Annotated in this window: 49 protein-coding genes, 2 tRNA genes and 1 pseudogene (1 of these 52 running past the window's edge); 30 read left to right on the top strand and 22 right to left on the bottom strand. The window is 62.6% G+C overall.

Annotation, left to right across the window (positions count from 1 at the left end):
• On the bottom strand, positions 1–267 hold the 5' portion of the coding sequence (locus tag IEG05_RS13645; RefSeq protein WP_102831881.1) for a hypothetical protein. It extends 54 nt beyond the left edge of the window; 267 of the gene's 321 nt are visible here — the first part of the coding sequence; its start codon is at positions 265–267; the stop codon falls past the left edge of the window.
• 399 nt (positions 268–666) lie between these two features.
• On the opposite strand from IEG05_RS13645, the gene IEG05_RS13640 reads away from it, so the two are divergent.
• The 19 genes from IEG05_RS13640 to IEG05_RS13550 all read left to right on the top strand — a co-directional run bounded on the left by IEG05_RS13640 (position 667) and on the right by IEG05_RS13550 (position 20,317).
• Positions 667–743 (top strand) — tRNA-Met (locus IEG05_RS13640).
• Between the two features lie 169 nt (positions 744–912).
• Positions 913–989 (top strand) — tRNA-Met (locus IEG05_RS13635).
• An 867-nt stretch (positions 990–1,856) separates the two neighbouring features.
• Entirely contained in the window at positions 1,857–2,630 is a 774-nt protein-coding gene (locus IEG05_RS13630) for a hypothetical protein (RefSeq protein WP_191122219.1), read from the top strand.
• Positions 2,631–2,704: 74 nt separating this feature from the next.
• Entirely contained in the window at positions 2,705–3,907 is a 1,203-nt protein-coding gene (locus IEG05_RS13625) for a DegT/DnrJ/EryC1/StrS family aminotransferase (protein ID WP_023446366.1), read from the top strand.
• Between the two features lie 3 nt (positions 3,908–3,910).
• Positions 3,911–5,473 carry a lipopolysaccharide biosynthesis protein gene (locus IEG05_RS13620; protein ID WP_191122218.1) on the top strand — a complete coding sequence of 521 codons (1,563 nt, stop codon included), beginning with the start codon at positions 3,911–3,913 and terminating at the stop codon, positions 5,471–5,473.
• Entirely contained in the window at positions 5,442–6,374 is a 933-nt protein-coding gene (locus IEG05_RS13615; protein ID WP_031298155.1) for a glycosyltransferase family 2 protein, read from the top strand. The genes IEG05_RS13620 and IEG05_RS13615 overlap by 32 nt, the downstream gene beginning before the upstream one ends.
• Positions 6,375–6,425: 51 nt before the next feature.
• Positions 6,426–8,636 (top strand): polysaccharide biosynthesis tyrosine autokinase, encoded by a 2,211-nt coding sequence (locus IEG05_RS13610; protein WP_191122217.1) that lies wholly within the window; start codon positions 6,426–6,428, stop codon positions 8,634–8,636.
• Positions 8,637–8,658: 22 nt separating this feature from the next.
• Positions 8,659–9,402 (top strand): WbqC family protein, encoded by a 744-nt coding sequence (locus IEG05_RS13605; protein ID WP_191122216.1) that lies wholly within the window; start codon positions 8,659–8,661, stop codon positions 9,400–9,402.
• Positions 9,403–9,456: 54 nt separating this feature from the next.
• Positions 9,457–9,966 carry a transcription/translation regulatory transformer protein RfaH gene (rfaH, locus tag IEG05_RS13600; RefSeq protein ID WP_191122215.1) on the top strand — a complete coding sequence of 170 codons (510 nt, stop codon included), beginning with the start codon at positions 9,457–9,459 and terminating at the stop codon, positions 9,964–9,966.
• Between the two features lie 62 nt (positions 9,967–10,028).
• Positions 10,029–11,339, top strand: a complete 1,311-nt coding sequence (locus IEG05_RS13595) for a glycosyltransferase family 4 protein (protein WP_191122214.1) — start codon at positions 10,029–10,031, stop codon at positions 11,337–11,339.
• Entirely contained in the window at positions 11,233–12,531 is a 1,299-nt protein-coding gene (locus IEG05_RS13590) for a hypothetical protein (RefSeq protein WP_191122213.1), read from the top strand. Before IEG05_RS13595 ends, IEG05_RS13590 begins: the two co-directional genes overlap by 107 nt.
• Positions 12,532–12,555: 24 nt before the next feature.
• Positions 12,556–13,869, top strand: coding sequence for a hypothetical protein (locus IEG05_RS13585; RefSeq protein WP_191122212.1), 1,314 nt, complete (start codon positions 12,556–12,558; stop codon positions 13,867–13,869).
• Positions 13,870–14,064: 195 nt separating this feature from the next.
• Complete coding sequence (locus IEG05_RS13580) at positions 14,065–15,171, top strand: glycosyltransferase family 4 protein (protein ID WP_191122211.1); 1,107 nt, start codon at positions 14,065–14,067, stop codon at positions 15,169–15,171.
• A 54-nt stretch (positions 15,172–15,225) separates the two neighbouring features.
• The gene (locus tag IEG05_RS13575) at positions 15,226–16,260 is read left to right on the top strand and encodes an acyltransferase (RefSeq protein WP_102831531.1); all 1,035 of its coding nucleotides are present in this window, start codon (positions 15,226–15,228) and stop codon (positions 16,258–16,260) included.
• Between the two features lie 48 nt (positions 16,261–16,308).
• On the top strand, positions 16,309–17,517 hold the full coding sequence (locus tag IEG05_RS13570; protein WP_191122210.1) for a glycosyltransferase family 4 protein: 1,209 nt from the start codon (positions 16,309–16,311) through the stop codon (positions 17,515–17,517).
• 42 nt (positions 17,518–17,559) lie between these two features.
• Positions 17,560–17,889, top strand: a complete 330-nt coding sequence (locus IEG05_RS13565) for a hypothetical protein (protein WP_031298153.1) — start codon at positions 17,560–17,562, stop codon at positions 17,887–17,889.
• A gap of 38 nt (positions 17,890–17,927) precedes the next feature.
• Positions 17,928–18,140 (top strand): hypothetical protein, encoded by a 213-nt coding sequence (locus IEG05_RS13560; RefSeq protein WP_125898216.1) that lies wholly within the window; start codon positions 17,928–17,930, stop codon positions 18,138–18,140.
• Positions 18,141–18,151: 11 nt separating this feature from the next.
• A complete protein-coding gene (locus IEG05_RS13555) occupies positions 18,152–19,225 on the top strand; it encodes a glycosyltransferase (RefSeq protein WP_191122209.1) in 1,074 nt (357 codons plus the stop codon).
• A 21-nt stretch (positions 19,226–19,246) separates the two neighbouring features.
• Positions 19,247–20,317 carry an acyltransferase family protein gene (locus IEG05_RS13550; RefSeq protein ID WP_191122208.1) on the top strand — a complete coding sequence of 357 codons (1,071 nt, stop codon included), beginning with the start codon at positions 19,247–19,249 and terminating at the stop codon, positions 20,315–20,317.
• A 3-nt stretch (positions 20,318–20,320) separates the two neighbouring features.
• Here the strand turns inward: IEG05_RS13550 and IEG05_RS13545 are convergent, their stop codons facing one another.
• Positions 20,321–20,977 carry a hypothetical protein gene (locus tag IEG05_RS13545; protein ID WP_046620644.1) on the bottom strand — a complete coding sequence of 219 codons (657 nt, stop codon included), beginning with the start codon at positions 20,975–20,977 and terminating at the stop codon, positions 20,321–20,323.
• Between the two features lie 258 nt (positions 20,978–21,235).
• Between IEG05_RS13545 and rimO the strand changes: the two genes are divergently transcribed.
• Complete coding sequence (rimO, locus tag IEG05_RS13540; RefSeq protein WP_191122207.1) at positions 21,236–22,558, top strand: 30S ribosomal protein S12 methylthiotransferase RimO; 1,323 nt, start codon at positions 21,236–21,238, stop codon at positions 22,556–22,558.
• 143 nt (positions 22,559–22,701) lie between these two features.
• On the opposite strand, the gene betA is transcribed toward rimO, so the two are convergent.
• The 3 genes and pseudogenes from betA to betT form a co-directional block, all read right to left on the bottom strand.
• A complete protein-coding gene (gene betA / locus IEG05_RS13535; protein ID WP_191122206.1) occupies positions 22,702–24,375 on the bottom strand; it encodes a choline dehydrogenase in 1,674 nt (557 codons plus the stop codon).
• Between the two features lie 14 nt (positions 24,376–24,389).
• Positions 24,390–25,862, bottom strand: coding sequence for a betaine-aldehyde dehydrogenase (betB, locus tag IEG05_RS13530; RefSeq protein WP_191122205.1), 1,473 nt, complete (start codon positions 25,860–25,862; stop codon positions 24,390–24,392).
• A gap of 93 nt (positions 25,863–25,955) precedes the next feature.
• Positions 25,956–27,910: pseudogene (gene betT / locus IEG05_RS13525) on the bottom strand (choline BCCT transporter BetT).
• On the opposite strand from betT, the gene IEG05_RS23490 reads away from it, so the two are divergent.
• From IEG05_RS23490 to tsaA, 3 genes are all read left to right on the top strand, one after another.
• On the top strand, positions 27,887–28,201 hold the full coding sequence (locus IEG05_RS23490) for a hypothetical protein (RefSeq protein ID WP_263481112.1): 315 nt from the start codon (positions 27,887–27,889) through the stop codon (positions 28,199–28,201). The pseudogene betT and the gene IEG05_RS23490 sit on opposite strands and share 24 nt — an antisense overlap.
• A gap of 243 nt (positions 28,202–28,444) precedes the next feature.
• On the top strand, positions 28,445–29,653 hold the full coding sequence (trpB, locus tag IEG05_RS13520; protein ID WP_125898209.1) for a tryptophan synthase subunit beta: 1,209 nt from the start codon (positions 28,445–28,447) through the stop codon (positions 29,651–29,653).
• A 112-nt stretch (positions 29,654–29,765) separates the two neighbouring features.
• Positions 29,766–30,473, top strand: a complete 708-nt coding sequence (gene tsaA / locus IEG05_RS13515) for a tRNA (N6-threonylcarbamoyladenosine(37)-N6)-methyltransferase TrmO (protein ID WP_014820585.1) — start codon at positions 29,766–29,768, stop codon at positions 30,471–30,473.
• 19 nt (positions 30,474–30,492) lie between these two features.
• Here tsaA and IEG05_RS13510 read toward each other — a convergent pair whose 3' ends face one another.
• From IEG05_RS13510 to IEG05_RS13475, 8 genes are all read right to left on the bottom strand, one after another.
• On the bottom strand, positions 30,493–33,030 hold the full coding sequence (locus IEG05_RS13510) for a penicillin acylase family protein (protein WP_191122204.1): 2,538 nt from the start codon (positions 33,028–33,030) through the stop codon (positions 30,493–30,495).
• Between the two features lie 75 nt (positions 33,031–33,105).
• Positions 33,106–33,567 (bottom strand): DUF2489 domain-containing protein, encoded by a 462-nt coding sequence (locus IEG05_RS13505; protein ID WP_014820587.1) that lies wholly within the window; start codon positions 33,565–33,567, stop codon positions 33,106–33,108.
• Between the two features lie 7 nt (positions 33,568–33,574).
• Positions 33,575–33,763: an SEC-C metal-binding domain-containing protein gene (locus IEG05_RS13500; protein ID WP_003302497.1), complete on the bottom strand. Its 189-nt coding sequence runs from the start codon at positions 33,761–33,763 to the stop codon at positions 33,575–33,577.
• A gap of 7 nt (positions 33,764–33,770) precedes the next feature.
• The gene (locus IEG05_RS13495) at positions 33,771–34,268 is read right to left on the bottom strand and encodes an LEA/WHy family protein (RefSeq protein WP_036999573.1); all 498 of its coding nucleotides are present in this window, start codon (positions 34,266–34,268) and stop codon (positions 33,771–33,773) included.
• A gap of 142 nt (positions 34,269–34,410) precedes the next feature.
• Positions 34,411–35,148: an S-methyl-5'-thioinosine phosphorylase gene (locus tag IEG05_RS13490; RefSeq protein ID WP_023445660.1), complete on the bottom strand. Its 738-nt coding sequence runs from the start codon at positions 35,146–35,148 to the stop codon at positions 34,411–34,413.
• A 24-nt stretch (positions 35,149–35,172) separates the two neighbouring features.
• Positions 35,173–36,171 carry a beta-N-acetylhexosaminidase gene (gene nagZ / locus IEG05_RS13485; protein ID WP_191122203.1) on the bottom strand — a complete coding sequence of 333 codons (999 nt, stop codon included), beginning with the start codon at positions 36,169–36,171 and terminating at the stop codon, positions 35,173–35,175.
• A 15-nt stretch (positions 36,172–36,186) separates the two neighbouring features.
• Positions 36,187–36,711, bottom strand: a complete 525-nt coding sequence (locus IEG05_RS13480; RefSeq protein ID WP_179484385.1) for a L,D-transpeptidase — start codon at positions 36,709–36,711, stop codon at positions 36,187–36,189.
• Between the two features lie 39 nt (positions 36,712–36,750).
• Positions 36,751–37,458, bottom strand: coding sequence for a TetR/AcrR family transcriptional regulator (locus tag IEG05_RS13475; RefSeq protein ID WP_011912890.1), 708 nt, complete (start codon positions 37,456–37,458; stop codon positions 36,751–36,753).
• Positions 37,459–37,666: 208 nt separating this feature from the next.
• Here IEG05_RS13475 and lexA point away from each other — a divergent pair, with 208 nt between their 5' ends.
• Together lexA and sulA are read left to right on the top strand one after the other, a co-directional pair.
• Positions 37,667–38,275, top strand: a complete 609-nt coding sequence (gene lexA, locus IEG05_RS13470) for a transcriptional repressor LexA (protein WP_014820593.1) — start codon at positions 37,667–37,669, stop codon at positions 38,273–38,275.
• A gap of 11 nt (positions 38,276–38,286) precedes the next feature.
• A complete protein-coding gene (sulA, locus tag IEG05_RS13465) occupies positions 38,287–38,763 on the top strand; it encodes an SOS-induced cell division inhibitor SulA (RefSeq protein ID WP_191122202.1) in 477 nt (158 codons plus the stop codon).
• A 73-nt stretch (positions 38,764–38,836) separates the two neighbouring features.
• Here the strand turns inward: sulA and IEG05_RS13460 are convergent, their stop codons facing one another.
• The gene (locus tag IEG05_RS13460) at positions 38,837–39,073 is read right to left on the bottom strand and encodes a hypothetical protein (RefSeq protein ID WP_014820595.1); all 237 of its coding nucleotides are present in this window, start codon (positions 39,071–39,073) and stop codon (positions 38,837–38,839) included.
• Positions 39,074–39,285: 212 nt separating this feature from the next.
• Here IEG05_RS13460 and IEG05_RS13455 point away from each other — a divergent pair, with 212 nt between their 5' ends.
• Positions 39,286–40,125 (top strand): DMT family transporter, encoded by an 840-nt coding sequence (locus IEG05_RS13455; RefSeq protein ID WP_191122201.1) that lies wholly within the window; start codon positions 39,286–39,288, stop codon positions 40,123–40,125.
• Positions 40,126–40,142: 17 nt separating this feature from the next.
• Here IEG05_RS13455 and IEG05_RS13450 read toward each other — a convergent pair whose 3' ends face one another.
• From IEG05_RS13450 to fadB, 5 genes are all read right to left on the bottom strand, one after another.
• A complete protein-coding gene (locus IEG05_RS13450) occupies positions 40,143–40,661 on the bottom strand; it encodes a DUF6586 family protein (RefSeq protein ID WP_046620537.1) in 519 nt (172 codons plus the stop codon).
• A gap of 136 nt (positions 40,662–40,797) precedes the next feature.
• Positions 40,798–43,401, bottom strand: a complete 2,604-nt coding sequence (gene topA / locus IEG05_RS13445; protein ID WP_041014252.1) for a type I DNA topoisomerase — start codon at positions 43,399–43,401, stop codon at positions 40,798–40,800.
• Positions 43,402–43,688: 287 nt separating this feature from the next.
• Positions 43,689–43,922: a DUF1653 domain-containing protein gene (locus tag IEG05_RS13440; protein WP_014820599.1), complete on the bottom strand. Its 234-nt coding sequence runs from the start codon at positions 43,920–43,922 to the stop codon at positions 43,689–43,691.
• Positions 43,923–44,056: 134 nt separating this feature from the next.
• Positions 44,057–45,232, bottom strand: a complete 1,176-nt coding sequence (gene fadA / locus IEG05_RS13435; protein WP_003285577.1) for an acetyl-CoA C-acyltransferase FadA — start codon at positions 45,230–45,232, stop codon at positions 44,057–44,059.
• 18 nt (positions 45,233–45,250) lie between these two features.
• Positions 45,251–47,398, bottom strand: coding sequence for a fatty acid oxidation complex subunit alpha FadB (gene fadB, locus IEG05_RS13430; protein ID WP_046620536.1), 2,148 nt, complete (start codon positions 47,396–47,398; stop codon positions 45,251–45,253).
• Positions 47,399–47,830: 432 nt separating this feature from the next.
• On the opposite strand from fadB, the gene IEG05_RS13425 reads away from it, so the two are divergent.
• Together IEG05_RS13425 and IEG05_RS13420 are read left to right on the top strand one after the other, a co-directional pair.
• A complete protein-coding gene (locus IEG05_RS13425) occupies positions 47,831–49,864 on the top strand; it encodes a S9 family peptidase (RefSeq protein WP_046620534.1) in 2,034 nt (677 codons plus the stop codon).
• Positions 49,865–50,154: 290 nt separating this feature from the next.
• The gene (locus tag IEG05_RS13420; RefSeq protein WP_003285581.1) at positions 50,155–50,517 is read left to right on the top strand and encodes a YgaP-like transmembrane domain; all 363 of its coding nucleotides are present in this window, start codon (positions 50,155–50,157) and stop codon (positions 50,515–50,517) included.
• A gap of 118 nt (positions 50,518–50,635) precedes the next feature.
• On the opposite strand, the gene acs is transcribed toward IEG05_RS13420, so the two are convergent.
• From acs to IEG05_RS13405, 3 genes are all read right to left on the bottom strand, one after another.
• Positions 50,636–52,591 (bottom strand): acetate--CoA ligase, encoded by a 1,956-nt coding sequence (gene acs / locus IEG05_RS13415; protein ID WP_046620529.1) that lies wholly within the window; start codon positions 52,589–52,591, stop codon positions 50,636–50,638.
• A 384-nt stretch (positions 52,592–52,975) separates the two neighbouring features.
• Positions 52,976–53,974 (bottom strand): DctP family TRAP transporter solute-binding subunit, encoded by a 999-nt coding sequence (locus tag IEG05_RS13410; protein ID WP_046620527.1) that lies wholly within the window; start codon positions 53,972–53,974, stop codon positions 52,976–52,978.
• A gap of 148 nt (positions 53,975–54,122) precedes the next feature.
• Entirely contained in the window at positions 54,123–55,022 is a 900-nt protein-coding gene (locus tag IEG05_RS13405) for a LysR family transcriptional regulator (RefSeq protein WP_046620526.1), read from the bottom strand.
• Positions 55,023–55,198: 176 nt separating this feature from the next.
• Here IEG05_RS13405 and IEG05_RS13400 point away from each other — a divergent pair, with 176 nt between their 5' ends.
• Positions 55,199–56,401: a CaiB/BaiF CoA transferase family protein gene (locus IEG05_RS13400; protein ID WP_046620523.1), complete on the top strand. Its 1,203-nt coding sequence runs from the start codon at positions 55,199–55,201 to the stop codon at positions 56,399–56,401.
• Between the two features lie 188 nt (positions 56,402–56,589).
• Entirely contained in the window at positions 56,590–57,525 is a 936-nt protein-coding gene (locus tag IEG05_RS13395) for a hydroxymethylglutaryl-CoA lyase (RefSeq protein ID WP_046620520.1), read from the top strand.
• The last annotated feature ends 146 nt before the right edge of the window (positions 57,526–57,671 follow it).

Raw genomic sequence — 57,671 nt, 5'->3', positions numbered from 1 at the left:
ATTGCCACCATGGCCGGGTTCGGCCGTGTCGTCGTACTGCTCCGCCGCTGGCTTCTTGGAGGATGCGTCACCTGCCTCAGACTGACTCTGGTCATCCTCCAGATAGTCGATACCGCCGCCAATGCCCATCGAGCCATTGCCGGCGGCGCCGCGATCCGCCGCGCCCGTGTTCTGAGCCAACGGGATATCAGCGAACGGTCGCTCCAGATCCTGCGCGCTGACTGTTGAAGCAAGCGCTGCAACCAGCACACCAAGCTGAATACGCATGTCCGACACCTCCGCATCATCCACTTGATACTTGGGCAGCGGCGATTCCAAGGAGTGCGCCGGCGAGCGACCGATGGCATGCCGGAACCGCTTTCAGCGAGCGGGGTCACAACCACAAGGACGAATATTGGATTCAAAGAGGAAGCTCCAGATGGAACCTGCGCTGATACTCCTGATGATGATCCTGGGTTGGCTGTCGGTAGCGCTCTCCATGCTCTGGGGCATGATGAGGATCGCTCGTCGCCATCACCCGCCGCAGGCTCGCCCGGCAATCAAACAGTGTCTACCACACCAGACAGCAGCTCCCGGCACCCTGCCCTCATGGCACGCCTGATCGGTATTCCCATCTGATTTCAAATAAACCCGTGACAGCCGCGTTTAAAGCTGTAGAATGCGCGTCGCGGGATGGAGCAGTCTGGTAGCTCGTCGGGCTCATAACCCGAAGGTCGTCGGTTCAAATCCGGCTCCCGCAACCAATTTAAAAGGCCACTCAGATGAGTGGCCTTTTTTTGTGCGCGCAAAACTCTGAGGCGCTGGTGTTGGCACCAGACCTCGCATGAATCGCTAACCTTTTGAATGAAATACGCTTTTTTCCTTCCTTTTGATTGACATCGAGTAATCCGGCTGTAGAATGCGCCCCACAGACGCGGGATGGAGCAGTCTGGTAGCTCGTCGGGCTCATAACCCGAAGGTCGTCGGTTCAAATCCGGCTCCCGCAACCAAATCACGAAAAGGCCACTCAGACGAGTGGCCTTTTTCGTTTGCGCGTCTTTTCTGTCACGTACAGACAAGCGCGCCCCCTCTTTCGGCCAGTCAGCCGCGTCTTGTAACAACGGGTCCGTAGAATTAACTCTTTATCCGAATAGTTGCTCAGCATAGTCGGAATAATATTCCCTTTGTTTATGCATACGTCATTTATGGCCAGCAAAGGAGCAGATGGTTTATTCAGCTTAGAGCTAATTACCGCATTCGCTATAACCATTGATGATAGCTCTAGGCCAGCCTGCGCCAAAAACAAAACTCCTTTCAACTCAATTAGTTGGCTCTTCTAAACACCTCGCGACGTCCATCTGCAACTTTTTTTTGGCTCCCTAGCTTGACTTGGTTCACGTTATGACGGATATCTAGTCGCAACAGGGAGCAATACGTTGCAGAGCAGTTTAAGACCAACTGGACAGGTCAAGTTTTGCGCAAGAGTTAAACCCCCTGCCTGATTAGCATCGCTTTTAATAAAGCAATGCGGGCTCGTTCGCCATAAGTATTGAGAGAGCCGGGGCTCGCAGAGTGCCCGGAGTGCGGTAGCCATGCCCGATTCTCTCAAGGTCACACGCGGACGTTGGCCGATCGCAGATGACGGGGAATACGTACAAGTTATTCAAATCGACATGTAAATAAGTCGATGGCGGTAGCTTTGTCTAAATAAAAGAATATTTAGATCGGCATTAACTTTCGTCACAGGCTAAAAGCCTACTGCCCAAGCATTACGCCGAAATTCTTTATTCCCACCCAGGACGCCGATCAGCAGCGGAGCGGCAATAGCTGCGATTCGGCAAACCGTTTCGCCTCGCCTTTGCGCAGGGAGAACTACAGTGTCAACAATCTTTTATGGAACGGAAGATCAGGACAAGGCATTGATTGCGCGGGATATCAATCAGAATGGCTACGCCTGCATACCCGGCTACTTGAACAATCTGCAACTAACTCAACTGCGCGAGCAAGTTTACGAGCAGGCTCGACAGCATCACGGGGAATATTTCGCTCATCACGACGGTGAACAGGTTGCGGGCTCGCTGCTTGCCACGTTGAGCAGCGCGCCAGAGTTCCAGTCGCTGCTGGACGACGTGTATCAGCTCGGCGCTGGCAAGGCGGCGCCAAGCAAACGCATCTACCTGGTGATGCGATGCGTGCAGGGGCAGACAGGACGCAAGGAGTCGAACTGCTTCCACTACGACGCTTCTCTGGTAACGGCATTGCTACCTGTGGAAATCCCGCAGGACGGCGACCAGCGCGGCGACCTGCTGCTGTTTCCCAATCTGCGCAAGCTTCGCAAGTACGTGCTGGTCAACGTGGTGGAGAAAGCACTGCTGCAGAACAAGTTGAGTCGCAAGCTGATTAGCCGCGCGATAGGCCTCGGACTGCTCAAGCCTCAGCGCCTGCAGCTGGTACCCGGCAATCTCTACCTGTTCTGGGGCTACCGATCCCTGCATGCCAACGAGCCTTGTGATCCGGCGCAGCTGCGCGCCACCGCCATCTTCCATTACGGCGATCCCCACGCCGGCAGCCTGATGACCCGAATGATCCTCAGGCACAACCAACGCAGGGCGCGTCGGGCCAGCGCAATAGGCGCACAGCAAGCGGTGTGACGCCCACCCGCATTTACCCGGCGAGAATCCCCGGATGCCATCCAGGGTGGCTGAGCTTCGATAAGGAAATCATCATGATCAACGTGACCAAGTCATACCTGGGCAGCAAAAACAAGTTCAAGGCTTACATAGACAGGATCTACAACACCGGCTGGCTCACCAACAACGGACCATTGGTAACCGCACTGGAGCAACGACTCAAGGACTACCTCGGGGTGAGGAACATCATCCTCACCAACAATGGCACCATCGCACTGCAGGTCGCGTATCGTGCGCTGGGGCTGACGGGCAGCGCCATCACCACGCCCTTCAGCTTCGTTGCCACCACCAGCTCGCTGCAGTGGGAAGGCATCAAGCCGCTCTTCGTCGACATCGACCCCGCAACCTGGAATCTGGACCCGGAGCAGATCGAGCGAAATATCCAGCCCGACACCTCCGCCATCGTCGCCACGCATGTGTTCGGCAACCCCTGCGATGTGGAACGCATCGAGCAGATCGCGCGCAAGAACAACCTGAAAGTCATCTACGACGGCGCCCATGCGTTTGGCGTTCGTCACAAGGGTCGCTCGGTCTACGACTGGGGCGATATCAGCACGCTGAGTTTCCATGCAACCAAGCTGTTCCACACCATCGAGGGCGGCGCCATCGTCACCAACGATGACGCCCTGGCCGAACGCATACGCCTGCTCTGCAACTTCGGCATCGTCGATACCGACCAGATCGAAGGCATCGGCATCAACGCCAAGCTCAACGAGTTCTCCGCCGCGATGGGCATGTGCGTGCTCGACGATATCGAGCTGATATTCGAGTGCCGGGCAGAGATCGGCCATCGCTACGAGCGCCGCCTTGGCGAACACTTCGATCTGCAACGGGCGCAGCCGGAATCCCAGTGCAACTACAGCTACTTTCCCGTTGCCCTCGCCGACGAAAGCCAGCTCCTGCGCTGCCGCTCGCAACTGAACGAGAACGGCATCAACCCCCGCCGCTACTTCTACCCGTCGCTGGACACGCTCGATCATCTGCAGCCGCAAGTGCCGCAGCCACGCTCGCGGGCCCTGAGCCGCAAGGTGCTGTGCCTGCCGATCTACCCCGGGCTGCCGCGCAAGGTGCAGGAAAAGGTCATGCAGACGCTGATCCAGGAAGCGATCCACAGCGAACAGTCGAACCGGACCCTGTTCCAGCCCTTTGCCGATGCGTTCGGGCTGTTCAGCGGCGTGGAGCGCCTGCCAGGTTCGGATTACCCGCGCATGCCCCTGACCACTGGAGGCCAGCAGTAACTCATGTCAGATCCCAAGCGGTTATCGGTGATCCGCAACACCAGCCTGAACTACCTCGGCCAGGCCTACGCCCTGCTGATCGGCATTCTGATCCTGCCGTTCTATCTGAAGCATCTGGGCGCCGAAGCCTACGGGCTGATTGGCTTCTTCGCGGTACTTCAGGCCTGGCTGCAGCTGCTCGATGCCGGGATGTCGCCGGCACTGGTGCGGCAGGTGGCACACTACCGCGGCCAGGGCGATCTCAGCACCGCGGCTGGTCCTGCAGGGCGGCTGCTGCGTTCGTTCGAGCTGCTGCTGCTGCCGATCGCCCTGGCGACCTGCGTGGCGATCTACCTGGGCAGCGGCTGGATCGCCGGGGCCTGGCTGCAGGCGCGGGAACTGTGCACCGGCACCATCATGCAGTGCATCAGCCTCATGGGCCTGATGGTCGCGCTGAGGCTCTACGCGACCCTGTACAAGAGCGGGCTGCAGGGCGTCGAACTGCACGGCTGGCTGAACGCAACGAACACCCTGATCGCCACCTTGCGCTACCTCGGCGGCCTGTTTCTGGTCGCCTATGTCTCGCAGGAACCGCTGGACTTCTTCCTGTTTCAAACCGCCGTGGCGCTGGTGGAAACGCTTGCCTTCGCCAGCAAGGCCTACATACAGCTGTCCAGCCCGAGGCTGCTCAGTGGCATCGACTGGCGCGTGGTGCGGCCGGTGCTGCCCTTCGCCGGCGGCATGTTCTTCACCTCGCTGCTGTGGATCGTGCTGACCCAGCTGGACAAGGTGCTGCTTTCTAAGGTGCTGCTGCTCAAGGAGTACGGCTACTTCTCGCTGGTGGCGCTGATCACCACCGGCATCATGACCCTGACCAACCCCCTGGTGCAGACGCTGTTGCCGCGCATGACCATGCTCGTGGCCGAGGGCCGGATCGCCGAAATGGAGCGGCTGTACCTGAACGCCACCCGCTTCGTCTGCAGCGTGCTGTTTCCGATGGCCGCGGTGATCGCCTGGCACGGGCATGCCCTGATCCTCGCCTGGACCGGCGACGCGGGCGCGGCGCAGTGGAGCGAGCGCATGCTGTTCTGGTACGTGCCGGGCAGCGCGCTGATGGCGGTCGGTGCCTTTCAGTTCTACCTGCAGTACGCCTATGGCCGGCTGCGCCTGCATATCTGGTACAGCGTGGTCTCCACCGCCATCAGCGTGCCGATCGTGATCTACGCAGCGCTCACCCACGGCGCCTATGGCGCGGCGCTTGCCTGGTTCTTCCTGCGCCTGGCGACCTTCGTGATCTGGCCTCCGGTGGTGCATCGGCGTTTCTCGCCCGGCCTGCAGGGCATCTGGACGCGTGACATCTTGCGAATCACCGCCGCGACCCTGATCGGCGTGGCGCTGGGCGAGCCGCTGTTCCTGCTGATCGCCAGCGACAACCGCTTCGACATGCTGATGGCGCTGGCCGTAAGCGGATTCATTTGCCTGGCGCTGGTCGCGGCCACCTCGAAATCACTGCGACTCAAGCTTCACCTACTCATCACCAAACGAGCGTCCAAAAATGGAATTGAAGAGCGAGCAAGCCTTGATTGAACGCTGGGGCGGCAAGACCGAGCCGCTGCTGAGCGTCGTCTGCCTGGCCTACAACCACGCATCCTTTATCAGGAAGGCGCTGGAGAGCTTCCTCCAGCAGGAAACGGATTTCCCTTTCGAGGTGATCGTCCACGACGACGCCTCGACCGACACCACCGCCGCGATCATCGCCGACTACGCGGCGCGCTACCCCCGCATCATCAAGCCGATCTATCAGACGCAGAACCAGTTCAGCCTCGGCGAGCCGTTCAGCACGCGCCTGTTCGCCCGCGCCGGGGGCAAGTACATCGCCTACTGCGAAGGCGACGACTACTGGACCGACCCGACCAAACTGCAGCAGCAGGTGGACTTCCTCGAGCAGCATCGTGACTACGTGATCACCTATCACGATGCCTTCATGTTCAACAGCAAGGGCATCATCCAGAGCCCGCAACTGACCGGAAAGCTGCGCAAGGACGCCACCGCGCAGGAGCTGATGCAGGGTCGCCCGCTCTCGACGCTCACCGTGTGCTTTCGCAATCTGGTGCAGGAGCTGCCGCCGGAACTGCTAGGCGTAAAAGTGCTGGATATCTGCTGGTGGTCGCTGCTCGGCGCCTACGGCAAAGGCAAGTTCCTGGAAACCATCAGCCCGGCCGCCTACCGCGTGCACGAGGGCGGCATCTTCTCCATGCAGCCGAGCCGGCAACGCATCCAGATGGCCATGCACGCCCACTACTCGCTGGCGCGCTACTACAGCCGCATCGGCAACAACGCGCTCTACGAGTACTTCCTGATCCAGGTGTTCGGCGAGTGCCTCTCGCTGATCTCGCCGTTCAGCAAGATCCAGGCGCTCTCGACCATCGCCCAGAACATCAGCCTCAACCTGCTGCGTCGGTTGAGCCCACGGCTGGCCAGGAGCTGATCAGCCCGACCCCGCTTCTTTGCAAAAACGCACCATGAGGAAGGATTCCCAATGACTGCCTTGACCCGCTCTTCGCTGGAATATGACGCGGACAACCGCATCGACCTCGCCGGAATTATGCGCACCGCCTATGACCACAAGGCGCTGATCATCACCATCACCGGCTTCTTCGCTGCGCTGGGCGTGCTCTACGCCCTGATCGCCACGCCGATCTACCAGGCGACGGCGATGATCCAGATCGAACCGAAAAAAGCCGCCATCACCGGCGTACCGGAAGTATCGGCCCGGCCGGATTCGGTGTCCCAGGCGGTTACCGAGATCTCCCTGCTGAAATCCCGCGCGGTGCTCGGCAAGGCTGTCGAGGAGCTCAAGCTCTACATCGTCGCCCAGCCCCGTCATTTCCCGGTGTTCGGCGCCTTCATGGCGCGCCGGCACGACCCGGCGACCGATGGCGCGCTGGCCGCCCCGCTGTTCGGCCTGAGCAGCTACGCCTGGGGCGGGGAAAAGCTCGAAGTGTTCCAGCTCGATGTGCCCGAAGCCTATCTGGGCGTGGAGCTGACACTGGTCGCCGGCACCGCCGGGGCCTACACCCTGCATGACGACGAGCACGAGCCGATCCTGCGTGGCCAGGTCAATCAGGCGGTGGAGAACCAGGGTTTCAAGGTGCAGATCGCCCAGCTGGACGCGCGTCCGGGCACCGAGTTCGCGCTGGTCCGCAACCGTCCGCAGACCACCGCGCTGGACTACCAGAATCGCCTGAAGGTCGGTGAGGCCGGCAAGGATTCGGGGATCATCTACATGTCACTGGAAGACCCGGACCCGCAACTGGCCAATCAGGTGCTGGACGAAATCAGCCGGCTGTACGTCAGCCAGAACATCCAGCGAAGCTCGGCGGAAGCAGCCCAGCGTCTGGACTTTTTGCGCTCGCAGCTGCCGCAGGTGCGCAAGGAACTGGAAAAGGCCGAGGCGGCGCTGAATGCCTACCAGACCAGCTCCAAGTCGGTGGATATCAGCATCGAAACCAAGGGCGTGCTCGACCAAATCGTCGCCCTGGAAACGCAGATCTCTGAACTGTCGCTCAAGCGCGTCGAATACGACCGTCTCTACACCCGCGAGCACCCGACCTATCGCACGCTCATCACCCAGATGAACGAGCTGCAGGCGCAGAAAGCCCAGCTGCTGAAGAAGGTCGACGCCCTTCCCATGACGCAGCAGGAGTTGCTGCGCCTCCAGCGTGACATGGAAGTCACCACCCAGACCTACACGCTGCTGATGAACCAGGCGCAGGAGCAAGACATCCTGCGCGCCGGCACCATCGGCAACGTGCGCATCATCGACAACGCCTACTCGATGATCGAGAAGCCGTCGAAACCGGTCAAACCGCTGGTGGTGGCCATCGCGATCTTCGTCGGCCTGCTCGTCTCGGCGGCAGTCATCCTGCTGCGCCAGGCCTTCTACCGCGGTGTGGAAAGCCCGGACGTGATCGAGAAGCTTGGCGTACCGGTCTATGCCGGCCTGCCCTACAGCGCCCCTCAGGATCAGCTCAATCGCAGCCGCAAGAGCCGCGACGGCAAGACCCGACTGCTCAGCCTCACCGAACCGACCGATCTGGCGGTCGAATCGCTGCGCAGCCTGCGTACCAGCCTCAAGTTCGCCATGCTCGAGGCGCGCAACAAGGTGCTGATGATCACCAGCCCGACCCCTTCGGTTGGCAAGTCGTTCGTGTCCAGCAACCTTGCTGCGGTGATCGCGCAGACCGGCCAGCGCGTGCTGCTGATCGATGCCGACATGCGCCGCGGCTACCTGCATACCCTGTTCGGCATGGCACCGCGTCACGGGCTGTCGGATGCACTGGCCAGTGGCCTGAACCTGGCGGAGATCACCAACCGCACCGAGCAGAAAAACCTGCACTTCATCTCCGCCGGGTTCTCCGCGCCGAATCCGTCCGAACTGCTGATGCACGACAACTTCTCCCGCCTGCTGCGTGAAGCGGAAAAGCTCTACGACTTCATCATCATCGATACGCCGCCGGTGCTCGCGGTGACCGACGCCGTACTGGTCGCCCAGCAGTCGGGCACCAACCTGTTGGTGGCCCGCTTCGGCCTCAGCACCAGCTCGCAGATTGATGCATCCAAGCGGCGGCTCGCGCAGAACGGCGTGCTGCTCAAAGGCGTGATCCTCAATGCCGTTAAGCGCAAGGCCTCGACCTCGCCGTACGACAGCGGCGCCTACGGCTATTACACCTACACCCAGCAAGCCTGATCGCCAGACAAGGAGGTGCACCGTGCTCAGAACCGTCTCGATGATGCAGCCCTACCTATTTCCGTACCTGGGCTACTTTCAGCTGATCGCGCTCAGCGACGTATTCGTGCTGGGTGACGACCTGCAATTCGTCAGGGGCTCCTGGATGAACCGCAACCGGATTCTCGTCTACGGCCAACCCAAGCTCATCAGCTTCCCGCTGAAGAAGGGCCATCAGACCGAGCGCATCAACGAGCGCTGGCTCTGCGACGACTTCGACAAGGAAGCCGCGGGGCTGATGCTGACCCTCGAGCGTTGCTACGCCAAGGCACCCCAGCGCGACGCGGTGCTGCCGCTGATCCGCGGCATCCTGCAGTGCCCGGAACGCAATCTGGCGCTGTTCACCGAAAACTCCCTGCGCTGCCTCTGTGCTTACCTGAACATCCGCACACCGATCTACCGCGGCTCCAGCCTAGGCTTGCCGGCGAAGATGGACATGCAGGACCGCGTCATCCAGATCACCCATCGCATGGACGGCGAGCTCTACCTGAATCCCATCGGCGGCATGGAGCTGTACTGCCCTGCCCGCTTCCGCGCCGACGGCCTGCTGCTGCGCTTCCTGCGCATGGATGACATTACCTATGCGCAGCTAAAGCATCCATTCGTACCTTCGCTGTCGATCATCGACGTGCTGATGTTCAACAGCCGTGAAGAAATCAAAGAGCTGCTTAAGCGCTTCAGCGTGGTAGAGGGACAGGAAGAAAGGGCAACGCTGACACTGGCGTGATGACATTCCGCCTGCCATCGGGATTCGGGCAGGCCAATCAGAGAAGGACATCCCATGACATCGAGCAATACCGCACGCTGGTACCTGATCCAGACTAAGCCTCGCCAGGAGGCCCGCGCCGAGGAGCACCTGTTGCGCCAGCACTTCGAGTGCTACCGCCCGCTCAAGGCGCCTGCGCCCTTGCGCGGCTCACAGGGGACCAAGACCGGCGAGGCGCTATTCCCCGGCTACCTGTTCATCCACCTGGATTGCATTCACGACAACTGGTACCCGATTCGCTCCACTCGGGGCGTCAGCCGCGTAGTTAGCTTCGGCGGCCAGCCGACGCCGGTACGCGACGAGCTGATCGAACAGTTGCGACAGCGCCTCGCCCAGCCGCAGACCATGGCGGCGGCGCCGTTCTCACCTGGCGAGCGGGTCCAGGTCAGCGGCGGCAGCTTCAGCGACATCGAAGCGATCTTCGTCAGCAGCGACGGCGAAGAGCGCTCCGTCATCCTGCTCAACCTGCTGCAGCGTGAGCAGAAGGTCCGGGTACCCACCCGTTATCTCCAGTGCTACTCCTGAGCCAGGCGAGTGCCCGTAGGGCCATGCGAGCAGCCTGACAGGTTCAATCAGCGAGCCAACCGATGAAGATCCTATTCCTCAATGCGTTCTACACCCCGCATGTCGGCGGCGGCGCAGAAGTCATCCTCCGGCACCTGGCCGAAGGGTTGCAGCGGCGTGGTTGTGAGGTGGCAGTGCTGGCGACCGGCCCGGATGCCGGGCTGAACATGCAGATTCAGGACGGTGTGCGGGTCTATCGCGCCAACCTGGCGAACAGCTATTGGCATTACACCCAGCAGCGCCCGAGTCGCGTCGCCCGCCTCGGCTGGCACTACCGGGACCGCTACAACCGCGACATGCGCTGTCACGTGCGCGAGGTGATCGCGCGGGAGCAGCCGGATATCGTGGTCTGCAACAACCTCACCGGCTGGTCGATTTCCGCCTGGGACGAAATCACCGCCACCGGCCTGCCGATCGTCCAGGTGCTGCACGACCTGTACCTGCTCTGCCCGAAGGACACCATGTTCAACCACGGCAAGAGCTGCCAGCGCCAGTGCGGTATGTGTTCGGTGTTCCGTCTCCGCCACGCCGGCGCCTCGGCGCAAGTGGCCACGGCGATCGGCGTCAGCCGCTTCGTGCTCGAGCGCATCACCGCACAGGGCTATTTCAGTGGCGCGCGCCAGCATGTGGTGCACAACTGCACGCCGGCCAACCCCGGTCAGGGCAGCAAGCCCAGGCAGCGCAGTAACCATCCACTGCGCTTCGGCTATATCGGCACGCTGTCGGAGAACAAGGGCGTCGGCTGGCTGATCGAGCAGTTCCAGCGGCTGGACATCGATGCGCGGCTGGATATCGCCGGGCGCGGCAAGCTGGACTACGAAGCCAAGCTGAAGGCCATGGCCGATCCGAAAAAGGTCAGCTTTCTCGGCTACTGCGACAGCGACGAGTTCATGCAGAGCATCGACGTGCTGGTGGTGCCGTCGCTGTGGGGCGAGCCGTTCGGCCTGGTGGCCGTCGAAGGCTGCGCCAACAACCTGCCGGTGATCGCCAGCAACATGGGCGGGCTGCCGGAGATCATCCGCGACGAATGCAACGGCCTGCTCTGCTCGCCCGATGATCCCGACTCACTCGGCATCGCCATGCTCTGGCTCTACATCGACGGCGCACTGCGGCAGCGGCTCGCTAGCCAGGCACGGGCCAGCGTGCTGCCGCTGCTGGATATGGAACGCATGCTGGATCAGTACCAGACCATCCTGCGTGAAACACTTCAGGGAACGAGAATCCACCATGAACCAGAGCCTGCTGATTACCCCGCGGCGACGCGACTCGAATCCGTTGGCATTCGACAAGCCGACATTGTTGACGCTGGTCGTCGCCTCGCTGCTGCTGACTGAAACCTTTTCCGGCGCACTGCGCTACTACTTCGACATGGCCGGGATTTCCTGGCTGCTGTACCTGCCCAAGATTGCCTGCCTGATCGCACTGGGCCTGGAGCTGCTGCGCTACCGCGGCTGGCCGGCGTTCTGGCTGGTGCTGCTGGGGCTTGTCACTTCCGCCCAGCTGGCACTGATGCATGGCGCGGAGCTGGCCAACACCGGTTTCAGCCTGTTCATCTACATTCCGCTGCTGTTCGGTCTGATCTGCGGCCGCCATGTGGAGTTGCGGCTCGGGCTGCTGCGCCGAATCATCGGCTTCTGCCTGATTGCCTGCTTCGTCGGCATCGCCCTGGACATGCTCACCAGCGTGCCGTGGAAGGGCTACAGCTACATGGTCGGCGAGGTGGAACTGAGCGCCAACCGCTCGTGGGCGTTCGACGACATCGACCGCATCGGCGGCTTCGCCCGCATGTCCACCGCGCTGTCGGTGATGATCGCGATCTACAGCCTGTTCATCGCCGCATTCCTCCAGCCGCGCGTGCTACGCCTGATGCTCTACATCGCAGCGCTGATCGGCATCGTGCTGACCACCAACAAATCCACCGCGGCGGCCTACGTGCTGACCCTGCTGATGCTGATCGTCACGGCCTACCGCTTCGCCAGCGCCACGGCCTTTCTGATCGCGGTGCTGGTCGGCCTGATGCTGCCGATGTTTAGCCTGGTGCTCAGCCTGGACCCCAACGCCGCGAACAACGGCTCGCTGCTGGCCTCATTCGCCGACCGTCTGATCAACAGCTGGCCGAACTTCATCGGGGTCATCACCCGCGAGGGATGGGGCTGGTGGGGCGCGGGATTCGGTGCGGTGGGCAGCGCAGGACAGGTCTATCCCGTACCGGGCCTCGAGCTGCTGAGCGTCGCCGACAATACCGCGCTGTACCTGTGGGGCATGCTCGGCGTGTTCGGTGTGCTCCTCTACCTGCTGACCTTTCCGCTCATGCTGCGCCTGCATGAACGGGGCCTGCGACTGCGCAGCGCGTTGCTGCCGATCGTTTTCTGCATCTGCCTGGTGGCCTGGGCCACGGATGTACTGGAGGTGTCCATCGCCACGCTGTTCCTGGGCCTGGCGATCTCCCACGTGCTGACCCCGGCCCGCGCCCCGAGCAACAACCTGGCGGCGCAACGGCTGCCCGAGTTGCAGCACCTGACCTGAGACCTACCTTCACGGATGATCCACATGACGAAGCGCTCTACCCCGCTCAACATCCTGCTGCTGGGCGGCTTGCTTGGCCTTGCTCCGTTTACACCGGCCCAGACCACCGAGGAGCCTTTCGTGGTCGGCGTCTGTGCCCATGAACTGCACAAGGGCGACCCCAGCGGCCGCGCCTACGCGATGATGCGCGATGCCGGCATCACCTCCGTGCGCACCGACGCTCACTGGGCCTACGTCGAGCGCCGCCCTGGGCAATTGAAGATCGAGCCATCCTGGCACCGTTATCTGAAAGCAACAGCCGCTCACGGGCTGAGCACCCAGTTCATCCTCGGCTACGGCAACTCGCACTACGGCGGGGGTGAAAAGCCCCGCAGCGAGCCGGTAAGGGCGGCATTCAATCGCTATGTCGAGTTCATCACCGAAGAGCTGAAAGGCCAGGTCGCCTATTACGAGATCTGGAACGAATGGGACGTCGAGGACCCGCGCGACCCCGAGTTCACCCAGGATTACGCGAGGCTGATCGCCGATGCGTCCGGGATCATCCGGCAGCGTGCGCCCAACGCCAAGGTGCTCGCCGGCGCCGTGACCAGCCAGGGTATCGACTCCGGTTTCGCCCTGCGCCTGCTGGAGAACGGCCTGATGCAATCGGTGGACGGCCTGTCCTTGCATCCCTACGTGCACTGCCGCGGCTGGCGGCGCAACACCCCAGAGGCCTGGATCGAATGGATGAGCGAGGTCGACAAGGACCTGACCCGCGCCGCCGGACGCCCGGTACCGCTCTACCTGACGGAGATGGCCTGGCCTGCCCATCAGGGCGCATGCGGCATCGATGAAAGCCTGCAGGCGGCCTACCTCGCCCGCGCCTTCTTCCTGGCCAAGACGCTGCCGAGCATCAAGGGCATGTGGTGGTACGACTTCCGCAACGATGGCACCGACAAGACCGAACGCGAACACAACTTCGGCCTGGTACGGCAGGACTTCACACTCAAGCCGGCCTATTCGGTGCTCGCCTCCATCAGCCCGATCATCAGCCAGTACAGCTTCCTCAGCCGCGAAGAGAAAACTCCGGGTGACGTGGTGATGCTGCGATTCGCCCGCGCAGACGATGAGCTGATGGTGGCCTGGAGCACCGGCAAGCCGCGAACCGTGGAGCTGCAGAACGCCGAAGGCCAGGCGGGCCAGGTAGCGCTGATCGATACCGCCCAGCCCCAGCACGGCCGTGTGGTCACCAGTACCGCGTGGAAGTGTCCGGGCAAAGGCCAAGCCTGCAGCACCGAGGTGGAGCTCGATGGATTCCCGAAAATCATCAGCCTGCGCGCGGTGCAGAACGACGGTTGACCCCTGTCGCGACATGCACTGACCGCGCGACCGGCCACCCAGGCGAAACGCAACCGGACCAGCACGCGCTGGCCAACCCGCATTGACCGCCACGCACGACGCATCGCTTCGCCAGTCGCCAAAGCCGCCACCTGCCGGCGTTCGCCGCTTGCCAGCAACCGGCGGCGCACACCATCCCCGCAAGGAGAGCCCTACATGATCGCCATCAACGCCCGTTTCCTGACCCAGGAAACCCGCGGTGTGCAACGTTTTGCCGAACAGGTCTGCCTGGAGCTTGCTGCCATGCGCAAGGACCTGACATTCGTCGCACCGGACGACATCCGCATGCACGCCAGCGCCGAGCGCCTGCAGGTGCGGCGCATCGGCCGCAACCACGGGCATCTGTGGGAACAGCTGGACCTGCCTCTCTGGCTGGCGCGCCATGGCTATCCGCCCCTGGTGTCACTGTGCAACACGGCACCGCTGATCTACCGCAACCAGATCGCCACCCATCACGACATCACCTATGTGCGCCATCCGGAAAGCTATTCGCGCACCTTCCGCAGCGTCTACAAGGGCATCACGCCGCTGCTGCTCAAGCGCATCAAGGCACTGATCACCGTCAGCGACTTCTCACGCAAGGAAATCGCCCGCTACTACGGCTACCCGAGCGAGAAGATCTGCGTCGTCCCCAATGCGGTGGCGGCCAAGTTCCATCCGCCGAGTGGCGCGGATCGCAGCGGCAATGCCAGGCCATACGTACTGGCGGTGTCCTCCCCGAACGCGCACAAGAACTTCGCGCGGATGGTCGCGGCCTTCCTCAGCCTGGAAGGCTTCGATGACGTGGAGCTGCATATAGTCGGCGACTCGCACTCGGTGTTCTCCGGCTCCACCTCCAGCATGGATGGCAATCCGCGCGTACGCATTCTCGGCCGGCTGAACGACGATCAGCTGGTGCGCGAATACCAGGGCGCCACCGCCTTCGTGTTCCCTTCGCTCTACGAAGGCTTCGGCATTCCGCCGCTGGAGGCCCAGGCCTGCGGGTGTCCGGTGATCGCCGCGCGGGCCGCATCGATACCGGAAGTGCTCGGCGAGAGCGTGCTCTATTTCGAGCCCCTGAACATCGAGGACATTGCCCGCCGCATGCGCCACGTGCTGCAGGACGCGCGACTGCGCGACGACCTGCGCACCCTCGGCCTGGCCAACGTCGAGCGCTACTCCTGGAAGCGCTCGGCGCAGACCGTGTCGCAGCTGATCGACAAGGCACTAATGGGCAAACCCAGCCCGCCGTCCTTTATCGCCTGGTCATCGGACCGCCCCTGATGCCCGACGAATGCAGTCCCGACACTCAACTCCATCAACCAAGCGAGGCAGACCATGGAACGGTTGGCGCATATCGACGCGCTACGCGGCAGCGCAGCCCTACTCCTGATTTTCCAGACCCTGCTGTTGCCACTGTCAGACGGCTGGGCACTGCAGCACGCCCTGGACCCCGGACTGCTGGCGGTGCTCTGGTTCCTGCTGTGCTGCGGTTTCATCGTGCCGGCCAGCCTGCATACCAGCGTCGACGGCGGGCGAGGCTTCGTCGTCCGCCGCCTGCTGCGCCTGCTGCCGGTCTACCTGCTGGCGGTGCTGCTGACCGCCATTCTGTTGCCGACGGCACCGGCCTGGCTGCCGGGTGTGGCCGCGCCAGGCGGCGCCATGGCGTTCGAGGTCATCGGCGCTTACGGAGCGCTGCTGCCAATCCTGCTGTTCTACGGATTGTGCCTGCTGCTGCAGGTGCTCGGCCTGTTGCACAGCGTCAGTCTGCGGACCAGCTGCGCGCTCGTGCTGCTGGCGGTGGCGCTGCTGCTCGCCCTGGCGCGGCAGCTGCTGGGCACAGAGCTACCGGTCACGCTGCCGCTGGCGCTATCACTGATGTTTTTCGCGTCACTCAGGTACGAGGCCAAGCATGAAAGCAGCAGCTACGCCCGCAGACGAGCCCGCGAATATGCGCGCTACACGCTGCGAATCTACCTGCTGGTGCTGCCGATCATCTTCCTCGCCGGCTGGTCTGCGGACGCAACCGCCTGGCCCCGGGACCTGCTCACCTATGCCCTGGCCATCGTGACCTTCCTGCTGGTCACCAGCCGACTACCGCTACGGGCACCGCCGCTCGTCTGGCTTGGAAGCCTCAGCTACTCGCTCTATCTGTTGCTGCCAGCGATGCAGCGCCTGAGCGAACTGCTGCCCCAGGCGCTCGGCCTGACCGGCCCGACCGCCAGCCTGGCTGGCGCTGTGTTCGGCCTGCTGCTGGCCCTCGGCAGCGCCCAGCTCTGCCGTCAGTTTCTGGATCTGCCGCTGGCTCACGCCGGCAGGCGCCTGACCAGACAACACGACCTGATGCCACTGGCACGCCTGCACAGCCGCTGAGGCTCACCGCCTCGCTGCTCACTCTTTCTCGATCAAGGATGTCATGCCATGAAAGTTGCCATCGTTCACGACTGGCTGGTGACGTATGCCGGCGCCGAGCGCGTGCTCGCCGGGCTGTGCGCCGTCTGGCCGGACGCCGATCTGTTCGCCGTCATCGATTTTCTCTCCGACGCCGACCGTGCCCACCTCGGCGGCAAGCGCGCCACCACCACCTTCATCCAGCAACTGCCGAAGGCGCGCACCCATTACCAAAAGTACCTGCCGCTGATGCCGCTGGCCATCGAGCAGCTCGACATGTCCTCGTATGACCTGATCATTTCCAGCAGCCACGCAGTGGCCAAGGGCGTGCTGACCGGGCCCAACCAGCTGCACATCAGCTACGTGCATTCGCCCATTCGCTACGCCTGGGACCTGCAGCACCAGTACCTGCACGAAGCGAGCCTGGAGCGCGGCATCAAGGCCAAGCTGGCGCGCATGCTGCTGCACTACATGCGCATGTGGGACCAGCGCACCGCCAGCGGCGTCGACGAGTTCATCGCCAATTCGCACTTCATCGGCCGGCGCATCAACAAGAGCTACCGGCGCCAGTCCACGGTGATCTACCCGCCGGTCGACACCCGCCAGTTCACCCTGCACGAGGCTAAGGAAGACTTCTATCTCACCGCTTCGCGGATGGTGCCCTACAAGAAGATGCCGATGATCATCGAGGCGTTCGCGGCCATGCCGGACAAGCGCCTGATCGTCATCGGCACCGGCCCGGAAATGGACAAGGCCCGTGAAGCGGCCGGGCCCAACGTCACCCTGCTCGGCTACCAGAGTTTCGAGGTGCTGCTGCAACACATGCAGCGCGCCAAGGCGTTCGTCTTCGCCGCCGAAGAAGATTTCGGCATCGCGCCGATCGAGGCGCAGGCCTGTGGCACGCCGGTAGTCGCCTACGGGCGCGGCGGCGTACTGGAAACCGTACGCGGGCTCGAACATGCCGAACCCACGGGCGTGTTCTACCCGGAGCAGACCACCGCCTCGCTCAGCGCCGCCATCGGCGAGTTCGAGGCCCAGTGCTCGCGCATCACCCCGGAAAACTGCCGACGCAATGCCGAGCGCTTCTCCAGCGAACGCTTCCAGCAGGAAATCCGCGCTTTCGTCGACGCGCGTCTGCGCGAAGCCAGCGCCTTCGACCTTCAGCAGAGCTCCGCGCCCTTGCCGGCCCCCAGCACGCCGCTCTACCCGGCAGCCGTGGTGCCGATCAAGCACGCCTGAGCGTAGTCCCCATCAACCCCATTCACTTACGAGGTTTCAAGGATGAACACAGTAAAAAAGTGGATGAGAGTGACCCGAGCGCTCGGGTTCGCTCTCGTTGTAGTGATCGAGCCAGCCAGCGCTGCGGTGAACGCCGACACGCTGATCACCGAACCGACCGACCCGTCCAGCCAGTTGCCTGCCTGCACCAGCGCCGGCAGTGCGAGCGTCATCGCCTACAGCGACTCGTCAACCGATTCCACGCCACGCTGTGGCTCCAATGGCGGCGGTCAGCAGGAAAGCCCATCCGGTCATCAACCGTATCGATTCGCGGAACCGGCGTCCGGTTCGTTCTGGAGTCCGCCGGCAGACAGCAGGCGCTATTCATTCTGATCCGGCGTCGCAGCACCGGGTCATGCAGGAGCACAGACATGAGCACAGAAGAAACATCCAGAACGTCGCTGATTCTGGCCGATGGCTATTCCTACACCGAACTCATTCCCGCACCCGGCGCGCCTGACGGACCGTCGGGCAATGGATTCATCCGCATCTTCCACGCCTTCTTCAGCCCCAACGAAGAAGGCACGACAGCCGACGTGCAGCAGGCCGACTGCCTGTCGTTGGCCACGCCTGAACAGAGCTGAGGAGATATTCCGTGCAGAACACCGCGCGCGTCGAACCCTGCAAGCAGAGTGCACAGGCAGCCGCCGCCAGCGCCGGCGAGATGCCGGTGCGACGGCAAACCACCATCGTCACGGTGACCTACGGCGACCGCCTGGTTTACCTGCGCCGACTGATCGAGCAGGCCTTCGCCTTCGAACAGATCACCCGCGTACTGGTGGTCAGCAATGCCTCGACCGCACCACTCGAACAGCTCACCAGCCGCTGGCCAGGGCAGGTGCGCATCATCCCACTGGCGCAGAACACCGGCTCGGCCAACGGCTATGCCGTGGGGCTGGAAGCGGCGCTGGCCGAAGGCGCGCAGTACATCTGGATGATGGATGACGACAACGGCCCCACCGCGGCCGCGGTGCGTCTGCTGCATGAAGAACTGGCGCGAATGGCGGACGAGGTAGGGCTGCATCGTGCCGCCGTGCTGGGCTTTCGCCCCAGTCAGCAGGAAGACATCGCCCGCGGCGTACCGAGCCGTTTCGCCATCCAGCCACGTTCCAGCTACTTCGGCTTTCACGTCGCGCAGCTGCCGTACAAGGTCTGGCGCCGCCTGCCCTGGGGCCGGCCAAAAGGCACGCCGCCGCGGGCCATCGACCTGCCGTTCGCCCCCTATGGCGGCATGCTCGCCCATCGCAGCCTGTACCAGGCGATCGGGGTGCCCTTGCGCGAGCTGGTGCTCTACGCCGATGACACCGAGTACACCCGTCGCATTACCGCCAAAGGTGGCCGTCTGCGTCTGGTGACCGATGCGCTGATCGACGAGCTTGAGCTGTCCTGGAACATCAAGGCGCACACCCGCAACATCTACGAAGCCTTCCTGCTCGGTGATTCCGATTTCCGCGCCTACTACACCGCCCGCAACCAGGCCTGGTTCGACACCTACGTCTGGGCCGCCTCACCCTGGCTCTATCGGTTGAACCGAAGCATCTTCCTCGGCCTGCTGCGGCACGTGGCCCGGCGACAGCAGGTTCCGGAACGGCTGCAACTGATCGAGCAGGCCATCCGTGACGGCGAGAACCGTTCGCTGGGGATGCATCAGACCTTTCCGTTGCGCTGAACCCATTCCAAGGAGGAGCCGATGCACGCGCCAACCACCGCGCCAAGAGACAACAACTTCGATTTCCTGCGCTTCTTTGCCGCCTCGATGGTCGTGTTCGGCCATAGCTACGGCCTATCCGGTCAGGCGGACCGGGAACCTCTGCGCCTGTTCAGCGGCAGCTACGACTCGGCGGATATCGCCGTACACGTGTTCTTCGTGATGAGCGGTTTCCTCATTGCGGCGTCCTGGCTGAACAGCCGCAGCGTGCTGGATTTTGCCGCCAAGCGAGCCCTGCGCATCATGCCGGCACTGATCGTCTCGGTGCTGTTCGTGGTCCTGCTGATCGGCCCGCTGGCCACCGAGCTGCCGCTTGGCGATTACTTCACCGCCCCCGGCACGCTCGCCTACCTGGCCAACGCCGCGCTGATCACCGAGTTCCGCCTGCCCGGCGTATTCGAGGCCAACCCGTTTCCCCACAGCGTCAACGGTTCGCTCTGGACACTGCCTTACGAAGTGCTGATGTACGCCACCGTGCTGACGCTCGGAATCGTCAAGGTCTTCGGCCGCAGCAGCGCGCTGATCGGCCTGATTCTGATGGTGGGTGTGCACTTCCACCTGATGCCGATCTACGAGATGCAGAGCGACCTGCTGCGCAAGGCCACTCGCCTGGGAATGTTCTTCTATACCGGCGTGCTGCTCTATCTGTACCGGCAGCTCGTTCGCTGGAACTGGAAAATCGCAGCTCTGCTGGTTGCGGCCAACCTGGTGAGTGCCCGCACCGATCACTGGGAGCTGGTGCACGTGCTGACCCTGCCCTACCTGACGCTCTACCTCGCCCAACTGCGCATTCCGAGGCTGTCCGGCTTCGGCAAGGCCGGCGACTTCTCCTACGGCCTGTACATCTTCAGCTTCCCGGTCCAGCAGCTTCTGATGCACTGGACCGACGGCCAGTTGCCACTGATTCCCTTCATGCTGCTTGGCTTCGCTGCCAGCCTGGCGCTCGCGGTGCTGTCCTGGCACCTCGTCGAATCGCCAGCGCTTCGGCTCAAGCGCTACCTGCCGCGCCAGAGCCCCTCAACGGCGCCGGTAGTTGCGACATCCAATCGCTGATCGCTAAAAATCCTCTACGGGACTGGCGAGCGCGTCCTTGAGCTTTCTTGCCTCCAGTTTAGGAAACGAAAAACGGACGGCAAGTATCGAGTCAGCGCCGTCATCCATTATCACCAGCTCAGCGACACGCGTATTGTCCTTGGCGGCAGCTACGGCTGTCGTGACATTAGGATGCTTCTTGGCGCGATCCAGGCCTTCGATGAAGGTGTAGGTTAGGTTTCCTGCGTTAGCCGCCACGCTTTCGTAACTGGACAACTTTGCTGCGAAATCCTGCCGGCTGCTACGGCGGTCCAGATCAAGAAGATCAAGCTGCGAACTGGCATCAGCCAGTGAGACAAGCGCAAAGGTCTTAGCCAGCGCAGCGACCGCCTGTACATAGGCCTGCTGCTCAAAAGCTGACAACAGACTGACCATATAAAGCTTGTCGCCGGAGAACAGTAAAGCGGCGGTAAAAGCGTGCCCCACGAATTTGACGTCATCTATGCACAGTGCGGTGGCGCCAATTTCTACAGAACAATCGTAATAGCCAGCCTGATTGCTGTACTTGCTGAACGGCGCGCCATACACATGCTCCTTGAACAGCGCATCATCGGCCAAAGCGCTCGTGCACAACGCCATGGCAGCGGTCATCGCCAGGCCTTTCGATAGCAACGTTTTCATGAAGTCCATTTCCCCGGTTGAATAAAGGCGGCGATGATAGCCTTTTGACACCTCGCGCAACACGATTCGCAGTACGACCGCCGCATGCGACCAATGGTTCGAGGTTTAGCCCAGCCAGACCGCCCCGCTCCCGGCCAAGGCAATGGAACGGTGAACCGCTGAACGGTCGAGCGCCGCCGCTTTCAGTCTGGCTAAAAAATGCTCAGCTCTATATACTCGCGCGCCTTTTTCATGCGCGGTTTTCGAGGTTCAAAGTCGATGAGCAAAACGCCAACAGTCGGATTCGTAAGCTTGGGTTGCCCCAAGGCAACGGTCGACTCTGAACGCATCCTCACCCAGCTGCGCATGGAGGGCTATCAGATCGTGCCGTCCTACGAGGATGCCGATGTGGTGGTGGTCAACACCTGCGGTTTCATCGACAGCGCCAAGGCCGAATCGCTGGACGCCATCGGCGAGGCGATCGCCGAGAACGGCAAGGTGATCGTCACCGGTTGCATGGGCGTCGACGAGAACAACATCCGCGGCGTACACCCCAGCGTGCTGGCCGTCACCGGGCCGCAGCAGTACGAGCAGGTGGTCAATGCGGTACACGAAGTGGTGCCGCCGAACATCGAGCATGACCCCTTCGTCGATCTGGTGCCGCCGCAGGGCATCAAACTCACCCCGCGCCACTACGCCTACCTGAAGATTTCCGAGGGCTGCAACCACAGCTGTAGCTTCTGCATCATCCCGTCGATGCGCGGCAAGCTGGTCAGCCGTCCGGTGGGCGATGTGCTCAGTGAAGCCGAGCGCCTGGTCAAGGCCGGCGTGAAGGAAGTCCTGGTGATCAGCCAGGACACCAGCGCCTATGGCGTCGACCTCAAGTACAAGCTTGATTTCTGGAACGGCCAGCCGGTCAAGACGCGCATGCTCGAGCTGTGCGAGGAGCTGGGCAAGATGGGCGTGTGGGTGCGCCTGCACTACGTTTATCCGTACCCGAACGTCGACGACGTGATCCCGCTGATGGCCGCCGGCAAGATCCTGCCGTACCTGGACATCCCCTTCCAGCACGCCAGCCCGAAGGTGCTCAAGGCCATGAAGCGCCCGGCCTTCGAAGACAAGACCCTCGCGCGCATCAAGAAGTGGCGCGAGATCTGCCCCGAGCTGACCATCCGCTCGACCTTCATCGTCGGCTTCCCCGGAGAGACCGAAGAAGATTTTCAGTACCTGCTCGACTGGCTAACCGAAGCCCAGCTCGACCGCGTCGGCTGCTTCCAGTATTCGCCGGTTGACGGCGCACCGGCCGAGGTCATGGGCCTGGAACCGGTACCGGACGAGATCAAGCAGGATCGCTGGGACCGCTTCATGGCGCACCAGCAGGCCATCAGCGCCGCGCGCCTGCAGCTGAAGGTCGACAAGGAACTCGACGTGCTGATCGATGAAGTGGACGAGGACGGCGCCATCGGCCGCTCCTGGGCCGACGCCCCGGAGATCGACGGCATGGTCTACATCGACAGCGAGAAACCGCTGCAGCCGGGCGACAAGGTCCGCGTGCGCGTCACCCACGCCGACGAGTACGACCTCTGGGCCGAAGTGATCTGATCCGCCCCGCCTAACGAAAACGCCCCGCTACTGCGGGGCGTTTTCGTTTCTGGCTACGCGCAACGGTCGCTGCACACCAATTAGCGCCAGCCGCGTAGGGTGGAAAACGGAGAAGCCTTTTCCACCACCTGACGGCGAACGCGTCAACGCTGCGGTGGTTGCCGCACCGGTGCGCCGTTGGCCACGAAGTAGCTCGCCGTGCTGCGCGGCAGCGGCTCGCGACCGCGAATCCGGTCGGCGATCTTCTCGGCCAGCATGATGGTGGTGGCGTTGAGGTTGCCGGTGATGATCTGCGGCATGATCGAGGCATCCACCACGCGCAACCCGTCCAGGCCATGCACGCGCCCCTGCCCGTCCACCACGGACATATCGTCCGTGCCCATCTTGCAGGAGCACGACGGGTGATAGGCCGTCTCCGCGTGCTCGCGGACGAAGGCGTCCAGCTCGGCATCGCTCTGTGCTTCCACGCCTGGGTTCAGCTCGCGACCACGGTAGGGATCGAGCGCGGGCTGCGCGATGATCTCGCGGGTGAGGCGAATGGCATCACGGAACTCGCGCCAGTCCTGCTCGTGGGCCATGTAGTTGAACAGGATGCTCGGATAGACCCGCGGATCGGTGGAGCGAATCTCGATGCGCCCGCGACTGGGTGAACGCATCGAGCCGACGTGGGCCTGGAAGCTGTGGCCGTCATGGGCGTTGCTGCCGTTGTAGCTGACCGCTACCGGCAGAAAGTGGAACTGGATATTCGGCCATTCGAACTCTTCGCTGCTGCGGATGAAGCCACCAGCCTCGAACTGGTTGCTGGCACCGATGCCGCTGCCGAGGAACAGCCATTCGGCGCCGATGGCCGGCTGGTTCCACCACTTGAGCGCCGGGTACAGCGACACCGGCTTCAGGCACTCGAACTGCAGGTACATCTCCAAGTGATCCTGCAGGTTCTGGCCGACGCCGGGCAGCTCCTGCACCAGCGTGACGCCGAGCTTCTTCAGCAACGCGCCAGGGCCAACCCCCGAGCGCTGCAGGATTTGCGGCGAGGCGATGGCGCCGCCGCACAGCAGCACTTCACGGCGCGCACGCGCCACCTGTGGCTGCTCGCGGCCGCGCAGGTAACGAACGCCGACGGCACGCTTGCCCTCGAACAGCACACGGTCGGTGACGGCATGGGTGTGGATGGTCAGGTTCGGCCGCTCCTTGGCCTGATCCAGATAACCGCGCGCCGTGCTGGCGCGCCGGCCCTGGGGCGTCACGGTGCGATCCATCGGGCCGAAGCCTTCCTGCTGGTAGCCGTTGAGGTCATCGGTACGCGGGAAGCCCGCCTGCACGCCCGCTTCCACCATGGCGTGGAACAGCTCGTTGTTGTCTGCCTTGGGTGTGGTCACGCTGACCGGGCCGTCGCCGCCGTGGTAGTCGTTGGGGCCGATGTCACGCGACTCGGCCTTGCGGAAGTACGGCAGGCAGTCGAGGTAGGTCCAGTCCTCCAGCCCCGGAGTCTTGGCCCAGTTGTCGTAGTCCAGGGCGTTGCCGCGGATGTAGCACATGCCGTTGATCAGCGAAGAACCACCCAGGCCCTTGCCGCGACCGCAGTCCATGCGGCGGTTGTTCATGTGCGGCTCGGGGTCGGTCTTGTAGGCCCAGTTGTAGCGCGTGCCTTGCAGCGGATACGCCAGTGCCGCAGGCATCTGGGTGCGGAAATCCAGCCGATAGTCCGGGCCGCCGGCTTCCAGCAGCAGCACGCTGACGTCGGCGTCCTCGGTCAGGCGCGCGGCGAGCACGTTACCTGCCGAGCCGGCGCCGATGATGATGTAGTCATATTCCATGGTTCAAACCTCCCTCAGAACACCGAGGCGAACTCGCCCAGCTCTACCTGTACCGACTTGACCCGCGTGTAGTACGCCAGCGAGGCGATGCCGTTCTCGCGGCCGATGCCAGACTGCTTGTAACCACCGACCGGCATCTGCGCCGGCGATTCACCCCAGGTATTGATCCAGCAGATGCCAGCCTCAAGGCGATGGATGATGCGGTGCGCCCGTGCCAGATCGGTAGTGACGACGCCGGCGGCAAGGCCGTACTCGGTGTCGTTGGCGCGGCGGATGACTTCGTCCTCGTCCTGGTATTCGAGCAGGCTCAGCACAGGGCCGAAGATCTCTTCGCGCACGATGGTCATGTCGTCGCTGCAGTCGGTGAAGATGGTCGGTGCGACAAAGGCGCCCTTGGCGTATTCGCCTTCAGTCACCCGCTCGCCACCACAGAGCAGCCGCGCACCGCCGGCCTTGCCCTTGGCGATGTAGTCGAGCACGTTGTTCATGTGCGCGAAGCTGACCAGCGGACCGAAGTTGGTTTCCTCCTGCTGCGGATCACCAAGGCGAATGCGCTGCACGCGCTCCAGCAGCTTGGCCTCGAACGCCGCTTTCAGACCGGCCGGAACGAACACCCGCGTGCCGTTGGTGCACACCTGGCCGGAGCTGAAGAAATTGGCCATCACCGCGATATCGGCCGCGCGGTCCAGATCGGCATCCTCGCAGATGATCAGCGGTGACTTGCCGCCCAGCTCCATGGTCACGTCCTTGAGCGACGATGCCGCCGCGCTGGCCATGACCTTCTTGCCGGTGGCCACGCCGCCGGTGAAGGACACCTTGGCAATGCGTGGGTGCTCGGTGATCAGCGATCCGATACTGGCACCACTGCCGGTCAGCACGTTGAACACGCCATCGGGCAGCCCGGCCACGCTGAAGATCTCCGCCAGTTTCAGCGCGCTCAGCGAGGTGACTTCGCTGGGTTTGAAGATCATCGCATTGCCGGCAGCCAGCGCCGGTGCGGATTTCCACAGGGCGATCTGGATCGGATAGTTCCAGGCGCCGATGCCGGCCACCACGCCCAGCGGTTCGCGCCGGGTATAGACGAAACTGCTGTCACGCAGCGGGATCTGTTCGCCCTCGATGGCCGGAGCCAGGCCGGCGTAGTACTCCAGCACGTCGGCGCCGGTGACGATGTCGACGCTGCGGGTTTCGCTCAGCGGCTTGCCGGTGTCCAGGGTTTCCAGCACGGCCAGCTCGTCGTTGCGCTCGCGCAGCAGATCGACCGCACGACGCATGATTCGCGCCCGCTCGATGCCGGTCAGTGCCGCCCAGATGCGCTGGCCCTGCTCGGCGCTTTCAACCGCGCGTTCCAGATCGGCCGCACCGGCCTCCGCCACTTCGGCCAGGACTTCGCCGTTGGCCGGGTTGATGCTCTCGAAGGTCTGGTTGCTGCTGGCGTCGACGTAGCCGCCATGGATATAGAGTTGCTGCCGTGGGAAACGGGCCATGTTCTACCTCGTTCGTACTGTCCGTGGCGGCAGCGGATCGACGCTGCCGCGACATGAATGGAACGCCTCGGGGATCGCCCGAGGCGTGCAGGGTCAGGGTGTCGGCGCCGCGCCTGGATTGGGCATGCCGCTTTCACCACCGCCGTTCTCGCGTTGCAGATGCAGGAAGTGCATGTGGTGCTCGTAGTGGTCGAGGATGTCCTCGATCAGCTGGCGCCGCGAGTAGCCCATCAGGTCGTAACCCAGGCTGCCCTGACGCAGATGCACCTCAAGCCGGTAGTAGTCGGCGTTGCCGCTCTGCGTGCGCAGGGCAAAGGACGGCATGGTGCCGCGCACCGGCCAGATCTGGTAGGTGAAGTCCTGCTCGCTGCCCAGATTGACGTGCAGCGCCAGGTGCTCGTTGCCCGGTTCGCCTTCGACGATCTCCACCGGCACGCCCTTCTCGCCCAGCGCCTTCTGGATCTCCTCCATCGCCGGCTTGCACACGTCCTTCAGGTAGCGACGGATCTGCGAACGGCTGGGGAAGCTCATTGCCCGCGACAGCCGCTGACTCCAGTTCATCTGCGTGTGTTCCAGCGTAGCGCGCCCGGACAGATAGCCGGACAGGCTCTTCTGGTAGCTGTCGGCCATGACGCCCTCGACGTGCAATGCCTTGAACAGCCCGTACATCATGAACAGCAGGACGATGGAGAACGGCAGCCCCATGATCACCACGGTGCCCTGCAGCGCGGTCAGGCCGCCGGCAATCAGCAGCGCCAGGGTGAGCACGCCGATGATCGCCGCCCAGAGGATGCGCATCCACACCGGCGCATCGCTGTTCACATCCTTGAGGATGGAGGTGAAGTTCGACAGCACCAGCGAGCCGGAGTCGCCTGAGGTAACGAAGAACACAATGGCGAGGATGGTCACCACGATGGTAGTGAGACCGGCCCAGGGCAGGCTCTGCAGGAACAGATAGATCGACGAGCCAGGGTTGCTCACCGCCTGTTGACCGAATTCGAGGGCACCGCCCATGACCATCTCGATGGCGCTGTTACCCATGATCGACATCCAGGCCATCATGAAGGCCAGCGGCAGCAGCAACGTGCCGATGACGAACTCGCGGATGGTGCGTCCGCGGGAAATGCGCGCCAGAAACAGGCCCACGAACGGCCCCCAGGCGATCCACCAGGCCCAGAAGAACACTGTCCAGGCGTTCAGCCAGTCGGTCGGTCGGCGGTAGGCGTAGGTGTCCAGCGACAGGCTGATGAAGTTGGAGAAGTAGTCGCCGACGTTCATCACCAGCGCGTTGAGCAGGAACACCGTATCGCCGACCACCAGCACGAACAGCAGCAGCAGGACCGCCAGCAGCATGTTGAATTCGGAAAGCCGGCGAATCCCGCGCTCGACCCCGGTCGCCGCCGAGATTGCCGAGAACACCACGATCAGCACCACCAGCACCGCCTGGGTGAGCGTGCCTTCCGGTATGCCGAAGATGTAGTTGAGGCCGAAGTTGAGCTGGATGATGCCGATGCCGAGACTGGTAGCGATGCCGAACACCGTGCCCAGCACCGCGGCGGTATCGACGGTATGCCCGATGTGGCCGTAGATGCGCTTGCCGAAGATCGGATACAGCGATGAGCGGATCGACAGCGGCAAGCCCTGGCGAAAGCTGAAATACGCCAGCGACATGCCGACCAGGGTATAGACACCCCAACCGGAAAGGCCCCAGTGCAGGAAGGTCAGCTCCATGGCGTGGCGCGCGGCCTGGGTGGTTCCGCCCTCGCCTACCGGTGGCTCGAGAAACTGGGTGATGGGTTCGGCGATGCAGAAGAACAGCAGGTCGATGCCGATCCCGGCGGAAAACAGCATCGCCGCCCAGGTGACCACGTTGAATTCGGGTTTGGAATGATCCGGCCCAAGGCGGATCTTGCCGTAGCGGCTGGTAGCCACGATCACCACGATGAGCAGGTAGACCAGCACGCGAGAAAGTAGAACCAACCGAATGTGTCGGATATCCAGCCAAGTACCGTGTTGATGACCGCTTGGGAGCGATCAGTGAAGAACATCGTCCATATGGCAAACGCCACGATGGCGATTGCGGAACCGTAGAAAACTACGGGATTGATCCGGTCAGCCGGCGCTTCGGAATCATTGGGCGAGAGCTCAGCCTCGTTCATCAGTTCTATCTCCTGAACTTGTTCTGGCTTTTACGACATCGCGGTGCGACGTATTGCGGCAGGTGGCGGGCAAATCTCTTGAAATTGCTGCGCACCAAGGGCGGGATGGGCATGCATAGCGGCCGTACTGATGACAGCCATGCCCGTCGGCAAGCTGCTGCCGACAAAAAATCAAGTTGAATCATGCTCCCATAATGGCGAAATCGGCGTGCATCCTACACGATAAGTGTCAATTTCGCGAATCACAGCGAAATCAGCACCACCCCAAGCGCCTTGATCCGACCCTTCGTTCATGCGAATCGCCTCGCCACGAGCGGCCCAGCGCTCCGCCCCCGCTCGGCGTTTTCAGCGATTGTGCGCTGACTTATGATCGGCCCCGCGCAGCAGCATCCTTCTTCCCATTCCACCTGCAGAGATGTGTTCATGTCGTCCGATCCTCGCTTCACCGCCATGCCCGACGCCAACGGATATTTCGGCCCCTATGGCGGCCAGCTGGTCCCACCGCACCTCAAGCAGGCGATGGACGACATCAACCTCGCCTACGAGGAAATTCGCCAGCGTGATGACTTCCAGCAGGAACTGGCCGCACTGTTCGCCGACTACGTGGGTCGGCCAAGCCCGATCTTCCATGCGCGGCGGCTGTCCGAGCAGCTTGGTGGCGCGCAGATCTATCTGAAGCGCGAAGACCTGAACCACACCGGCGCGCACAAGATCAATCACTGCCTGGGCGAGGCGCTGCTGGCCAAATTCATGGGCAAGAAGAAGGTGATCGCGGAGACTGGCGCCGGCCAGCACGGGGTTGCCCTGGCTACTGCCTGCGCGCTGGTCGGCATTCCCTGCGAGATCCACATGGGACAGGTGGACATCGAGAAGGAACACCCGAACGTCACCAAGATGAAGATCCTCGGCTGCAAGCTGGTAGCGGTCACCCGCGGCGCCGCGACGCTCAAGGAAGCGGTGGATAGCGCCTTCGAGGAATACCTGAAGGACCCGCACAACTACATCTACGCCATCGGCTCGGTGGTCGGCCCGCACCCGTTCCCGAAGATGGTCCGCGACTTCCAGTCGATCATCGGCACCGAAGCCCGCGAGCAGTTCCTCGCCAAACATGGCCGCCTGCCCGATCACGTGGTTGCCTGCGTCGGAGGTGGTTCGAATGCCATGGGCATGTTCACCGCCTTTCTCGAAGATGCCGCGGTCGAGCTGGTCGGTATCGAGCCAGCGGGTGAAAGCCTGGACAAGCCAGGCCGCCACTCGGCCACACTGTCCAAAGGCAAGCCAGGCGAACTGCATGGCATGGCCTGCTACGTGCTGGAGGATGCAGACGGCAATCCATCGGCGGTGCACTCCATCGCCTCCGGCCTGGACTACCCGGGGGTCGGCCCACAGCACAGCTACCTGAAGGACATCGGCCGGGTGAACTACCATACCGCGACCGACCAGGAATGCCTCGACGCCTTTATGACCCTTTCCCGCGTCGAAGGCATCATCCCGGCCCTGGAAAGCGCCCACGCAGTGGCCTGGGCCATCCGCAGCGCACCGACGCTGAGCAAGGAAAGCCATATCCTCGTCAATCTATCTGGCCGCGGCGACAAGGATGCTGATTACGTCGCCAATCTGCTCGGCCTGTAACACGTCAACGGCGGGCCGGCGATGCATGTGCGTGTCGGCCTACTGGAAGCGCAACCGGCGGCCATAGCGGGTAAGATGCGCAGCCGCCCGACTGCTTCCCAGGCCCGCCTTCATGGATCACAGCGTCTCGCCGATCGGCTACGTCCGCTCCTGCTTCAAGGAGAAGTTCGCCATCCCCCGCCAGCCCAGCCTGGCGCCAGCCGCACGTGGCGTGCTGGAACTGCTGCCGCCGTTCGACAGTGGTGATGCGGTAGCCGGGCTCGAGCAGGTCAGCCACGTGTGGCTGCTGTTTCTCTTCCATCAGGCGCTGGAAAGCAAACCCCGCCTCAAGGTTCGCCCGCCACGTCTGGGCGGCAATCGCATGGTTGGCGTGTTCGCCACGCGAGCAACGCACAGACCCAATGGCATCGGTCAGTCGGTGGTCAGGCTGGATAAGGTCGAGCCGGGACGACTGTTCATTTCCGGCATCGACCTGCTGGACGGCACCCCGGTGCTGGACATCAAACCCTACGTGCCCTACGCCGATGCGCTACCTGACGCACGCAACGACATGGCCGCCGATGCGCCAGAGTTGATTGAGGTGCAATGGTCGGAATCGGGATTGCTGCAAGCCCGCCGCGAAGCACTGCGCCTGGGCGAGCCTCTGGTCGAACTCATCGAACAGTGCCTGGCGCAGGACCCGCGCCCGGCCTATCAGAAGCCGGAGCCCGAACGGCGTTACGGCGCGCAGTTATGGGATGTGGACGTACGCTGGCACTACCCGACGCCAGGCGTGATCCGCGTTCTGGAAGTCGCGCCAGCAGCGCCGCAACCGGCCTGATGCCGGTGCGGCGCTCCCGTCATTTACCAGCAGGTGTCAGCAACAGGCGCTGCGTGCCGTAGACCTTGTCGAGATTCTCCGTCTTGAACGGGAAGCTCATGTACTGCGCCTTCATCCACGCGTCGATACCATCGGCATAGTGCGGGCTGGCCGGATTGCCCGACTGGCCCGAGCTGTTGAGACCGATCATCGGCTCGTCGCGGCCGAAATCGACGAGGATGCGCATCGCCGGGATCAGCCAGGTATCGAAGTTCGCCCCCATGTTGTAGGCCGAGGCATTCAACGTGCTGTGATCGCCACCCATGGCATAGGGGCCGCGGTCTAGGTAACTGCCGATGGCGTTGATCTTGCTCCGCTGGCTGGCAGGCATATGCGGCGCCAACTGCGTTGCGCCGGAGGTCCAGCTGGCGGTGTGCAGCTTGCCCCACTGCCACGCACTGCGATCGTTGCCTAGGCGGCCTTCCAGCAGACTCACCGCACCAGCAAGACTACGTGCCAGAATCGCCGGCTTGTCTTCGGTTTGCGCAGTCCGCTGGTCATTCCAGAACGGGCTGTCCTCGCGCCCGAGCAAATGGTCCGCCTGCGCCGAGTAGGACGTGTTAGCCGTCTGCACCAGCGCTCGCCACGCCTGCGTATCTTCCGGCCCAAGCTCGTCGAGGAACGTCTGCCGCGCGCTTTCGTGCAGGAAAGCGCCATACAGCGCAGCATCGGCCGAATCCGCAGCGAGCTTGCCGTCGAACGCCATCAGTCGATCCAGCGCTTCTCGCGCCTTGCTGCGTTCGGCGGCCGGCAGTGCATCGATCGCCTTGTGCAATGGCTCGGCCATGCCCGGCGCCTCGAACATTGCCCTGAGCTTGGCGGCGAACGGCGTGACTTGGTCGTACTGCATCGCGATGGTACTGCGGGTGTCATGCTTGCCCCGCCCCGCCAGTTCTGCCAGGCGCTCATAGCGCTCGGGGCCATACCAGGAGCTGGAAAGCTGCATCCCGTAACCGCGCGGTACACTGCGATGGTTGGCGGTGCCGAGCCAGCCCTGGATAGGATCTTGGTCGTAGGGATGCAGCATCGGATCAGCGAAGCCGTCCCATTCATAACGATTGTCCCAACCCGGCGACGGCACCAGCCCCAATCCCTCGCGACGATTTGGGAAGCGTCCGGTGACCTGCCAGCCGATTCCCTGCTGGTCAGCAAACACCAGATTCAGCGCCGTCGCGCGAATTTCGCGGGTCGCCTCGAAGGCCTGATCCACCGATTGCGCGCGGGACAGATCGAAGAAGGCATCCAGGGTGCGATCGGCCTCCAGCTGCGTGGTTTTCAGCGCAAGGCCGTAACCACTGCGGAGCTGTAGCGGTTGCAAGGGGTGCTTGCGCTCGCCGAGCGCCGTGTTCAGCAGAGGCCCATTACGGGTTTCGTAGATGATCTCGCGAATCGGCCGCTCGCCTTTGACGAAGTAGGTTTCGTGCCGCTCGCGGGCCTGCAGCCACTTGCCATCGGCCAGGTACATCAACCGCGAGCCTTCACGGCGCACCTGTTCGAGATAGAGGTCCTGGTTGTCGCCCATCACCATGGTCATGCCCCAGCCGAGCTTGCCGTTGAAACCGGCGACCACTGCGGGCACCCCGGCGATGGTGACACCCGCGGCCTGGAACTTCGGTGCGCGGACCTGCATGAAATTCCAGTACGAAGGCATCGACAGCGGCAGGTGCGTGTCGTTGGCCAGAATCGGTTTGCCGCTACGGGTGTTGCTGCCGGCAATGGCCCAGTTGTTCGACGCAGCCATCCCAGTCGGGGTCAACGATGCCAAGTTTTGCGCCGCCTGCTCGATCGCCGCCAGCCCTGGTACCGATCCACCCAGCGCGAGTCCCTTGAGCTTGTCGGCTTCGGCGAACGGCAATGCTTCGTCCGGATAGATCGGCAGCAACCAGGCGAGCTTATCGCTACCCACCTTCTGCGCCAGCAGCAGCGCCGCCACTTCTTCCTGCAGATTCTGCGAAAGCCCGAAGTTGAGCAAACAGAACACCAGCACCGAGTCCTCGGGCTTCCAGTACTCAGGCTTGTAGCCGGACTCGGCAAGGTCCATCGGCAGCTTGTCCTGATGGCGATACAGGTAGGCGTTCACGCCGCGGGCGTAGACCTCGAAGAACTTCTTCATCCGCGGCGAGGACTCGCGATAGAGCAGCTCGGCGTTCTGGCGCAGATTCACCGCGCGCATGAAGCGGTCGGTCTCCAAAACGCCGGGGCCGACCATCTCCGCCAACCTCCCTTGAGCCATCAGCCGTAGGCTGACCATCTGGCTCAGACGATCGGTGGCGTGGACGTAACCCATGGCGAACAGCGCATCGTGGAACGACGAGGTTTCGATCAGCGGCATGCCCAGCGAATTGCGCCGGATGCTCGCGCTGCCTGCCAGGCCGGTCAGCGGCTGAATGCCCTGCGACGGCGGCAGGCTGGCGCTGTAGCGATTGTCGAGATAGGCCTGACAACCGCCAAGGCCGGCCAGGCCGAGCGCGGCCCCCAGCGTCAGGCGAACTAGGGCGAACGGCAGACGCAGAGACATCAAAGACTCCTGAGCGAGCTTGGCAAGGGATGGTACTGACAGATTAGAGGGCGCGCGGCGAAGAAGATCGGTCGATCAGGCCGCGTCGCGGGATTTTGGCAGAGCTTCGTCGAGCAGCCAACGGGCCGAACGCCGAGCCTCGGCCTTGTGCTGCAGCTCGAGGGCACTGAACTGCGCTTCATGTCGGCGCCGCTCCTGCTTGTCCAGCGCCTTCCAGGCCGCATGGGTCGGCACTTGCTCGGTGGCCTCGAACAGCTGCTGGAAGACCTGACAACGAGGATGCTGCCCCAGCGCCACATCATAGTTGTCGAGCAGCACCTTGATGCGGATTGCCCCTTCGATGAGCGGGACTTGCTCCTCCAGCAGGCAGCTGGCGAGGATTCGCAGATCCTCCGCCAGCGCGGTCTGCTGCTGCGTCCGCGCCTCTGCCTGCAACCGCTCGTTGCGCCAGACACGCCGCCAGAGATACAACGCATAGCCGCCCAGCGCAGCAATCAGCAGCGTGGCGATGACGAACAGACCGATGGCCAGGGTCATGACAGGCTCAGGCGCCGTGGCATTTCTTGTACTTCTGCTGGCTGCCACAAGGGCACGGGTCATTGCGACCGACGTCCTTCAGCGGATTACGCACAGGTTCGTGGCTGTGATTGCAATGCGGGCCATGAACGTGGTGATGGTCGTGATCGTGATCGTGGTTGCAGTCGGGACCATGTACGTGGGGCTCTTGACTCATCTGGGTACTACTCCGGAATAAAGTTGCCCGGGATTATCTCGCCATTGTTGGAAATGTGCACGCGCCGGCCCATCATCAGCCCGGTCTTGAGCTCACCTGCCAGGCGGTAGGCGATCGGACGGTCGGGCTTCTCCAGCAGACGCACGATGTACTTCATATGGCGCCAGAGGTTGGTGTGAACCGGCACCTCGTAGTACTCGAAGCTGTTGGCAGGTACTGTCAGCCAGCCACTGGACTCGCCGCTGGCCAGTTCCACGTCGTTGAGATGGACTTTGTAGATCAGCCCGCGCACCGGCAGGCTGTGATCGTTGGGGTTGTCGATACGAAAGCGCAGCATGAATTGCTGTTCCAGCAGCCGCGCCTTGATGATATCGACCTTGGTGAGCTCGACCGTAGGGTCCTTGAAATCGCCCGAAAACCAGGTCGAGCATCCGGCCATGCCGCCAAGCAGGCAGAGCAACACGACGGTTCTAAGAATTCTTATTGTGTGTGCCTGGCAAAACATTCCGGTACTCCAAAGGACGGCCAAGTGTAGCAAGCAGCATGCTTGCCGCAACGGGGGCCACCGCAAAAATACCAGTCTCAGGCCGCAATATGACAACGACGTTTCAGACAAAGCGCTCCCGCATTGCTGTGCCGCGGATCACTCACGTCGCCAGCACGTTTGCGAGGACCTGTCGCGCCTTGCCTATGCCGGCAGCCAGTGCCGCCTCGATCTCGGTCATGGTGATCACCCCGCTCGCCTTGCCGGCCGCCGGATTGACCACCAGCGCCAGGCAGGCATAAGGCAGGTCGAGTTCGCGCGCCAGCGCAGCCTCGGGCATTCCGGTCATACCGACGATGTCGCAGCCGTCGCGTTCCATACGGGTGATCTCCGCTACGGTTTCCAGCCGCGGACCCTGCGTGCAGCCATACACACCGTGACTGCTGAACGCATAGCCCTCGGCTGCGAGTGCGCCGATCAGGCGCTCGCGCAGCGCTTCGTCATAGGGATAGCTGAAATCGATGTGGGTCACGTGATCTATATCGCCTTCGAAGAAGGTGTGTTCGCGACCGTAGGTGTAATCGACAATCTGATGGGGTACGCAAAAATGCCCGGAGCCCATGGCCGAATGGATGCCACCGACCGCATTGATTGCAAGAATCGCCTCCGCCCCGGCCTGCCTCAGCGCCCATAAGTTGGCTCGGTAATTCACCTGATGTGGCGGAATGCGGTGCGGATGGCCATGCCGTGCAAGGAACAGCACCTCTCGGCCGCTGTATTCGCCACGCAGGATTTCACCGGACGGGCGCCCGTAGGGCGTATCGATGAGCTGCGCGCGCTGCATCTTGAAGCCGCTCAACTGAGTCAGGCCGGTACCGCCGATGATGGCATGGACAGTCATGGGTATTCCTTGGAAGAAAAAGGGTCAGTCAATCAGGTCGGCGGCCTTGAGCGCGCCAATGGCGTCAAGCCAACGCGGATTCTGCTTGTACTCAGCAGCGTACTCCTGCCGAGCGCGCATACGCGAAAGCGCAGGCGGCGCCGTGACGCTGAGGCGCTGCAGCGCAGCCAACGCCAGTTCAGCCGCCGCCCGATCATTGCACACCAGCCCCATGTCACAGCCGGCAACCAGTGCTGCCTGGATGCGATCGGCCGCATCGCCGGCGACGTGCGCGCCCGCCATCGACAGATCGTCACTGAAGATCACGCCCTTGAAGCCGAGCTCGTTACGCAGGATGTCCTGCAGCCACCGCCGCGAAAAACCTGCGGGCTGGTCATCGACCTGAGGATAGATCACGTGCGCCGGCATGATCGCATCGAGCGTGCCGCTCAGCGCCTTGAAGGGAATCAGATCACAGCGGCGCAACTCTCCAAGACTTCGTTCGTCGACCGGGATCGCGACATGGGAGTCCGCCTCGGCCCAGCCATGACCGGGAAAGTGCTTGCCGGTTGCGGCCATACCCGCCGCGTGCATGCCACGGATGAAAGCGTCGATCAGCACTACGGCGGCCTGCGGATCGCCTTCGAATGCACGCGTTCCCACCACGGCACTGCGCTGGTGGTCAAGATCGAGAACCGGTGCGAAGCTGAAATCCAGGCCCGCAGCGAGTACCTCGGTCGCCATCACCCAACCGCAGGCTTCCGCCAGCCGCGGCGCGTCGGAGCAGCGCGCAAGTTCGCGCATCGGCGGAAGCCGTACGAAACCCTGGCGCAGCCGCTGAACGCGGCCACCCTCCTGGTCCACCGCCAACAGCAGGTCTGGCCGCACGGCTCGAATCGAGCGACACAGCTCGTCGACCTGGCGCGAGTGCTCGATATTGCGGGCAAACAGAATAAGTCCGCCGACCTCGGGCTGGCGAAGAAGCTGGCGATCTTCGGCAGTCAACCAGGTACCAGCAATGTCCAGCATCAGTGAACCGTGCATATGCAGAAGGAATCCTTATTCGAGTTCAGCGGCAGCCCAATCGGGACAGGGTGCCTCGTCGATGCGCACCGCGCAGTGAGGCGGCACCAATGGGAAGAGTTGCAGCAGGTCGGCATTGCGCATGCGAATGCAACCGTGGGAAAGAGGCACGCCCATCGGCTCACAATCGGGGGTACCGTGAATGTAGATGTAACGGCGGAAGGTATCGACCTGCCCCTGGCGATTGACTCCAGGCTCGCACCCGCTGAGCCAGAGAATCCGGGTCAGGATCCAGTCACGACCGGGAGAAATTCCGTGAAGCTCAGGGGACCATACCTCCCCTGTCCAGCGCCGCCCACGCAACACCGCACCTTGAGGCAAACCGTCACCGAGGCGCGCACGCACCTGATGCAGACCGCGCGGCGTGCAACCGGAACCGTTCAGCTCGCCCGCACCATTGCGTGCCGTAGAGACAGAAAAGCGCAGACGCAACTGGCCCTCGGCGAAGCCGTAGAGCTGCTGATCGGCGATGGAAATATGCAGAAAATCGAGAAATGCCATGGGCGGCTAGCTTAGCCGATCACCCGGCGGGCTTGTAGCTCAAGCCTTCGCCGGAATGGCCACTGCGTTGCGCCGCGCGATCGGTTGTGCCGCCGCCAGCGTGTTGTCATCAATGCCACTGTCGGCGCGCATGCCGGCCGCGAGAAACGGCACCATCATACGCATGACCTGCTCGATCGAGGTTCTGACGCCAAAATCGTTCTCGGAAATAGCGCGCAGTGCCTTGATACCCGACATACTGAATGCGGCCGCACCAAGCATGAAGTGCACACGCCAGAACAGTTCGATGGGCGGAATGGCCGGCGCCGCGTCATGCACCTTGAGCATGTAGCGCCGGAACACCTTGCCGTACATGTCTTCCAGATAGCGGCGCAGGTGGCCCTGGCTCTGACTGAAAGACAAGCCCAGCAGGCGCATGAAGATGGACAGATCATCGCCGCTGCGCGGTTTGACCGCCAAGGCCTGCTCGACGAGGATTTCCAGCAGTTCCTCAAGCGTGTCCTTCTTGTCGGTCAATGCCTCGCGTCGATCCAGTTCACGCTCGAGACTGGCACAGAATGGCCCGAGAAACCGCGAGAACACCGCCTGGATCAGCGCCTTCTTCGAACCGAAATGATAGTTCACTGCCGCGAGGTTGACCCCAGCCTTGCTGGTGATCAGGCGAAGCGAGGTTTCGGCGAAGCCTTTTTCCGCGAACAGCTGTTCCGCTGCATCAAGAATGCGCTCAACTGTTTCCGACTGCGCCATGCCCCCTCCGAAAGACAAACAACTGTTTGAAACTTACGTTTCACCGACCGGCAAGTCAACCACGAAACGCCTTGTGGCACTAGCGTCATTGTCGCAGACAGACCACGGAGCACGCCGGATGTGCTTTCTAAACCATCATAATCATTCGTTGCCAAGGCCGGATCACTGTATATAATCCCAGTCACTGTATAAAAGAACAGAGACCGACATGATCAAGCTGACGCCTCGCCAGACGGAAATCCTCGCGTTCATCAAGCGCTGCCTGGAAGACAATGGGTATCCACCCACTCGCGCAGAGATCGCTCAGGAACTCGGCTTCAAGTCACCCAATGCTGCCGAAGAACATCTCAAGGCACTTGCCCGCAAGGGCGCTATCGAGATGACGCCCGGGGCGTCCCGCGGGATACGTATTCCGGACTTCGAACCCGCCGCATCCGAAAATGGCCTGCCGATCATCGGCCGCGTTGCTGCCGGCGCGCCGATTCTGGCGCAGCAACATGTCGAAGAATCCTGCCAGATCAGCCCCGCGTTTTTCCATCCGCGCGCCGATTATCTGCTACGTGTCCACGGCATGAGCATGAAAGACGTCGGCATTTTTGATGGCGACCTGCTGGCCGTGCACACCACCCGCGAGGCCCGCAACGGCCAGATCGTGGTTGCTCGCGTCGGTGACGAAGTCACGGTGAAGCGTTTCAAGCGTGACGGCAAGAAGGTTTGGCTGTTGGCTGAAAACCCCGAGTTCGCGCCCATCGAGGTCGACCTCGAACAGCAGGAACTGGTGATAGAAGGCTTGAGTGTCGGCGTAATCCGCCGCTAAGGAGAAGGTTCATGCAGTACCAGACCAGCACTTCCCGGCCCCAACTTTCGTTGTTCGACGGCATCATTGCGCAAAGCCTGGCACCGTTTGGCAACCTGAAACCACGCAACAAACCCGAGCAGGATAAGGAATATCTGAGCGAGTTGAGCCTGAGCGGCAGCAGCGAGCACTGCCACCTGCTGCTTGCCCCAATCCTGCGTGAACTCGGCGATGCAGCGGACAGCCGCTGGCTGACCCTGATTGCCCCGCCCGCTTTCCTCTCGCAGAACTGGCTGCGCAAGTGCGGTCTGAATCGCGAACGCATCATCCTGCTGCAGCCACGCGACGCCGAGGGCGCGATGGAACTCGCCTGCAAAGCCCTGGCCTCGGGGTGCAGCCATACCGTGGTCAGCTGGTTTGATCAGCTCGATGGTGCAACACGTAGCAAACTATGCGCAGCCGCCAGCCTGGGCGCAGCTCAGAGCCTGAATATTCGTCTCGGATGTTGAACCGCACGGCACAGGGACGTGCTGAAAATCGCGGATGGAATCCTGAAGCTATAACGCTCGATCACTAGCTCACTCAGTGCAGAACACGCGGCTCTTCATCGTCACGCTCGAAATCCCCTTCCGACATGCGACCGGCCATCTGAACGCCGACATTGAACATCGCCTTGGCAATCTCGACGTGCTGCCCCTGTAGAAATAGCTTGGCGTCTTCCGAAAAATTCAGCGTGACCAACACCTCTTCGTCCTCGGCACGACGAAGCACGATGCGCCCGTCAGGTAGCTCGACGATTTCCAGAAAAGATGTAGGCATGGATCAGCTCCGCGTGAAAGGCGTCCATTGTAGCAGCCGACCAGCCTCAGGACAGCCTTTGCAGGCCTCAAGCTCCTTTCGCTAGCAACACCCCGATAGGTAGCAGCATCATGCAGCCGTGCATTGCCGGACCAACAAAACGATGCGGCTATGGATACCGACACGTAGCATGCACAAAAAAAGCGCGCGCCGGCGCTCGATAAGGATTGTGTATGACAACCCGCACCTTGCTGCTTACCGCCTTGGCCATGCTTGCATTTGCCGGCAACTCGATCCTATGCCGTATCGCCTTGCGGGACACCGCTATTGACCCGGCCAGCTTCACCGGCCTCCGTATACTGGCCGGAGCGCTCACGCTCTGGCTACTGTTGCGAATCGGCACGCCGAGACAGTCGCAGGGCGGAGATTGGTTCAGCGCCTTGGCGCTGTTCGTCTACGCCGCTAGTTTTTCCTACGCCTATATCAACCTGGATGCCGGAGCCGGCGCCCTGCTGCTGTTCGGCGCGGTGCAGTTGAGCATGCTTGCTTGGGGATTGCTGCGGGGCGAGCGCTTTAGCGCTTGGCAGATTTTCGGCTTGCTGTTGGCATTGAGCGGATTGCTGATTCTGCTGCTGCCGGGAAGCAGCGCGCCGGCATTGGACGGCGCACTGCTCATGCTGCTGTCCGGTGTCGCCTGGGGCATCTATTCGCTGCGTGGACGGGGCGCGAGCAATCCCCTTGCAGCAACTGCGGGCAATTTCATCAAGGCCGTGCCGCTGGCCGCAGTGCTTTGTCTGGTGACGCTTGGCCAGCAGCAATGGGATGCGCCAGGAATCGTGTACGCCTTGCTCTCCGGGGCGCTGACCTCTGGCGTCGGCTACGCCATCTGGTACGCGGCGCTGCCCGGTCTTGCGGCAATACAGGCGGCGAGCGTCCAGCTCAGCGTTCCGTTACTCACAGCCATCGCCGGGACTGTGCTGCTGGGTGAAGCGTTGACGGCAACGCTGATCATCTCAGGTGCGGCGATTCTCGGCGGCATCGCCATGGTCCTGAGTATCAGGCACCGCGGCTGACGCCACGGTCCCGAGTGTCACCATTCGGTCAGCGACTCACGAAAACGTAATGCCAGACCCTTGAGGTTCTGTCGCCAGGCTTCCAGCTCGACGCGCGACAGCGGTGGCACATCGTCCTCGACACTGACTGCCTCGATCAACGGCTGGCGCGGATCAGTCTTGGCCTTGGCAGGAGCGCGTGGCGGCTGGAGCAGCTGCTTGTAGGCGGTAAGCAACTGCCCGAGCCAGGTGCTTGGCTGCTCCGACAATTCCAGCAATTCGGCGAGTTCCGGGCTCGGCGCAGCCTCAAGCACGCTGCGGGTCAGAAATGCCTCGACGACAGGCGCATCCGCACCGGGCGATCGGTAGTAACCGGCGATCTCATGGCACAGTCCAAGCAAGGCGCCGTAAAGGTGGAACAGGCAAGCCTCACGTTCAGCCTGAATCAAACCTTGAGAATTCATCGAGGCAGATTCTTCGGCCTTGCGCCAGCTGTCCAGTGACAAACCGGCGAAGAAGATCTTCTGGTTGGTACGTGTGTAGAGCTCGTGAGCCATGGCATGCTCTCCGAAAGAAGATGGACAGAGAATGGACCTTCACAGGTTGCCGCACCAGATCGGCTGACGAAGTGTCAGCCGATCTGAAGAACGCACTCGGTGCAGCCGGTCTGCTGAGCGGTCGAACGCAAAGAAATCAGCGTTTGTCTTCGACCTTCCACTTGCCGCCGTCGTAGAACGCCTTCCAGCCGGTCGGCTTACCGTCCACTTCGGTCTGCACGTACTGCTCCTTGGTCTTGCGGCTGAAGCGGATAACCGCGAAGCGGCCTTCCGGATCCTTCTGCGGCGCATCGAGCAGGAAGTGGTACTTGGGATCGATCTCGTCCTTGTGCGGGATCAGCTCACGCACCAGCGGCGCCCGGGTTTCGCGATTCTTCGGGAACTGACTGGCAGCCAGGAACAGGCCGGAAGCGCCATCGCGCAGTACGTAGGTGTCGTCGACCTTGTCGCACTTGAGCTCGGGCATCTTCACCGCATCCATCTTCGGTGGCGCGGCTTCGCCATTTTTCAGCAGCTTGCGGGTGTTCTTGCATTCGGCGTTGGTACAACCGAAGAACTTGCCGAAGCGGCCGGTCTTGAGCTGCATTTCGCTGCCGCACTTGTCGCATTCCAGGCTCGGGCCCTCATAGCCCTTGATGCGGTACTGGCCTTTCTCGATCTCATAACCCGAGCAATCCGGGTTGTTGCCGCAAATGTGCAGCTTCTGCGTCTCGTCGAGCAGATAGGCATCCATCGCGGTACTGCAGATCGGGCAGCGGTGCTTGCCAAGCAGCACGCGAGACTCGGACTCGCCCTCGTCATCGGCAGCGATCTCGTCGCCGGGAACCAGGTTGACGGTGGACTTGCAGCGTTCCTTCGGCGGCAGGCTGTAGCCGGAGCAACCGAGGAACACGCCGGTGGAAGCGGTACGGATCATCATCGGCCGACCGCAGACCTTGCACGGGATATCGGTCACGGTCGGCTGATTGGCGCGCATGCCGTTCTCGCTGGCCTCGGCAACCTCGAGCTTCTTGCGGAAGTCACCGTAGAATTCGTCCAGTACGTGCTTCCAGTCGCGCTCACCCTGGGCGACATCGTCCAAATGCTCTTCCATGCCGGCGGTGAAACCGTAGTCCATCAGATTATTGAAGCTCTCGGACAGGCGCTCGGTGACGATGTCGCCCATCTTCTCCGAATAGAAACGGCGGTTGTGCAGCGAGACGTAGCCGCGGTCCTGAATGGTCGAGATAATCGCGGCGTAGGTGGACGGCCGGCCGATACCGCGCTTCTCCATCTCCTTGACCAGACTGGCTTCGGAGTAGCGCGCTGGCGGCTTGGTGAAGTGCTGGCTCGGGTCGAGCTTGAGCAGCTTCATGTCGTCGCCCTTGTTCATCTCCGGCAACACGTCATCCTCACCGGCCTTGCTCTGCTGCGGCATGACCTTGGTGTAACCGTCGAACTTCAGGATGCGGCCCTTGGCGCGCAGTTCGAAATTGCCGGCAGCGACGGTCACGCTGGTGGACAGGTACTGTGCCGGCGGCATCTGGCAGGCTACGAACTGGCGCCAGATCAGCTCGTACAGACGCTCGGCATCGCGTTCCATGCCCGAAAGCTGGGTCGGGCGCAGGTTGACGTCGGACGGGCGAATCGCTTCGTGCGCTTCCTGCGCGCCTTCTTTGCTCGAATAGACATTCGGTTTTTCCGGCAGGTACTTGTCGCCGAACTCGCTCTCGATGAAACCGCGCACCATACCGATCGCGTCAGCGGAAAGGTTGGTCGAGTCGGTACGCATGTAGGTGATGTAACCGGCTTCGTACAAGCGCTGAGCCATCATCATGGTCTTCTTCACACCGAAGCCGAGGCGATTGCTCGCCGCCTGCTGCAAAGTCGAAGTGATGAAGGGGGCCGAGGGCTTGCTGCTCGTCGGTTTGTCTTCGCGCTTGCTGACGCTGTACTGCGCGCCCTTGAGCTTCTCCAGTGCAGCGGTGGCTTGGGCTTCGTTCAGCGGCTTGAAGGCTTCGCCGTTCTCACGCGCGACCTCGAAACGCACCTTGGCCTGCTGCGCATTCGCCAGGTCCGCGTGAACTTCCCAGTATTCTTCCGGAACGAAGGCGCGAATCTCACGCTCGCGCTCGACCACCAGCTTCACCGCTACCGATTGCACTCGGCCGGCGGAAAGCCCGCGGGCGATCTTCGCCCAGAGCAGCGGCGACACCATGTAGCCAACCACCCGATCAAGGAAACGACGCGCCTGCTGTGCGTTGACCCGGTTCAGATCGAGTTCGCCAGGCTTGGAGAAAGCCTCCTGAATCGCCTTCTTGGTGATCTCGTTGAACACCACGCGCTTGTAACGGCTGTCGTCGCCGCCAATCGACTCGCGCAGGTGCCAGGCGATGGCCTCCCCCTCTCTATCCAAGTCGGTCGCGAGATAGATGGTGTCGGCTTCCTTGGCCAGACGGCGCAGTTCCTCGATGACCTTTTCCTTGCCGGGCAGGATCTCGTACTTGGCCTTCCAGCCGTGCTCCGGGTCGACCCCCATACGGGTGATGAGTTGACGCTTGGCCTTCTCCTTCGGCGACAGCGCAGGCGCTTCGGCGGCTGCAGCCTTGCCGCGCTTGACCGGCTCCTTGTTGGCAGAGCCGCTGGTAGGAAGGTCGCGGATATGGCCGATACTCGACTTCACCACGTACTGGTTGCCCAAATACTTGTTGATTGTCTTGGCCTTGGCCGGTGATTCCACGATGACCAGCGATTTACCCATGGAGAGGAGAGTTCCTGAATCTAGAGGTGAACAGAGGCGGCGCCTCCGACAGTTTGAATACCCGCACCGGCGCTAAACGGCAAGGCATCAGCGTACGTTAGTGCGCGTTTTGCGAACGGGCCGACCTGACGAAAAATCGCCCTGCCCGGCTCCGCCTGGTGCGAATCAGAGCAGCCGTTCGATGCCATCCAGCGAACAGCAAGGTTTAAGCTCTGTCTGAAAAGCACCGCTATATATAGTGGCGATGGAGGTGAGGTCAAGCGCGGACCTGGTGGCCGCTGGCCAGCTCAACCTTCGAAAACGCTCGTTTCAGCTTCGATCAATGCGAAACGCGGGACCGTTTCGCCGTTGACTTCGACAGTCTCGATGAACATCGACAACGGGCGCACCCAGAGTCCACGTTCCCCATACAGCGCCTGGTAGAACACCACCGACTCCTCGGTCTCGGAGTGCCGCGCAACAGCGAAAACGCGATATTCCGGCCCCTTGTAATGGCGATAACGCCCCGGCTGCAACTGCATGCCTACCTCCACACAAATACAAAAAAGAAAAACCGGGGCACCAGGCCCCGGCTTCCATGCACCGGCTGACAATCATATTCCCGCTCAGTCGCGAGATTGGCTGTCAGCCTAGCGCAGTCATTTGCATCTGTCTGTTAGACGCGTTCGAAGACCGTACTGATCCCCTGGCCCAGACCGATACACATGGTGGCGATACCAATCGTACCGTTGTTCTGCTTCATCACGTTCAGCAGGGTGCCGGAGATACGCGCACCGGAGCAGCCGAACGGGTGCCCCAGGGCGATGGCGCCGCCATGCAGGTTGACTTTTTCTTCCATCTTGTCGAGCAGCTTGAGGTCCTTGAGCACCGGCAGTGCCTGTGCAGCGAAGGCTTCGTTCAGCTCGACGTGGCTGATGTCATCCATCGTCAGACCGGCGCGCTTGAGCACCTTCTGGGTGGACGGCACCGGGCCGTAGCCCATGATTGCCGGGTCGACACCGGCCAGTGCCATAGCGCGAACCACGGCCAACGGCTGGATGCCGAGATCCTTGGCGCGCTGGGCGGACATGACGATCATGCAGGACGCGCCGTCGGTGATCTGCGAGGAAGTACCTGCAGTCACGGTGCCGCCCTTCGGATTGAACGCAGGCTTCAGCGCAGCCAGGCTTTCCAGGGTGGTGTCCGGACGGATGGTTTCGTCGTAATCGAAGACCTTGAGGAAACCATCCTCGTCATAGCCTTCCATCGGGATGATTTCATCCTTGAAGTTGCCTTCCAGCGTGGCCTTGTGCGCCAGGCGGTGCGAACGCTCACCAAAGGCATCCTGCTGCTCGCGGGTGATGCCGTGCATCTTGCCGAGCATTTCGGCAGTCAGGCCCATCATGCCGGACGCCTTGGCGGCGTACAGCGACAGCTGCGGGTTCGGGTCGACGCCGTGCATCATGCTGACGTGGCCCATGTGCTCCACACCACCGATGACGAATACGTCACCGTTGTTGGTCTGGATGGCCTGCACGGCAGTGTGCAGGGCGCTCATGGACGAACCGCACAGGCGGCTCACGGTCTGGCCGGCGCTGGTGTGCGGGATACGCGTCATCAGCGAAGCCATGCGGGCGATGTTCCAGCCCTGCTCCAGGGTCTGGTTCACGCAGCCCCAGATCACGTCCTCGACTTCGGCCGGGTCGATCTTCGGGTTGCGCGCCAGCACGCCGTCGATCAGGTGTGCGGACATGGTTTCAGCGCGGGTATTACGGTGCATGCCGCCCTTGGAGCGCCCCATCGGGGTGCGACCGAAGTCGACGATGACTGCATCTCTTGGATTCAGGCTCATGAATTCTCTCTCCCTCGATTAACCGTAGAAGCGCTGGCCGTTGGCAGCCATCTCGCGCAGCTTCGCGGTCGGGTGGTACAGCGGGCCCAGGTCGGCGTACTTGTCGGCCATCGCGACGAACTCGGCGACGCCGATCGAATCGATGTAGCGCAGCGCACCACCACGGAAGGGTGGGAAGCCAATGCCATAGATCAGGCCCATGTCGGCTTCGGCAGCGGTCTCGACGATGCCGTCTTCCAGGCAGCGCACGGTCTCCAGGCACAGCGGGATCATCATGTAGTTGATGATGTCCTCGTCGGACAGCTCGCGAGTCTCGGCAACGATCGGCTTGAGCAGCTCGTAGGCCTGGGCATCGACGACCTTCTTCGGCTTGCCCTTCTTGTCCATCTCGTAGGCGTAGAAGCCCTTGCCGTTCTTCTGGCCGAGGCGGTTGGCCTCGTACATGACGTCGACAGCCGTGCGGGCGTCGTCCTTCATGCGATCCGGGAAGCCTTCAGCCATCACGTCACGGCCGTGGTGGCCGGTGTCCATGCCGACGACGTCCATCAGATAGGCCGGCCCCATCGGCCAGCCGAACTTCTCCATCACCTTGTCGGCGCGAACGAAGTCGACACCGTGGGCGATGGCGCGGGCGAAGCCGCCGAAGTACGGGAACAGCACGCGGTTGACCAGGAAGCCCGGGCAATCGTTGACCACGACCGGGCTCTTGCCCATTTTCTTGGCGTAGGCAACGGTGGTTGCGATAGCCACTTCGCTGGTCTTCTCGCCACGGATCACTTCCACCAGCGGCATCATGTGCACCGGGTTGAAGAAGTGCATGCCGCAGAAGTTTTCCGGACGCTTGAGCGCCTGGGCCAGCAAGCTGATGGAGATGGTCGAGGTGTTCGAGGCGATGATCGCATCATCACGCACCAGACCTTCGACTTCGGCCAACACCGACTGCTTGATCTTCGGGTTTTCGACAACGGCTTCGACGACGATGTCGACGTGACCGAAGTCGCCATACGACATGGTCGGGCGAATGGCATTGAGCGCCTCGGCCATCTTCGCCGGAGTCAGGCGACCTTTCTCGACGCGCTTGCCGAGCAGCTTGGAGGCCTCGTTCAGGCCCATCTGGATACCCTCTTCGCGGATATCCTTCATCAGGATCGGCGTGCCTTTGACAGCCGACTGGTAGGCAATACCGCCACCCATGATGCCGGCGCCCAGTACGGCAGCCAACTTCACGTCACGGGCTTGCTTGTCGTAGGCCTTGGCTTTTTTCTTCAGCTCCTGATCGCTCAGGAACAGGCCAACCAGGCTTTGCGCAACCGACGTTTTGGCGAGTTTGACGAAGCCAGCGGCCTCGACTTCGATCGCTTTGTCGCGCCCGAAATTGGCGGCTTTCTGAATGGTTTTGATCGCTTCAACCGGCGCCGGGTAGTTCGGGCCCGCTTGACCAGCCACGAAACCCTTGGAGGTCTCGAAAGCCATCATCTGCTCGATGGCGTTTAGCTTGAGCTTGTCCAGCTTCGGCTGACGCTTGGCCTTGTAGTCCAGCTCGCCGGAAATGGCGCGCTTGACCAGATCCAGCGCAGCGGCCTGCAGCTGCTCAGGGGCGACTACAGCATCTACCGCGCGAACCTTGAGCGCGTCTTCAGCGCGGTTCTCCTTACCAGATGCAATCCACTCGACAGCGTTATCGACGCCGATCAGGCGCGGCAGGCGAACCGTGCCGCCGAAGCCCGGGTAGATGCCCAGCTTCACTTCCGGCAGACCGACTTTCGCCACGGTAGACATGACGCGGTAGTCAGCAGCCATGCACATTTCGAAGCCACCGCCCAGTGCGATGCCGTTGATAGCGGCCACGGTGGGTACGCCCAGGTCTTCGAAATCGCTGAAGATCTTGTTCGCTTCGAGGTTGCCGGCGACCAGTTCCTCGTCGGCCATCTTGAAGTTGTCGACGAATTCGGTGATGTCGGCGCCGACGATGAATACGTCCTTGCCGCTGGTAACGATGACGCCTTTCACCGACGCGTCAGCCTTGATGGCATCGACGGCCTGGCGCAGATCGTTGAGAGTGAGGCGATTGAACTTGTTGACGGACTCACCCTTGAGGTCGAAATTCAATTCGACGATGCCGCTCTCAAGAGCCTTAACCGTGATGGCTTTACCTTCGTAAATCATCAACTGATCTCCAGGTATGGAAGCTGAACGTTACGTGTCTCACGTCTTCGGCCCTTACTCGACCGCGCCTTGCAGCGAACGACACCCACCGACACGATAATCCGGGTGATCGGCATCTGCTCTGGCAAACGCTCGATTCATACGCCCGTTTGATTTGGGTCGGCACACCTTCGGGGAAAAGCTCCGCATTGTCAATCAGCTGGTTTGCCTAAGCGAAAGCCACCTGCAAGCAGACATTTCGCGACCACCCGGTCATCATCGACAACGCCGATTCGCCGCCATTCACCGCGCCGATCCTTGCCGTGCACCGGTCACCGACCGACGCCACGTTTGTCTGTTGAATCCTAGCCGTAGCCGAGCAGGTACACTGCCGCATCTCGCTCTATGCCATCACCGGCCTTAGCGGTCGCGAAACGAATCCGGAGTTACTGCATGTCCAATGCCCCCATCGCCCGCGCCGACACCGGCACCGATCCCTATCGCTGGCTGGAGAATCGCGACGCCGACGACGTGCTGGCATACCTCAAGGCGGAGAATGCCTATCTCGAAGAACAGCTCGCCGACCAGTCCGAACTGCGCGAGACGCTGTTCCAGGAAATCAAGGGCCGCATCCGCGAAACCGACCTGTCCCTGCCGTCGCCTTGGGGACCGTGGCTGTATTACCAGCGCACCGCCGCTGGCGACGAATACCCGCGGCACTATCGCTGCCCACGCCCGGTCGATGGCTCGCTCACCGTTGACGAGGACGCCGAACAGCTGCTGCTCGACCCCAACGAGCTGGCCGAAGGCGGCTTCCTCTCCCTGGGCGCGTTCAGCGTCAGTCAGGACCACAGCAAGCTCGCCTACAGCCTCGATCGCGAAGGCGACGAGATCTACCGACTGTTCGTCAAGGATCTCGCCAGCGGCGACGTGACCGCCCTGCCCTTCGACGATTGCGACGGCAGCATGACCTGGGCCAACGACAGCCAGACGCTGTTCTACGGTGAACTGGACGACACCCACCGCCCGCACAAGATTTACCGCCATCGCCTTGGCGATACGGGCAGCAGCGAGGTTTATCACGACCCGGACGGGCGCTTCTTCGTGCATTGCTACCGCACCAGCTCCGAGCGCCAGCTGGTCATCCTTTCCCACAGCAAGACCAACAGCGAAGCCTGGGTGCTGTCGGCGGACGAGCCGGAAGGTCAATGGACGTGCCTGGCACCACGCCAGGAAGACCACGAGTACTTTCCCGATCATGGCCTTCACGAAGGTCAGTGGAGCTGGCTGATCCGCAGCAATCAGGCTGGCATCAACTTCGCGCTCTATCACGCCAGCGAGGCGCAGCCCGAGCGGGAGCACTGGCAGGAACTGGTTGCCCATGACGACGCGGTGATGCTCGAGGACGTCAGCCTCAACGCCGAGGCGATCACCCTGACCCTGCGCGAAGGCGGCCTGCCGGTGATCGAGGTGCGGCCACAGGGCGTGCAGCCCTATCGCCTGCAGCTGCCCGATGCGGCCTACAGCCTGTACGTGCAGAATTCGCTGGAGTTCACCAGCACGGTGATCCGCCTGCGCTACGAGGCGTTGAATCGCCCGGCGCAGATCCGCCAGCTGACGCTGGCCGACGGCACGCAGGAAGTGCTCAAGGAAACCCCGGTGGAAGGCCCCTTCGATGCGGACGCCTATGAAAGTCGACGCATCTGGGCGACCGCCCAGGACGGCACGCAGATCCCCATCAGCCTGGTCGGCCAGCGTGACAGCTTCGGCAAGCCGGCTCCGCTCTATCTCTACGGTTACGGCGCCTATGGGCACAGCCTCGATCCGTGGTTCTCCCATGCGCGCCTGTCGCTGCTCGACCGCGGTTTCGTCTTCGCAATCGCCCATGTGCGCGGCGGCGGCGATCTCGGCGAGGCCTGGTACCGTGCCGGCAAGCTGGAGCACAAACCGAACACCTTCAGCGACTTCATCGCCAGCGCCGAGCAGCTGCTGGCCGATGGCTACACCACCTCAGAGCGCTTGGCCATCAGCGGCGGCAGCGCCGGTGGCCTGCTGATCGGGGCAGTGCTGAACATGCGCCCTGAGCTGTTCGGTGCGGCCGTCGCCGAGGTGCCTTTCGTCGACGTGCTCAATACCATGCTCAACGCCGACCTGCCGCTGACCGTGACCGAATACGACGAGTGGGGCGATCCGAATCAACCGGAGGTGCATGAGCGGATCAAGGCCTACGCGCCCTACGAAAATATCCGCGCCCAGGCCTACCCCTCGCTGCTCGCGGTGGCCGGCTACAACGACAGCCGCGTGCAGTACTGGGAAGCCGCCAAGTGGGTCGCCAAGCTGCGCGCCACCCGCACCGACGACAACCTGCTGCTGCTCAAGACCGAATTTGGCGCCGGGCACGGTGGCATGAGCGGTCGCTACCAGGCGCTCAAGGACGTGGCGCTGGAGTACGCCTTCGTGCTCAAGGGATTCGGCATGGCCGGTTAGCACGCACGCGCGCGGCTCTTCGGATTGCGCGAGACATTCATCCTCGGGGCCGACCGTGAAGCACGGCTGCCCCGCGCAGGTGTTGGCCGCGAAGCTCGTCCGTCGCATTCTTCACGATTCGCGGTCAGTACGCTCCAACGCATTGGCGCGCCCTGGCTCGCTCCACCTGCATCCGTTTGGCTTCCCACAACAGCCATTACACCGCGTTGTCGCCAGATGCCGACCTGCGGCACCGAACAGCCTGCGCTGGCGAGAGTCATTCATTGAGAATGTCCTCGTCGGAGCCACCCATGAACAACAAGTCCTCGAACCACCAGAATCAGAACGTCCACGGCTGGGAGCGCGCCATGTCCCTGGCCGGCGGGCTGTATTTCCTTGCCAAGGGCCTCAGCCGCGGCGGTTTGGGCGGACTGCTGCAGCTGGGTATCGGCGGCCTGGCGCTGTCCCGTGGCGTAACCGGGCACTGCGAGGCCAAGCGCGTGTTCAATGAAATCAACGAACAGGCCGGCATGGCCGAAGGCCGCTCGCACCACATGCCGTTCGAACGCTCGGAAAAAGATAGTCAGCAACTGCAAGCCAATGCCGAGGCAGCCACCAACGGCACCACCGTAACCGGCAATGACAGCCTGAAAAGCCCGCCCGCCGGCGTCTGATCCCCGCGGCCATACAAGCGGGAAACATCGAGCCCGGCGAGTCGTGGCATTGCCGCCGGGCACAGGCTCATGGGTAGAGGCGACCGGCTGCGTGACTACGCTCCGGTCTCCCTTGCCTTCAGCGCTTCTTCACCACCTCATGAGCCTCGATCAGCTGATCGACCACACCAGGATCGGCCAGGGTCGAGGTATCGCCCAGCGCGTCATAATCGTCCGTGGCGATCTTGCGCAGCAGCCGGCGCATGATCTTGCCGGAACGCGTCTTCGGCAGCCCAGGTGCCCACTGAATCACATCCGGCACGGCGATCGGCCCGATCTCCTTGCGCACCCACTGCTGCAGCTCCTGGCGCAGCGCGTCCGTGGGCTGCACGCCGCTGACCAAGGTCACATACACGTAGATCGCCTGGCCCTTCAGTGCATGCGGAACGCCCACCGCTGCCGCTTCGGCCACCTTGGCATGGGCGACCATGGCGCTTTCTATCTCCGCGGTGCCCATGCGGTGCCCGGACACGTTGAGCACGTCATCGACTCTTCCGGTGATCCAGTAATAGCCATCCTCGTCGCGACGCGCGCCATCGCCGGTAAAATACATGCCGCGGAAGGTCTTGAAGTAGGTGTCGACGAAGCGGTCGTGGTCCTTGTAGATGGTGCGCATCTGCCCCGGCCAGGAGTCGAGGATCACCAGATTGCCCTCGGCAGGGCCTTCGAGCAGGTTGCCGAGGTTGTCCACCAACCCCGGCACCACGCCGAACAGCGGGCGCGTGGCGGAGCCTGGCTTGAGCGCGGTCGCCCCCGGCAGCGGGCTGATCAGGATGCCGCCAGTCTCGGTCTGCCACCAGGTATCGACGATGGGGCAGCGCGATTGGCCGACCGTTTCGTAATACCAGTGCCATGCCTCGGGATTGATCGGTTCGCCCACCGTGCCGAGCAGGCGCAGGCTGGAGCCGTCGGCCCCCTCCACCGCCGCGGCCCCCTCGGCCATCATGGCGCGGATCGCCGTGGGCGCCGTGTAGAGGATGTTCACCTTGTGCTTGTCGATGATCCGGGCGATGCGGGTAACGTCCGGATGATTCGGCACGCCTTCGTACATCAGCGTCGTCGCGCCGTTGGCCAGCGGGCCGTAGATCAGGTAGCTGTGCCCGGTGATCCAGCCGATATCGGCCGTGCACCAATAGACCTCCCCGGGGCGGTAGTCGAACACCCGCTCATGAGTCAGTGCGGCATAGAGCAGATAGCCGCCGCAGGTATGCAGAACGCCCTTCGGCTTGCCCGTGGAGCCGGAGGTATAAAGGATGAACAGCGGCTCCTCGGCCCCCATTTCCTTCGGCGCGCAAACCTCACCGGCCACGCGCATCAGGTCGTCGTAGCAGATGTCGCGATGCGAGTGCCAGCGGATGTCCGCACCCGTGCGGCGCACGACGATGATCTTCTTCACACAGCTGGTCTGGGGATTGGTCAGCGCCTCGTCGACATTCCCCTTGAGCGGCACGGGTTTGCCGCCGCGAACGCCTTCGTCGGCGGTGATCACGATCTTCGACTGACCATCAATGATGCGCCCGGCCAGCGCTTCCGGGGAGAAGCCACCGAACACCACCGAGTGGATAGCGCCGATGCGCGCACAGGCCAGCATCGCCACCGCGGCCTCTGGAATCATCGGCATGTAGATGGTCACCACGTCGCCGCGGTGCACATCCTGCCCGCGCAGCGCATTGGCGAACTTGCTGACTTCCTGGTGCAGCTCGCGGTAGGTGATCTCGCGGTGTTCGGAAGGATCATCGCCCTCCCAGATGATTGCCAGCTGATCGCCGCGCTCGGCCAGGTGCCGATCCAGGCAGTTGGCCGAGACGTTGAGCGTGCCATCGGCGAACCATTTGATATCCACATGGTGATCGTCGAAGGAGGTGCGCTTGACCTCGGTGAAAGGCCGGATCCAGTTCAGCCGCGCCGCCTGTTCACGCCAGAAGCCCTCGGGATTGATCACCGACTGCTGGTACATGGCCTTGTAGCTGGCTTCGTTGGTCAGTGATTGAGCGGCCACCTCGGGCCGAACCGGATATACGGACGCAGCGCTCATGGCAGTTCCTCGTCTGTCTTGTTGGTATGCAGAACCCTGTCCAGCAGGCGAACCCAATGACCAACCCAGCGCCTGTCAGACGGTGCACTCCAGCCAAGCACGCCACCCTTGGCGTATCGGCTTTGCTCAAGCATAGACCGCGCCTCACCGCATGGCGTGTGCACTACCGCCATTTGCCAGAGCTTTCGCGTAGCTGAATGCTACGGCCCCGACACCCGCGGACGCGTTTTGCAGGCAAAAAAAAGCGGCCTCAAGGGCCGCTCGTTCAACCATCCGGTTGGAATACACACTTGTCCGATCACGCAGATAGACGCCGCCATTCTGTGCAGCCAGCGCCGTGGCCGAAACTGCACATTGGTCTAACAGACCATTGGCGGACTTGCCTCAGGGCGCAGCGTTGGCTGCGCGCGCGGCCTCGATCAGGTCCTTGCCGATATCGGCTTCGAACTTCTTCCAGGCCGGCTGCACCGCGTCGCGCCAGCGGGCGCGCTGTTCGTCGGTCAGCACCAGAATCTCGCTCTTGCCCGAGTCGATGACGCCCTGCTTGGCCTTCTCGTTCAGCGCCTCGGCCTGGCGGTTCACCTCCACGGTGACCTCGTCGATGATCGCTTCCAGCTCGCCGCGCACCTCTGCCGGCAGGCCGCTCCAGAACCTGGTGTTGGTGATCAGCAGGTAGTTGCCGATGCCGTGACCGGACTCGGTGATGTACTTCTGCACCTCGTGGTACTTCTGGCTGTAGATGTTCGACCAGGGATTGTCCTGGGCATTGACCACGCCGGTCTGCAGCCCTTGATAGATTTCGGCGAAGGCCATCTTGCGCGGTACTGCCCGCAGGGCGGTGTACTGGGCGGCCTGCAGGTCCGAGGGCTGCACGCGGAATTTCAGTCCGCGGGCGTCGGCCGGCTCGCGCAGCGGCTTGTTGGCAGTGAAGTGGCGCATGCCGTTGAGCCAGTAGGCCAGGCCGGTGATGCCCTTGTCCTCCATCGACTTGAGCATGGCGCGGCCCTTGTCCGACTGCTGGAAGCGCTGCGCGGCGGCCATGTCGTCGAACAGGAACATCAGGTCGAACAGCTGCAGTTGCTTGGTGTACTGCTCGAGCTTCGACGGTGCCGGCGCCAGCAGCTGTACCTCATTCATCAGCAGCGCTTCCATCTCCTTGCCGTCGCCATACAGCGAGGAGTTGGCGAACACCTGCACTTCTACCTGGCCGGGCAGGCGCTCCTCGACGAGCTTCTTGAACATCAGCGCGCCCTGGCCCTTCGGCGTGCTGTCGGCGGTGATATGGGAGAACTTGATCAGGATCGGATCGGCCTGGGCGCCGAGAGCGGTAAACAGCGCCGAAGCGGCGAGCAGACGGGTAATGCCACGGGTGAGTCGTGCCATGGGGGTGAGCTCCGTTATGTAGTTGTGTGAGCCATATCGCTGGCCCGACTCTACCCCGCCGCCCCCGCGGACTGAATTGCTATTTGGCCAAGCAAGACTTCGCGTTTGGCGAAGGCAGCAGCGCAATCACTAGGCCCGGCGCGCTCCTTCAGCCATTGCCTTCGCGAGCGGTGAGGTGCTCAAGCATCTGCCTCGCAGTCACCGACAGGCTTTCCAGATTGCGCACGCCGAGCTTCAGCTCGCGCCGCGCCCACGCATCGGTCAACGGCACCATGGCCACGTCCAGCGCCGGCAGGTAGTTGCGCACCACCTGCTCGGGCAGCACACCGATGCCCATGCCGGTGTGAATCATTCGACAGATCGCCTCGAAGCTGCGCACCTGAATGCGCAGACGCAGCGGCGTACCCATCTGTTGCGCCGATTGCTGCAGCAGCGCGTGCAGCGAGGCGTCCTGTTGCAGGCCAATGAAGTCGAAGCCAGCGGCATCACGCAGGGCAATTTGTGCACGTTCAGCCAACGCATGCTCGCGCGGCGTGACCAGCACCAGCCGGTCCTCGCGATAGGGAAACACCTGCAGGTCCTCGGCCGGCATATGCCCGGCGAAGATGCCGATATCGGTCAGCCCTTCGCGCAGCGCACGCAGGGTGTCGCTGCTGACGCGCTCCTCCAGGTCGATCTTCACCTCCGGGTGCTGGCGGGTGAAAGTACTCAGGTCCTCGGGCAGGAATTCGATCACCGCCGAGGTATTGGCGTGGATGCGCACATGGCCCTTCACGCCCTGGCTGAACTCGCTGAGGTCAGCGTCCAGCTGCTGCAGGTTGTCCAGCAGGTTGCGCGCGTGGTGCAGCAGCGCGTGGCCGGCCGGCGTCAGCTCAACGCCCTTGGGCTGGCGATAGAGCAGGCTGACGCCGAGCTGCCCTTCCAGATCGCTGACGCGCTTGCTCACCGCCGCCAGCGCCAGATGCTCGCGCTCGGCAGCGCGGGTCAGGCTGCGGGTCTCGGCGATGGCGACGAACAGCCGAAGGGTGACGAAATCGATGCGGCGCATATTGGATTCCCGTATTCGCGGTAGACGAAGCATGCGCCGCTCAGCCCGAGTTTTTCAAAGCTCCTTTCGTCTTAGCCTTCGTGAAGCGCGAAACCTAACTTGGCAAACGGCCAATTGTCCGCTGCCGATGCGTCGGTCATGCTCGGCACCATGAACCAACCGGCACAGGTGTCGTGATGAGCGAACAGACAGACAAGAACCTGCCGCTGCAGGGCCTCAAGGTGATCGAGATGGGCCAACTAATCGCCGGCCCTTTCGCCAGCAAGCTGCTCGGCGAATTCGGCGCCGATGTGATCAAGATCGAGCCGCCCAAGGTCGGCGACCCGTTGCGCAAGTGGCGCAAGCTCAAGGACGGCACCTCGCTCTGGTGGCATGTGCAGTCGCGCAACAAGCGCTCGGTGACGCTGGATCTCAAGGCCGCGGAAGGCCAGGCAATCGTCCGCCAGCTGGTGGACGAAGCCGACATCCTGGTGGAGAACTTCCGCCCCGGCACGCTGGAAGAATGGGGCCTGGGCTGGGATGAGCTGTCGAAGCTGAACCCTCGGCTGATCATGCTGCGCATTTCCGGCTACGGCCAGACCGGTCCCTATCGCGACCTGCCGGGCTTCGGCGTGATCGGCGAAGCCATGGGTGGCCTGCGCCACCTCTCCGGCTATCCGGGCCAGCCGCCGGTGCGGGTTGGCGTCAGCATCGGCGATTCGCTGTCCTCGTTGTATGGCGTGATCGGTGTATTACTCGCCCTGCAGGAGCGCAACCGTAGCGGCCAGGGTCAGGAAATCGACGTGGCGCTGTACGAGTCGGTGTTCGCCATGATGGAAAGCCTCGTGCCCGAATACGACGCCTTCGGCTATGTCCGCGAGCCAGCCGGCAGCGCCCTGCCCGGCATCACCCCGTCCAACTCCTACCTGTGCAATGACGGCGCCTACGTGCTGATCGCCGGCAATGGCGACAGCATCTACAAGCGCCTGATGACCCTGATGGGCCGCCAAGACCTCGCCGATGACCCGCGCTTCGCCCACAACGACGGCCGCGCCCAGCACGCCGAGCTGATCGATGCCGCCATCGGCGAATGGACCATCCAGCACAGCCGCGACGAGGTGATCGAAGCACTCAAGGGCGCCCGCGTGCCGGCCGGCTATCCCTACACCGCCGCCGATATCGTGAAGGACCCGCACTACCTGGCGCGGCAGATGATCGAGCAGGTGCAGACCTTCGCCGGCCCGCTCAAGGTACCGGGCGTGCTGCCCAAGCTGTCGCGCACGCCAGGGCGCATCGGCGAAGGCGGCCCGCAACTGGGCGAGCACACCGACGACGTGCTGGCCGGCCTCGGCCTCACCGATGTACAACGCCAGGGCCTGCGCGAGCGCGGGATCATCTGAACGCCACGTAGGGTGGATGACGCTTCTTTCATCCGCCACCTCCGAACGGTGGCTGGCTGGAGCGTCATCCACCCTACGCCCATACGTAGGGTGGACAACGCGAAGCTTGTCCACCAGCCAGCAAGCCACAACGGTGGATGGGTAAAGCGTCGTCCACCCTACGCCCAGGCACAACCGACAGGACTCCCATGAGCAAACGCCTGTACATCCAGGAAGTCGCCACCCGCGACGGCTTCCAGATCGAAGCGAACTTCGTGCCGACCGAAGCCAAGATCGCCCTGATCGACCGCCTCTCGCAAACCGGGCTGGCGAAGATCGAAGTCACCTCCTTCACCTCGCCCAAGGCCATCCCCAACCTGCGCGACGCCGAAGACGTGATGCGCGGCATCCGCCGTGCGGAGGGCGTCGAGTACACCGTGCTGGTGCCCAACGCGAAGGGCTGCGAGCGCGCGCTGGCCTGCGAGGTGGACGAGATCAACCTGGTGATGTCGGCCAGCGACACCCACGGCCTGGCCAACCTGCGCATGACACCCGAACAGTCGCTGGTGCAGTTCCGCGAAATCATCGAAGTCACTCGCGGCAGTGGCGTATTCATCAACGCCTCGCTATCGACCACCTTCGGCTGCCCCTTCGAGGGCGACGTGCCCGAGCGGCGCGTCTATGAGCTGGTGCAACGCCTGCTGGAGATCGGCGTGCAAGGCATCACCCTCTGCGACACCACCGGCATGGCCGACCCGGCGCAGGTCGAGCGCATCTGCCGCGAAGTGCTGAACAGCTGGCCGCAGGCAGTATTCACCGCACACTTCCACAACACCCGCGGCATGGGCCTGGCCAACGCACTGGCAGCGCTGAACGCCGGAATCGTCCGCTTCGACGCCTCCCTCGGCGGCCTCGGCGGCTGCCCTTACGCGCCAGGTGCCAGCGGCAATATCTGCACCGAAGATCTCGTGCATATGTTCCAGCGCATGGGCCTAGACACCGGCGTCGATCTCGACCGCCTACTGCAATGCGCCACCGACCTGCCCCAACTTGTCGGCCACGACGTACCGGGCGCCGTGCTCAAGGCCGGCAAGGCCGATCGTCGTTATCCGAAACCGAAGTGGATGGAGGAAGCTGGCGTTTAAATCCGGGCGGACCGTCTAGGGAGACACTGCATAAATAGCCAGCCGCCCCCACCCTTGGCACACTGAGCCCCCTCAACCAGCCCCCTCCATGAGCTTTGTTACGCGCGTGCAGAAGACCTTCTCCGAACTCGAATATACCGGCAAGA

Origin of the sequence: Stutzerimonas kunmingensis (assembly GCF_014764705.1) — a bacterium.
Lineage (GTDB): Bacteria > Pseudomonadota > Gammaproteobacteria > Pseudomonadales > Pseudomonadaceae > Stutzerimonas.
This window is presented reverse-complemented; position numbering and strand designations above follow the sequence as displayed.

Bases quoted from the DNA above. Each gene is read 5' to 3' on its own strand.
- IEG05_RS13625 (WP_023446366.1), top strand. From the start codon at position 2,705: ATGATCAACGTGACCAAGTCATACCTGGGCAGCAAAAACAAGTTCAAG.
- IEG05_RS13620 (WP_191122218.1), top strand. From the start codon at position 3,911: ATGTCAGATCCCAAGCGGTTATCGGTGATCCGCAACACCAGCCTGAAC.
- IEG05_RS13615 (WP_031298155.1), top strand. From the start codon at position 5,442: ATGGAATTGAAGAGCGAGCAAGCCTTGATTGAACGCTGGGGCGGCAAG.
- IEG05_RS13610 (WP_191122217.1), top strand. From the start codon at position 6,426: ATGACTGCCTTGACCCGCTCTTCGCTGGAATATGACGCGGACAACCGC.
- rfaH (WP_191122215.1), top strand. From the start codon at position 9,457: ATGACATCGAGCAATACCGCACGCTGGTACCTGATCCAGACTAAGCCT.
- IEG05_RS13595 (WP_191122214.1), top strand. From the start codon at position 10,029: ATGAAGATCCTATTCCTCAATGCGTTCTACACCCCGCATGTCGGCGGC.
- IEG05_RS13590 (WP_191122213.1), top strand. From the start codon at position 11,233: ATGAACCAGAGCCTGCTGATTACCCCGCGGCGACGCGACTCGAATCCG.
- IEG05_RS13585 (WP_191122212.1), top strand. From the start codon at position 12,556: ATGACGAAGCGCTCTACCCCGCTCAACATCCTGCTGCTGGGCGGCTTG.
- IEG05_RS13580 (WP_191122211.1), top strand. From the start codon at position 14,065: ATGATCGCCATCAACGCCCGTTTCCTGACCCAGGAAACCCGCGGTGTG.
- IEG05_RS13575 (WP_102831531.1), top strand. From the start codon at position 15,226: ATGGAACGGTTGGCGCATATCGACGCGCTACGCGGCAGCGCAGCCCTA.
- IEG05_RS13570 (WP_191122210.1), top strand. From the start codon at position 16,309: ATGAAAGTTGCCATCGTTCACGACTGGCTGGTGACGTATGCCGGCGCC.
- IEG05_RS13565 (WP_031298153.1), top strand. From the start codon at position 17,560: ATGAACACAGTAAAAAAGTGGATGAGAGTGACCCGAGCGCTCGGGTTC.
- IEG05_RS13560 (WP_125898216.1), top strand. From the start codon at position 17,928: ATGAGCACAGAAGAAACATCCAGAACGTCGCTGATTCTGGCCGATGGC.
- IEG05_RS13550 (WP_191122208.1), top strand. From the start codon at position 19,247: ATGCACGCGCCAACCACCGCGCCAAGAGACAACAACTTCGATTTCCTG.
- IEG05_RS13545 (WP_046620644.1), bottom strand. From the start codon at position 20,977: ATGAAAACGTTGCTATCGAAAGGCCTGGCGATGACCGCTGCCATGGCG.
- rimO (WP_191122207.1), top strand. From the start codon at position 21,236: ATGAGCAAAACGCCAACAGTCGGATTCGTAAGCTTGGGTTGCCCCAAG.
- betA (WP_191122206.1), bottom strand. From the start codon at position 24,375: ATGGAATATGACTACATCATCATCGGCGCCGGCTCGGCAGGTAACGTG.
- betB (WP_191122205.1), bottom strand. From the start codon at position 25,862: ATGGCCCGTTTCCCACGGCAGCAACTCTATATCCATGGCGGCTACGTC.
- trpB (WP_125898209.1), top strand. From the start codon at position 28,445: ATGTCGTCCGATCCTCGCTTCACCGCCATGCCCGACGCCAACGGATAT.
- tsaA (WP_014820585.1), top strand. From the start codon at position 29,766: ATGGATCACAGCGTCTCGCCGATCGGCTACGTCCGCTCCTGCTTCAAG.
- IEG05_RS13510 (WP_191122204.1), bottom strand. From the start codon at position 33,030: ATGTCTCTGCGTCTGCCGTTCGCCCTAGTTCGCCTGACGCTGGGGGCC.
- IEG05_RS13505 (WP_014820587.1), bottom strand. From the start codon at position 33,567: ATGACCCTGGCCATCGGTCTGTTCGTCATCGCCACGCTGCTGATTGCT.
- IEG05_RS13500 (WP_003302497.1), bottom strand. From the start codon at position 33,763: ATGAGTCAAGAGCCCCACGTACATGGTCCCGACTGCAACCACGATCAC.
- IEG05_RS13495 (WP_036999573.1), bottom strand. From the start codon at position 34,268: ATGTTTTGCCAGGCACACACAATAAGAATTCTTAGAACCGTCGTGTTG.
- IEG05_RS13490 (WP_023445660.1), bottom strand. From the start codon at position 35,148: ATGACTGTCCATGCCATCATCGGCGGTACCGGCCTGACTCAGTTGAGC.
- nagZ (WP_191122203.1), bottom strand. From the start codon at position 36,171: ATGCACGGTTCACTGATGCTGGACATTGCTGGTACCTGGTTGACTGCC.
- IEG05_RS13480 (WP_179484385.1), bottom strand. From the start codon at position 36,711: ATGGCATTTCTCGATTTTCTGCATATTTCCATCGCCGATCAGCAGCTC.
- IEG05_RS13475 (WP_011912890.1), bottom strand. From the start codon at position 37,458: ATGGCGCAGTCGGAAACAGTTGAGCGCATTCTTGATGCAGCGGAACAG.
- lexA (WP_014820593.1), top strand. From the start codon at position 37,667: ATGATCAAGCTGACGCCTCGCCAGACGGAAATCCTCGCGTTCATCAAG.
- sulA (WP_191122202.1), top strand. From the start codon at position 38,287: ATGCAGTACCAGACCAGCACTTCCCGGCCCCAACTTTCGTTGTTCGAC.
- IEG05_RS13460 (WP_014820595.1), bottom strand. From the start codon at position 39,073: ATGCCTACATCTTTTCTGGAAATCGTCGAGCTACCTGACGGGCGCATC.
- IEG05_RS13455 (WP_191122201.1), top strand. From the start codon at position 39,286: ATGACAACCCGCACCTTGCTGCTTACCGCCTTGGCCATGCTTGCATTT.
- IEG05_RS13450 (WP_046620537.1), bottom strand. From the start codon at position 40,661: ATGGCTCACGAGCTCTACACACGTACCAACCAGAAGATCTTCTTCGCC.
- topA (WP_041014252.1), bottom strand. From the start codon at position 43,401: ATGGGTAAATCGCTGGTCATCGTGGAATCACCGGCCAAGGCCAAGACA.
- IEG05_RS13440 (WP_014820599.1), bottom strand. From the start codon at position 43,922: ATGCAGTTGCAGCCGGGGCGTTATCGCCATTACAAGGGGCCGGAATAT.
- fadA (WP_003285577.1), bottom strand. From the start codon at position 45,232: ATGAGCCTGAATCCAAGAGATGCAGTCATCGTCGACTTCGGTCGCACC.
- fadB (WP_046620536.1), bottom strand. From the start codon at position 47,398: ATGATTTACGAAGGTAAAGCCATCACGGTTAAGGCTCTTGAGAGCGGC.
- IEG05_RS13425 (WP_046620534.1), top strand. From the start codon at position 47,831: ATGTCCAATGCCCCCATCGCCCGCGCCGACACCGGCACCGATCCCTAT.
- IEG05_RS13420 (WP_003285581.1), top strand. From the start codon at position 50,155: ATGAACAACAAGTCCTCGAACCACCAGAATCAGAACGTCCACGGCTGG.
- acs (WP_046620529.1), bottom strand. From the start codon at position 52,591: ATGAGCGCTGCGTCCGTATATCCGGTTCGGCCCGAGGTGGCCGCTCAA.
- IEG05_RS13410 (WP_046620527.1), bottom strand. From the start codon at position 53,974: ATGGCACGACTCACCCGTGGCATTACCCGTCTGCTCGCCGCTTCGGCG.
- IEG05_RS13405 (WP_046620526.1), bottom strand. From the start codon at position 55,022: ATGCGCCGCATCGATTTCGTCACCCTTCGGCTGTTCGTCGCCATCGCC.
- IEG05_RS13400 (WP_046620523.1), top strand. From the start codon at position 55,199: ATGAGCGAACAGACAGACAAGAACCTGCCGCTGCAGGGCCTCAAGGTG.
- IEG05_RS13395 (WP_046620520.1), top strand. From the start codon at position 56,590: ATGAGCAAACGCCTGTACATCCAGGAAGTCGCCACCCGCGACGGCTTC.